54 protein-coding genes, 1 tRNA gene and 2 pseudogenes (3 of these 57 only partly in view) are annotated in these 57,671 nt (G+C 46.1%); 21 read left to right on the top strand and 36 right to left on the bottom strand.

The window, feature by feature from the left end; all coding sequences use genetic code 11:
- From uppS to fnr, 6 genes are all read right to left on the bottom strand, one after another.
- Positions 1-619: the 5' portion of a polyprenyl diphosphate synthase gene (gene uppS, locus NIT79A3_RS17155; protein WP_013967402.1), read on the bottom strand. It extends 149 nt beyond the left edge of the window; only the first 619 of its 768 coding nucleotides appear in the window; it begins with the start codon at positions 617-619; its stop codon lies beyond the left edge, outside the window.
- A 1-nt stretch (position 620) separates the two neighbouring features.
- Entirely contained in the window at positions 621-1,178 is a 558-nt protein-coding gene (frr, locus tag NIT79A3_RS17150; RefSeq protein WP_013967401.1) for a ribosome recycling factor, read from the bottom strand.
- 49 nt (positions 1,179-1,227) lie between these two features.
- The gene (pyrH, locus tag NIT79A3_RS17145; RefSeq protein ID WP_013967400.1) at positions 1,228-1,944 is read right to left on the bottom strand and encodes a UMP kinase; all 717 of its coding nucleotides are present in this window, start codon (positions 1,942-1,944) and stop codon (positions 1,228-1,230) included.
- Between the two features lie 30 nt (positions 1,945-1,974).
- Positions 1,975-2,859, bottom strand: coding sequence for a translation elongation factor Ts (gene tsf / locus NIT79A3_RS17140; RefSeq protein WP_013967399.1), 885 nt, complete (start codon positions 2,857-2,859; stop codon positions 1,975-1,977).
- Between the two features lie 171 nt (positions 2,860-3,030).
- Positions 3,031-3,750 (bottom strand): 30S ribosomal protein S2, encoded by a 720-nt coding sequence (rpsB, locus tag NIT79A3_RS17135; protein ID WP_013967398.1) that lies wholly within the window; start codon positions 3,748-3,750, stop codon positions 3,031-3,033.
- A gap of 290 nt (positions 3,751-4,040) precedes the next feature.
- The gene (fnr, locus tag NIT79A3_RS17130) at positions 4,041-4,793 is read right to left on the bottom strand and encodes a fumarate/nitrate reduction transcriptional regulator Fnr (RefSeq protein ID WP_013967397.1); all 753 of its coding nucleotides are present in this window, start codon (positions 4,791-4,793) and stop codon (positions 4,041-4,043) included.
- Between the two features lie 240 nt (positions 4,794-5,033).
- Here fnr and hemN point away from each other — a divergent pair, with 240 nt between their 5' ends.
- Entirely contained in the window at positions 5,034-6,443 is a 1,410-nt protein-coding gene (hemN, locus tag NIT79A3_RS17125; protein WP_013967396.1) for an oxygen-independent coproporphyrinogen III oxidase, read from the top strand.
- Between the two features lie 45 nt (positions 6,444-6,488).
- Here hemN and NIT79A3_RS17120 read toward each other — a convergent pair whose 3' ends face one another.
- Entirely contained in the window at positions 6,489-6,797 is a 309-nt protein-coding gene (locus tag NIT79A3_RS17120) for a c-type cytochrome (RefSeq protein ID WP_013967395.1), read from the bottom strand.
- Positions 6,798-7,485: 688 nt separating this feature from the next.
- On the opposite strand from NIT79A3_RS17120, the gene NIT79A3_RS17115 reads away from it, so the two are divergent.
- The 3 genes from NIT79A3_RS17115 (at position 7,486) to NIT79A3_RS17105 (ending at position 11,836) form a co-directional block, all read left to right on the top strand.
- The gene (locus NIT79A3_RS17115) at positions 7,486-8,238 is read left to right on the top strand and encodes a DUF2490 domain-containing protein (protein ID WP_013967394.1); all 753 of its coding nucleotides are present in this window, start codon (positions 7,486-7,488) and stop codon (positions 8,236-8,238) included.
- Between the two features lie 257 nt (positions 8,239-8,495).
- The gene (gene rapA, locus NIT79A3_RS17110; protein ID WP_013967393.1) at positions 8,496-11,399 is read left to right on the top strand and encodes an RNA polymerase-associated protein RapA; all 2,904 of its coding nucleotides are present in this window, start codon (positions 8,496-8,498) and stop codon (positions 11,397-11,399) included.
- 134 nt (positions 11,400-11,533) lie between these two features.
- Entirely contained in the window at positions 11,534-11,836 is a 303-nt protein-coding gene (locus NIT79A3_RS17105) for a GIY-YIG nuclease family protein (RefSeq protein ID WP_041360399.1), read from the top strand.
- Positions 11,837-12,171: 335 nt separating this feature from the next.
- Here the strand turns inward: NIT79A3_RS17105 and NIT79A3_RS19650 are convergent.
- The 16 genes and pseudogenes from NIT79A3_RS19650 to NIT79A3_RS17020 form a co-directional block, all read right to left on the bottom strand.
- Positions 12,172-13,047: pseudogene (locus tag NIT79A3_RS19650) on the bottom strand (type ISP restriction/modification enzyme).
- A 37-nt stretch (positions 13,048-13,084) separates the two neighbouring features.
- Entirely contained in the window at positions 13,085-15,622 is a 2,538-nt protein-coding gene (locus NIT79A3_RS17090) for a DEAD/DEAH box helicase family protein (protein ID WP_013967391.1), read from the bottom strand.
- Positions 15,615-17,264, bottom strand: a complete 1,650-nt coding sequence (locus NIT79A3_RS17085; RefSeq protein ID WP_013967390.1) for an Eco57I restriction-modification methylase domain-containing protein — start codon at positions 17,262-17,264, stop codon at positions 15,615-15,617. Before NIT79A3_RS17085 ends, NIT79A3_RS17090 begins: the two co-directional genes overlap by 8 nt.
- Positions 17,261-17,908: an N-6 DNA methylase gene (locus tag NIT79A3_RS17080; RefSeq protein ID WP_013967389.1), complete on the bottom strand. Its 648-nt coding sequence runs from the start codon at positions 17,906-17,908 to the stop codon at positions 17,261-17,263. Before NIT79A3_RS17080 ends, NIT79A3_RS17085 begins: the two co-directional genes overlap by 4 nt.
- A gap of 76 nt (positions 17,909-17,984) precedes the next feature.
- Positions 17,985-19,100: a Fic family protein gene (locus tag NIT79A3_RS17075; protein ID WP_013967388.1), complete on the bottom strand. Its 1,116-nt coding sequence runs from the start codon at positions 19,098-19,100 to the stop codon at positions 17,985-17,987.
- A 102-nt stretch (positions 19,101-19,202) separates the two neighbouring features.
- On the bottom strand, positions 19,203-20,294 hold the full coding sequence (gene ychF / locus NIT79A3_RS17070) for a redox-regulated ATPase YchF (protein WP_013967387.1): 1,092 nt from the start codon (positions 20,292-20,294) through the stop codon (positions 19,203-19,205).
- A gap of 59 nt (positions 20,295-20,353) precedes the next feature.
- Positions 20,354-20,923, bottom strand: a complete 570-nt coding sequence (gene pth / locus NIT79A3_RS17065) for an aminoacyl-tRNA hydrolase (protein WP_013967386.1) — start codon at positions 20,921-20,923, stop codon at positions 20,354-20,356.
- Positions 20,924-21,044: 121 nt separating this feature from the next.
- On the bottom strand, positions 21,045-21,668 hold the full coding sequence (locus NIT79A3_RS17060) for a 50S ribosomal protein L25/general stress protein Ctc (protein WP_013967385.1): 624 nt from the start codon (positions 21,666-21,668) through the stop codon (positions 21,045-21,047).
- A gap of 65 nt (positions 21,669-21,733) precedes the next feature.
- A complete protein-coding gene (locus tag NIT79A3_RS17055) occupies positions 21,734-22,684 on the bottom strand; it encodes a ribose-phosphate pyrophosphokinase (RefSeq protein ID WP_013967384.1) in 951 nt (316 codons plus the stop codon).
- A gap of 113 nt (positions 22,685-22,797) precedes the next feature.
- Positions 22,798-22,872, bottom strand: a tRNA-Gln gene (locus NIT79A3_RS17050).
- 6 nt (positions 22,873-22,878) lie between these two features.
- Positions 22,879-23,718, bottom strand: coding sequence for a 4-(cytidine 5'-diphospho)-2-C-methyl-D-erythritol kinase (gene ispE, locus NIT79A3_RS17045; protein ID WP_013967383.1), 840 nt, complete (start codon positions 23,716-23,718; stop codon positions 22,879-22,881).
- A gap of 46 nt (positions 23,719-23,764) precedes the next feature.
- Positions 23,765-24,454 carry a lipoprotein insertase outer membrane protein LolB gene (gene lolB, locus NIT79A3_RS17040; RefSeq protein ID WP_348225668.1) on the bottom strand — a complete coding sequence of 230 codons (690 nt, stop codon included), beginning with the start codon at positions 24,452-24,454 and terminating at the stop codon, positions 23,765-23,767.
- 37 nt (positions 24,455-24,491) lie between these two features.
- Entirely contained in the window at positions 24,492-24,770 is a 279-nt protein-coding gene (gene minE, locus NIT79A3_RS17035; protein ID WP_013967381.1) for a cell division topological specificity factor MinE, read from the bottom strand.
- Positions 24,767-25,579 carry a septum site-determining protein MinD gene (gene minD / locus NIT79A3_RS17030; RefSeq protein ID WP_013967380.1) on the bottom strand — a complete coding sequence of 271 codons (813 nt, stop codon included), beginning with the start codon at positions 25,577-25,579 and terminating at the stop codon, positions 24,767-24,769. Before minD ends, minE begins: the two co-directional genes overlap by 4 nt.
- Before the next feature lie 24 nt (positions 25,580-25,603).
- Positions 25,604-26,353 carry a septum site-determining protein MinC gene (gene minC / locus NIT79A3_RS17025; protein WP_013967379.1) on the bottom strand — a complete coding sequence of 250 codons (750 nt, stop codon included), beginning with the start codon at positions 26,351-26,353 and terminating at the stop codon, positions 25,604-25,606.
- A gap of 108 nt (positions 26,354-26,461) precedes the next feature.
- Complete coding sequence (locus tag NIT79A3_RS17020; protein ID WP_013967378.1) at positions 26,462-28,198, bottom strand: tetratricopeptide repeat protein; 1,737 nt, start codon at positions 28,196-28,198, stop codon at positions 26,462-26,464.
- A 437-nt stretch (positions 28,199-28,635) separates the two neighbouring features.
- On the opposite strand from NIT79A3_RS17020, the gene lnt reads away from it, so the two are divergent.
- From lnt to NIT79A3_RS16950, 13 genes are all read left to right on the top strand, one after another.
- Positions 28,636-30,093 carry an apolipoprotein N-acyltransferase gene (lnt, locus tag NIT79A3_RS17015; protein ID WP_049785423.1) on the top strand — a complete coding sequence of 486 codons (1,458 nt, stop codon included), beginning with the start codon at positions 28,636-28,638 and terminating at the stop codon, positions 30,091-30,093.
- Between the two features lie 46 nt (positions 30,094-30,139).
- Entirely contained in the window at positions 30,140-31,063 is a 924-nt protein-coding gene (glyQ, locus tag NIT79A3_RS17010) for a glycine--tRNA ligase subunit alpha (protein ID WP_013967376.1), read from the top strand.
- Positions 31,060-33,249, top strand: coding sequence for a glycine--tRNA ligase subunit beta (glyS, locus tag NIT79A3_RS17005; RefSeq protein WP_013967375.1), 2,190 nt, complete (start codon positions 31,060-31,062; stop codon positions 33,247-33,249). The genes glyQ and glyS overlap by 4 nt, the downstream gene beginning before the upstream one ends.
- A gap of 1 nt (position 33,250) precedes the next feature.
- Positions 33,251-33,790, top strand: coding sequence for a D-glycero-beta-D-manno-heptose 1,7-bisphosphate 7-phosphatase (gene gmhB / locus NIT79A3_RS17000; protein WP_013967374.1), 540 nt, complete (start codon positions 33,251-33,253; stop codon positions 33,788-33,790).
- Complete coding sequence (locus NIT79A3_RS16995; protein WP_013967373.1) at positions 33,787-34,527, top strand: lysophospholipid acyltransferase family protein; 741 nt, start codon at positions 33,787-33,789, stop codon at positions 34,525-34,527. Before gmhB ends, NIT79A3_RS16995 begins: the two co-directional genes overlap by 4 nt.
- Before the next feature lie 2 nt (positions 34,528-34,529).
- Positions 34,530-35,231, top strand: a complete 702-nt coding sequence (locus tag NIT79A3_RS16990) for a SprT family zinc-dependent metalloprotease (protein ID WP_013967372.1) — start codon at positions 34,530-34,532, stop codon at positions 35,229-35,231.
- A gap of 164 nt (positions 35,232-35,395) precedes the next feature.
- Positions 35,396-35,809 (top strand): hypothetical protein, encoded by a 414-nt coding sequence (locus NIT79A3_RS16985; protein ID WP_013967371.1) that lies wholly within the window; start codon positions 35,396-35,398, stop codon positions 35,807-35,809.
- A gap of 4 nt (positions 35,810-35,813) precedes the next feature.
- Positions 35,814-36,047 (top strand): hypothetical protein, encoded by a 234-nt coding sequence (locus tag NIT79A3_RS16980; RefSeq protein WP_013967370.1) that lies wholly within the window; start codon positions 35,814-35,816, stop codon positions 36,045-36,047.
- A 241-nt stretch (positions 36,048-36,288) separates the two neighbouring features.
- Positions 36,289-36,936: a hypothetical protein gene (locus NIT79A3_RS16975; RefSeq protein ID WP_013967368.1), complete on the top strand. Its 648-nt coding sequence runs from the start codon at positions 36,289-36,291 to the stop codon at positions 36,934-36,936.
- Positions 36,937-37,134: 198 nt separating this feature from the next.
- Entirely contained in the window at positions 37,135-37,560 is a 426-nt protein-coding gene (locus NIT79A3_RS16970) for an Hsp20/alpha crystallin family protein (RefSeq protein ID WP_013967367.1), read from the top strand.
- Positions 37,561-37,835: 275 nt separating this feature from the next.
- Positions 37,836-39,761, top strand: a complete 1,926-nt coding sequence (locus NIT79A3_RS16960; RefSeq protein ID WP_013967366.1) for an ATP-binding cassette domain-containing protein — start codon at positions 37,836-37,838, stop codon at positions 39,759-39,761.
- Between the two features lie 107 nt (positions 39,762-39,868).
- Entirely contained in the window at positions 39,869-40,195 is a 327-nt protein-coding gene (locus NIT79A3_RS16955) for a cytochrome c (protein ID WP_013967365.1), read from the top strand.
- Positions 40,196-40,222: 27 nt separating this feature from the next.
- The gene (locus NIT79A3_RS16950) at positions 40,223-40,552 is read left to right on the top strand and encodes a cytochrome c (RefSeq protein ID WP_013967364.1); all 330 of its coding nucleotides are present in this window, start codon (positions 40,223-40,225) and stop codon (positions 40,550-40,552) included.
- A gap of 74 nt (positions 40,553-40,626) precedes the next feature.
- On the opposite strand, the gene NIT79A3_RS16945 is transcribed toward NIT79A3_RS16950, so the two are convergent.
- From NIT79A3_RS16945 to aat, 6 genes are read right to left on the bottom strand one after another with little or no spacing between them, the layout of a single operon-like run.
- Positions 40,627-41,064 (bottom strand): DUF1841 family protein, encoded by a 438-nt coding sequence (locus NIT79A3_RS16945; RefSeq protein ID WP_013967363.1) that lies wholly within the window; start codon positions 41,062-41,064, stop codon positions 40,627-40,629.
- Between the two features lie 13 nt (positions 41,065-41,077).
- Positions 41,078-41,710 (bottom strand): endonuclease III, encoded by a 633-nt coding sequence (gene nth / locus NIT79A3_RS16940; protein ID WP_013967362.1) that lies wholly within the window; start codon positions 41,708-41,710, stop codon positions 41,078-41,080.
- Positions 41,707-42,390 (bottom strand): electron transport complex subunit RsxB, encoded by a 684-nt coding sequence (rsxB, locus tag NIT79A3_RS16935; protein ID WP_013967361.1) that lies wholly within the window; start codon positions 42,388-42,390, stop codon positions 41,707-41,709. The genes nth and rsxB overlap by 4 nt, the downstream gene beginning before the upstream one ends.
- A gap of 2 nt (positions 42,391-42,392) precedes the next feature.
- Positions 42,393-43,433: a quinone-dependent dihydroorotate dehydrogenase gene (locus tag NIT79A3_RS16930; RefSeq protein WP_013967360.1), complete on the bottom strand. Its 1,041-nt coding sequence runs from the start codon at positions 43,431-43,433 to the stop codon at positions 42,393-42,395.
- Between the two features lie 40 nt (positions 43,434-43,473).
- Positions 43,474-44,181, bottom strand: a complete 708-nt coding sequence (locus NIT79A3_RS16925) for an arginyltransferase (protein WP_013967359.1) — start codon at positions 44,179-44,181, stop codon at positions 43,474-43,476.
- A 12-nt stretch (positions 44,182-44,193) separates the two neighbouring features.
- A complete protein-coding gene (aat, locus tag NIT79A3_RS16920) occupies positions 44,194-44,892 on the bottom strand; it encodes a leucyl/phenylalanyl-tRNA--protein transferase (protein WP_013967358.1) in 699 nt (232 codons plus the stop codon).
- Positions 44,893-45,036: 144 nt separating this feature from the next.
- On the opposite strand from aat, the gene NIT79A3_RS16915 reads away from it, so the two are divergent.
- Together NIT79A3_RS16915 and NIT79A3_RS16910 are read left to right on the top strand one after the other, a co-directional pair.
- Positions 45,037-45,954 carry a hypothetical protein gene (locus tag NIT79A3_RS16915; protein WP_013967357.1) on the top strand — a complete coding sequence of 306 codons (918 nt, stop codon included), beginning with the start codon at positions 45,037-45,039 and terminating at the stop codon, positions 45,952-45,954.
- Positions 45,955-46,680: 726 nt separating this feature from the next.
- A pseudogene (locus tag NIT79A3_RS16910) lies at positions 46,681-47,657 on the top strand (IS1595-like element ISNtsp4 family transposase).
- Between the two features lie 2 nt (positions 47,658-47,659).
- On the opposite strand, the gene NIT79A3_RS16905 reads toward NIT79A3_RS16910, so the two are convergent.
- From NIT79A3_RS16905 to NIT79A3_RS16885, 5 genes are all read right to left on the bottom strand, one after another.
- Positions 47,660-48,775 (bottom strand): ISAs1 family transposase, encoded by a 1,116-nt coding sequence (locus NIT79A3_RS16905; RefSeq protein ID WP_013967356.1) that lies wholly within the window; start codon positions 48,773-48,775, stop codon positions 47,660-47,662.
- Positions 48,776-49,036: 261 nt separating this feature from the next.
- Positions 49,037-51,838: a multicopper oxidase domain-containing protein gene (locus NIT79A3_RS16900; protein WP_013967355.1), complete on the bottom strand. Its 2,802-nt coding sequence runs from the start codon at positions 51,836-51,838 to the stop codon at positions 49,037-49,039.
- The gene (locus NIT79A3_RS16895; protein WP_013967354.1) at positions 51,828-52,850 is read right to left on the bottom strand and encodes a multicopper oxidase domain-containing protein; all 1,023 of its coding nucleotides are present in this window, start codon (positions 52,848-52,850) and stop codon (positions 51,828-51,830) included. Before NIT79A3_RS16895 ends, NIT79A3_RS16900 begins: the two co-directional genes overlap by 11 nt.
- A gap of 235 nt (positions 52,851-53,085) precedes the next feature.
- On the bottom strand, positions 53,086-53,811 hold the full coding sequence (locus tag NIT79A3_RS16890; protein WP_013967353.1) for a response regulator transcription factor: 726 nt from the start codon (positions 53,809-53,811) through the stop codon (positions 53,086-53,088).
- A gap of 239 nt (positions 53,812-54,050) precedes the next feature.
- Positions 54,051-54,731 carry a response regulator transcription factor gene (locus tag NIT79A3_RS16885; protein ID WP_013967352.1) on the bottom strand — a complete coding sequence of 227 codons (681 nt, stop codon included), beginning with the start codon at positions 54,729-54,731 and terminating at the stop codon, positions 54,051-54,053.
- Positions 54,732-55,466: 735 nt separating this feature from the next.
- On the opposite strand from NIT79A3_RS16885, the gene NIT79A3_RS18045 reads away from it, so the two are divergent.
- Positions 55,467-56,021: an FxDxF family PEP-CTERM protein gene (locus tag NIT79A3_RS18045; protein ID WP_013967351.1), complete on the top strand. Its 555-nt coding sequence runs from the start codon at positions 55,467-55,469 to the stop codon at positions 56,019-56,021.
- Positions 56,022-56,234: 213 nt separating this feature from the next.
- Positions 56,235-57,065 (top strand): inositol monophosphatase family protein, encoded by an 831-nt coding sequence (locus tag NIT79A3_RS16870; RefSeq protein ID WP_041360393.1) that lies wholly within the window; start codon positions 56,235-56,237, stop codon positions 57,063-57,065.
- Here the strand turns inward: NIT79A3_RS16870 and scpB are convergent.
- Positions 57,059-57,671: the 3' portion of an SMC-Scp complex subunit ScpB gene (gene scpB, locus NIT79A3_RS16865; RefSeq protein ID WP_013967349.1), read on the bottom strand. Its footprint extends 17 nt past the window's final position; the window shows 613 of its 630 coding nt (coding positions 18-630); the start codon falls outside the window, past its right edge; it ends in the stop codon at positions 57,059-57,061. The genes NIT79A3_RS16870 and scpB overlap by 7 nt on opposite strands.
- On the bottom strand, positions 57,654-57,671 hold the end of the coding sequence (locus NIT79A3_RS16860; RefSeq protein ID WP_013967348.1) for a ScpA family protein. The gene runs 795 nt beyond the window's last position; 18 of the gene's 813 nt are visible here — the last part of the coding sequence; its start codon lies off the right edge, out of view — the gene reads right to left on this strand; its stop codon occupies positions 57,654-57,656. Before NIT79A3_RS16860 ends, scpB begins: the two co-directional genes overlap by 35 nt.

Below are 57,671 nucleotides of genomic sequence, written 5' to 3'. Positions count from 1 at the left end.
CAAGCTGCCATAATAAAAAATTACTGATCCGACACTCTCCACCCGTGCGAATAAATAAATCCGGCTCAGGAGCATAGCTCATGGAGAGATATTGCGCCAGATTTTCTTCTTCAAAGTTAAGTGGCAAGCTCGCTGATTGAGCCATCATTTTTTGCATGGCTTGCATGATATCCCAGCGGCCGCCGTAGTTGGCCGCAATAGTAAATGTAAGACGTGTATTATTGGCAGTTAGTTGCTCGCCGATCTGAATGAATTCTATGATTTTAGGCTCAAACTTGGATAAATCACCGATTACTTTAAAACAAATGCCATTTTCATGTAGCTTAGTAATTTCTTGTTCTAAAGCACCAAGAAAAAGTTGCATCAAAGAGGCAATTTCATCAGTAGGGCGGCGCCAGTTTTCACTGCTAAAAGCGAATAAAGTGAGGTAAGAAATGTTGCGTTCTATGCAAGCTTTTATCACACCACGCACCGTTTCAACCCCTTGTTTATGTCCGGCAATACGGGGCATATAGCGGTTTTGAGCCCAACGGCCATTACCATCCATGATAATGGCGATATGATCCGGTATTGATCCTGTTTCAGGTATTTCTCGGGTTGAACTCGGGCCTTGAGGCATATCAAACAGCCATCAATTCGGCTTCCTTAACTTGTAAAACTTTATCGATCTCGGTGATATAGCGGTCAGTAAGCTTCTGAATCTCGTCCTGGCCACGGCGTTCATCATCTTCAGAAATTTCTTTGGACTTTAATAATTCTTTCAAGTGTGCATTCGCATCGCGGCGAATATTGCGCATCGCAACACGGACGGCTTCTGCTTCATGTTTTACCACTTTGATAAGATCACGTCGCCGCTCTTCAGTGAGAGCCGGCATTGGCACGCGAATTGTTTCACCAACCGGCATCGGATTTAAACCCAGGTCAGATTCACGAATCGCTTTTTCAACTGCATTGGCTATTTTCTTTTCCCAAGGGATAACGCCAATCGTGCGTGCATCAATTAGATTGATATTTGCTAATTGGTTAATTGGAGTTTGCGCACCGTAATAATCTACTGTGATATGATCCAATAGGCCAGTATGAGCCCGGCCACTTCTGACTTTACTCAAATCTACTTTTAATGCTTCCAGGCTTTTTTGCATTTTCAGTTCAGCAGACTTTTTTACATCGGCAATCATAATATCCATTCCTTTTGCATCTATTTTCAGGAAGCTAACTATATTTGAATCAGACAGTTACCAAGGTCCCTTCCTCTTCTCCCATTATTATACGTTTTAGAGCCCCGGCTTTGAAAATACTAAATACATTTAATGGTAATTTCTGATCACGGCATAATGTTAATGCCGTTGCATCCATTACTTGTAAATTCTTGGAGATAGCTTCATCAAAAGATAATTTCTGGAAACGAGTCGCATCAGAATCAATTTTCGGGTCACTGGTATAAATGCCATCCACCTTTGTTGCTTTAAGCATGATATCCACATTCATTTCCATGCCACGTAGAGCAGCTGCGGTATCGGTAGTAAAAAAAGGATTTCCGGTTCCTGCTGCAAAAATCACAATCCTGCCGTCTTTTAGATAACGCATTGCTCGTCCGCGGATATAAGGCTCTACCACTTGTTCAATTCGCAAAGCAGATTGAATGCGCGGTACCAGTCCAACCAGTTTCATGGCATCTTGCAGTGCCAAAGCATTCATCACGGTGGCTAACATACCCATATAATCAGCGGTAACGCGTTCAAGTCCGTCGTTAGCTGATTTCATACCGCGAAAGATATTCCCGCCACCTACAACAATGGCAATTTCAACGCCCAGTTTGCTAATTTCTTCAATTTCAGCAACAATTCTTCCCATTACGGTATGGTTAATGCCATACTGGTCTTCACCCATCAGAGCTTCACCGGATAGCTTTAGCAAAATACGTTTATAAGTAACGGTGGTCATTGATTGTATTTTAGGTTGTGGAAGCTTGTTTTATTTGGCCTGTTCCATCTGTGCTTTTACTTCTTCTGCAAAATTTTCAGATTTCTTTTCAATTCCTTCGCCGACAACAAACATTGTAAAACCATTTACTTTGGCAGATTTCTTTGCCAATAATTTTTCTATAGTAAGTTCCGGATCTTTAACGAAGGGCTGGCCTAATAAGGTTATTTCGGCAAGATATTTTGCAATGCGGCCATCAACCATTTTCTCAATAATATTTGCTGGTTTCCCGCTTTCAGCAGCCTGAGCTGTGAAAATCTGGCGTTCATGTGCCAATACATCTGCAGATACCTGTTCTTGTGATACACACATAGGCTTACTTGCGGCAATATGCATAGCTATATCCTTGCCTAACGTTTCATCACCACCGCTATAATCTACCATCACACCAATCTTGGTTCCATGGAGATAATAGGCCAGCCGGCCCTTTGTAGCATGACGCCCGCAACGGCGGATACTGATGTTCTCGCCCAATTTCATGATCAACGCTTTACGAACTGTCTCAACAGTTTCGCCACTTGATAACGACGCATCGCTGAGTGCCGTAATTTCGGTCAAGTTTTTTGTTGCGATAAGCTCAGCCAGTTTCTTGGAAAAATCAATAATGTCCTCGTTCCTGGCAACGAAATCTGTCTCGCAATTAACTTCAACCAGCGCACCGCATTGACCATCCGCCGAGACATAGGCACCGATTACACCTTCGGCTGCGATCCGTCCGGCCGCCTTGCTTGCCTTCGCACCGCTTTTGATTCTTAACAGATCTTCAGCCGCTTTCATATCACCGTCAGTCTCTGTCAAGGCCTTTTTGCATTCCATCATGCCAAGCCCAGTCATCTCGCGCAATTCTTTTACCATGCTTGCGGTAATATCCGCCATATTTACTCCAGGTACAAAATTTAGTTTATGAATAGGATATAGATATTTTTTAAAACGAAGATGCGCTTATCGTAGAGGCTTTTTGTATAATAATCAGATAAATTATATATTTAACTGATTATTAATCTATAGCTGCCAGTATGCCAATACAAACGCAGAATGATCCTAGTTTTATTCGGCTTCCGCACTCATTTCAACAATTTCCTGAATAGACTGATTACGTCCTTCCAGAACAGCATCGGCTACGCCACGAGCATATAAACGTATTGCCCGGCTTGAATCATCATTTCCAGGAATCAGGTATTGCAAACCATCTGGATTATGATTGGTGTCGATAACACCAATTACCGGAATGCCAAGCTTCTTGGCTTCTGTAATAGCGCCTTTCTGATATCCAACATCTATTACAAATAACGCATCCGGCAGCCCTTTCATATCTTTAATGCCACCTAAACTGCTATTGAGCTTATCCAATTCTCGATGAAGATCAAGTGCTTCTTTTTTTACAAGCTTATCCAATGTTCCGTCTTGAACCATTGTTTCCATATCTTGTAAGCGCTTAATAGATTGTTTGATGGTTTTAAAATTAGTTAGCATTCCACCTAGCCAGCGTTGATCCACATAGGGGGATCCGCATCGCGTTGCTTCCTCGCGCACAATATCGCGTGCTTGCCGTTTGGTGCCAACAAATAAGATAACCCCTTTGTTTGCTGATAATTGGCGTACGTATTTCATGGCCTCTTCATACATCACCAGGGTCTTTTCTAGATTGATGATATGGATTTTATTTCGATGGCCATAGATATAGGGCGCCATCTTCGGATTCCAGAAGCGTGTTTGATGCCCAAAATGAACACCTGCTTCCAGCATTTGACGCATAGTTACTGACATTAATTATTTCTCCATTAGGATTGAGCCTCCATTCATCTCACAGCCTCTTTACATTGCGTTTAGAGCTTTTAGACAAATGTGCGTATTTAATTTGACCTGCATATCATGCACTCTCAAGTAGATAGTCAAATTATCTTTATATTATAGCACTTTCTTATGCTTACTCAAGCTGACAAGAAACTGGGTAAAGAGATGCGGATGATGTTTGTATTGTGAGGAAGTATGTTTCTGCTGTAATACCGGGCGTGATCGAAGGCGATTATTATGGTTTCGGACGGTGTTGGCAATTTTCAAGTAGCACAGGATGAGTTTCCCATTTTCATTCTTAAGCGGGCAATATCGTTTATTTGGATATGTTTATTATCAACGGTAATAATATTTTCATCTTGCAGTTTAGAGAAAGCACGGCTAACGGTTTCTAGCTTAAGGCCAAGATAGCTGCCAATTTCTTCGCGAGTCATGCGTAGATTGAAATCGGACTCGGAATAACCGCGCACTAGAAAGCGGCGCGATAAATTCAGCAGAAAAGTTGCTAAGCGTTCTTCAGCTTTCATGCTGCCTAATAACAGCATAACGCCATGATCCCGCACTATTTCACGACTCATAATTTTATGAAAATGGCGCATAAGGGATGGAATAACGCGGCTAATTTCTTCTAATTTCGCAAAGGGAATTTCACATACTTCGCTATCTTCAAGAGCAATAGCATCACATGTATGCGTGTCAGTGCTGATGGCATCCAAACCGAGCAATTCTCCAGTCATATGAAAACCAGTAACTTGCTGCCGTCCATCTTGTTCAAGTACGCAGGTCTTTAGAAATCCGCTACGAATTGCAAATAGCGATTGGAACTTTGCGCCTGTGCGATGCAGGTACCCGCCTCGCTGAATCTTACGTTTATGACTGACTACATCTCCAAGAACCTGAATTTCATGATCATTAAGACCAACCGGTAAACATAATTCACGCAAACTACAAGAGGCACAGCTTGACCTTATGTGTGAGATATCAAGATGATTATGTAGTGAGGTATCGTGAAGCAAAGTATTTTCCAAATATAGGGAATTACATTTGTAGAGAATTACATTTCAACGCCTTGATTGATCTGAATCAAAATCTATAATTTGGATTCAATTACAATTTTACCGGTATTATCAATAAGTGGATATTCTTTTTTGAAATTGCATTGTTAAAAAATGTGTGATTGAGTGGGGTGGTCGGCGCTTGATGTTATTTCAATGCAATTTTCTTTTGGTTACATTCTTCACAAAGTGAGATTCCCGGTGCATCCATTGTTTTTTTCCGGCCTATCTTCTGATTCGCTTGCAATCAATTCAGATCTTATTCGCCGTTTTGGAGGCCATTATTCTGACTATCGTCTGTATCCGGGCGCAGATTATTTTGTTGAAGCATTTGATGCGCATACCTATTCATCTTGGTTGGGCAATCGCAAATCCGGACACTTTCGCCGACCCTTATCGTTATATGTGCATATTCCATTTTGCACTTCTTTATGTTTTTATTGCCATTTTAATCAGATCATTCCCGATGATGATGACATAAAAATATATCTTGATTACTTGGTACGCGAAATAAGACTTCAAGGGCAATTTCTCAAAGACGACCCGAAGGTTGAGCAATTATATTTTGGGGGAGGTACCCCGACTCTCCTGAGTGCTGCTCAGTTAAGGGACATTATGAAAGAAGTCCGCCAAAATTTTAATTTGGTAGAAGAGGGAGAATATTGCATAGAGATCGATTCACGGCAAATTACGCATGTTTCGCTGCAGTCATTGAAAGAAATGGGATTTAATTGCGCAATTATTGGTGTTCAGGACTTTGATCATCTGGTGCAGCAATCCTTACAACGCTTGCAAACAGAAGATACCACGTTGTGTGCTATACGTAACGCGCAACATGCCGGTTTTAAAACGGTCCGAATTGAACTGATTTACGGATTACCAAAACAAACTGTAAAGAAGTTTGAATACACCTTGGGAAGAATCATTTCTGCGTGTCCAAATCAAATAAATTTATTAAATTATCTGCACTTGCCAGAAAAATTCAAACCCCAGCGAAATATCAATCAAGAAGATTTGCCCGATACAGAAACCCGGCTTGAGATGCTATTGTTTGCAATTGCGCGATTAACTGATGCCGGTTATAGCCATATTGGCATGAATCTTTTTGCCAAGCGCGACGATCAATTGATCATAGCGCAGCGGCAAGGTGGACTTCATTATGGTTTGCAAGGATATTCGGTTCATCCTGATGGTGATCGTATTGCATTAGGTATATCTGGAATTGGATGCATTGGTCCAACCTTTAATCAGAATCATTGTGATCTTTTGCAATACTACGACAGGTTAGAACGCAATATACTTCCTATTTTACGTGGCATTGAATTAAGTGCCGATGATCTGATACGGCGTTCCGTCATGCAAGCACTGATTTGCCATTCAGTGCTCTCATTTGAATCAGTAGAAATTTATTTTCCAATTGAGTTCAAGCACTATTTTGCAACAGAGCTAACAGAGCTTTTATTGTATGAGCAAGCTGGTTTGATTACGTTAGATGATGACGAGATTATTGTGACAGCTATGGGGCAGCTACTACTGAGCAGTATTTGCAGAGTTTTTGATAAATATTTGCGTGCTAATCAACAGCGCAGAAATAACTCGATGCTCCTATAAATTTATTTTGCGTGGGAATTCGCTGGGATTCCCACGCAAAATAAATTATTTGACTTCGCTGTTGGTTAAAACATATTCAGCTAAACGATCCGCAGCCTCGCCCTGAATATTCTTGAATGCGGGCATTCTCATACTTCCCGATTGAAATTTCTTGATAATCGCATCCTTATTGGCAACTTTCTCACTGAGTATCATGGCAACGTTTGCACTTAAAGGTTTATGGCATTCGGTACAAGCCGTGCTAAAGATCTGTTCACCAGATGCACCAGCGGGCGGACTATAGTCTTTACTAGCGCCACAACCGGCTAATATAAGTAGCGCCGATATTGTTAATGCAAAATTTAATTTTTTCATTTTCTAACTCCAGTTCGTTTTAGTTCAAATAATATCGAGAATGATCTCGACCCAAGATCTATATATAAATTGTTATTTAAAAAATTTTCATCAGACTTCACGGTCATGAAGCTTAACATATCCAGTATCATGATAACTTGTCAAACAAATGTTTTTTAAAATCTATTAATCAGTACGGATTGATTTCTTATATTCATCATCTATAAGAGACGCTCGGTATTGTTCCTAAATTCAACAAAATCGCAGCCATCATAAAATTGAATCTTCTTCAATAATCAAGGAATTTTTAGCTAAAAAAACAACACTGGCTGTTATTTTTTTGATACCGTTCTTTTTCTTTACAATTTCTTAACATTTGGCATGCTAGTGTGCGCGCTGGAGTAATAAAAAATGATCAGAGTTTTTAAATTCTTAATTTAGGTTCTTAAATCTTAATTAGAATTAGCTGCAATGACACTGCTCATGACAGCTGTTTTTCTTAACACTTTCTTGACAATTGCTATGCTAATGTGCGCGGCAGTGTAATAAGAACGATATCGATTTATTAGTGAAAGAATGGCGTGTTATTTTGAAAAGATAGAGCAAGCGGCTGCTAGCATTCAATACCTATGTGAGTCGCTGCATGTTGTATTCAGAATAAATTTAACTAACTGTTTACAGAATCAAATTATTTTGGAAAGGAGATTGTATGTTTAAGAAAATAAACAAATTTATTTTATTGGCAGCGCTTGGTTTGGTTTTTAGTAGTCCAGTCGCTGCTGAAGATTATGTAAATGACTTCCAGTTTTGGGGAAATGTGACAGCACTAGGTAATTTTGGTGCACTGAATCCAAATAATCCTGAATTAAAAAGATTCAGATGGTGGGCTGAAGGGCAAGGTCGTTTTGGTAATGATGCTTCTCAGTTTACTCAGTCCCTGATACGTCCCGGTTTAGGTTATGCGATAACCGATAAAATAGTCGTGTGGGCAGGTTACGCTTGGGCGCCAACATGTGAACCTATCCAGCGCGTTGGTTGTTTTAATGAACATCGACTCTGGCAACAAGTAACGTGGGCTGATAATTTTTCATTCGGCAGATTATCAGCGCGTAGCCGTTTTGAGGAACGTTTTTTCGACGAAAGGGTTCCAGATCCAGGTCACAACGATGTTGCTTATCGCTTTCGTCAGTTAGTAAAACTGGCAGTTCCTATGCCTTTTATATCGCCTAACGTGAGTTTTATCATACAAGATGAGTTATTCATTGCTATGAATACCCCTCACGCTGGCTGGATTACTAACGGTTTTGATCAAAACAGGTTTTTTACGGGGATAGCTTATAAATTTAATCCAATAGTTACTGCTGAACTTGGCTATATGAATCAATATATCAACAGACCGCATGCTCCACGTCCTGATCAAATGATGCATATTCTGGGGGCTAATTTGTTCCTAAATTTCTAATGTAATAATTGTTAATGTGCTGTTTGTTTGGCACACAGTTTGATATTTTTTGTAGCCGGTTAATTTCTTTAATTTAATTAAGGAAATTAACCGGCTTTAATTTTTCCAATATTCCCCACTGTTATAAATGCAGGTATTTTTAAGCAGATGATGCACTTTTTGATTACCTTCACTGAATCTCATCCGATTCAAGAAATAGTAATATTTCTCACCATTTTCTATTACTATACTGCTCCTTTCTGATCACAAATTAATACATGCACGATTTTAAGCCCGGTCAGCGTTGGATTTGTGATGCTGATTTGCAATTGGGTCTTGGTACTGTTCAAACTGTTGAACACAGAATTGTCAGTATCAGTTTTAAGGCTGTCGGTGAAACCCGTTCTTATGCCAAACTTTCCGCACCGCTGACGCGTGTTATTTTCAAAGCAGGAGATATCATCAGCAGCCATGATGGTATTGCATTGAAGGTTATTCATATCAAGGAGCGTGATGGTTTAATTGTCTACCTGGGTGAGCGCGAAGGGGGAGGCCGGGTTGAGCTGGCTGAAGAACAATTAGCGCATCACCTGCAACTGAACCGCCCATCGGAACGTTTGTTTGCGGGTCAATTTGATCGAGATAAATGGTTCCAGATACGCTATCAATCTTTGTTGATACGCAACCAACTGGCAAACAAACCGCTGTATGGGTTGGTAGGTACCCGCACCAGTCTGATTCCGCACCAACTGTATATCGCCCACGAGGTGGGCCGTCGCTTTGCGCCGCGCGTGTTGCTGGCCGACGAAGTCGGGCTGGGAAAAACCATTGAGGCTGGTCTGATTTTGCACCAGCAATTGCTGACCGAGCGTGCCGAACGTTTGCTCATCGTAGTTCCGGAAACCTTGATTCACCAATGGCTGGTGGAAATGTTGCGGCGTTTCAATCTGCAATTCAGTATTTTTGACGAAGCGCGCTGTTTGTCTCTGGAAGAAAGCGACGAAGACGAAGAAGACGGAAAAGATCAGCAAGGCGAAAATCCTTTTCAAAGCGAGCAATTGGTGCTGTGCAGCCAGAATTTTTTGCGGCAAAATCCGAAGCGCTTTCAGCAAGCGCTGGAAGGCCGCTGGGATTTGCTGGTGGTCGACGAAGCGCATCATTTGCACTGGTCGCCACAAGCCGCCAGCCCGCAATACACCATGATTGAGCAACTGGCCATGCGCACGCGGGGGGTGCTGCTATTGACCGCGACCCCGGAGCAATTGGGTAAAGCCAGCCACTACGCCCGCCTGCGTCTGCTCGACCCGCACCGTTTCAGCAGTTTTTCCGAGTTTATCACCGAGGAGCAATCCTACGAACCGATCGCCCAAGCGGTCGAAGCCTTGCTCGAAGGCCAGGCATTGAACGATGACACTCGCCAACTCATCGCGGACATGCTCGATCCAACCCAAGCGCAAACATTGCTGGCGGAGCTGCAAAACCAGAAAGCCCGGAATAAACTCGCGGAATTATTGCTCGACCGGCACGGCACCGGGCGCATCCTGTTTCGCAACACGCGCGTGGCGGTCAAAGGGTTTCCCGAACGCAAGCTGGTGGCCAGTCCGCTGCCGTTACCGGCGGAATACCTGCCAAGCTTGGTGACGTTTGAAACCACGCCGTTATCCAAGCCGCAATTGCTGTTATGCCCTGAATTGATCTACCAAGTACGATGCGAAGAAGATCAACCGTACTGGACCGAAATCGACCCGCGCGTGAACTGGCTGATTGCCACGCTCAAACGAGTGAAACCGGAAAAAGTGCTGGTCATCGCCGCCAACGCGCAAACCGCGCGCGATTTGGCGCAAGCGATGAAACAATCGACCGGGCAATTTATCCCGGTATTCCACGAAAGCATGAGTTTGATTGAGCGCGACCGCGCCGCAGCGTTCTTTGCCGATAAAGAAACCGGCGGGCAGGTGCTGATCTGCTCGGAAATCGGCAGTGAAGGCCGCAATTTCCAGTTTGCGCATCATCTGGTGCTGTTCGATCTGCCGCTCAATCCCGATTTGCTAGAACAGCGCATTGGCCGCCTGGATCGCATTGGTCAGACGGAAACCATCCAAATCCATGTGCCCTATCTGGAAAACACCGCCTTGGCGGTGATGTTCCATTGGTACCATGAGGGTTTGAATGCGTTCGAGAAAACTTGTCCGGCCGGTCAAACCGTCTTTTCGCAGGTGGAAGACGCGCTCATCGCTGCGCTTCACCAGCGCCAAACCCACGGAAACACGCTGTCAGATCTGATCGCTGCCACGCAATCGGCTAATCAGGCATTGAATGAGGCATTGGATCGCGGGCGCGATAAATTGCTGGAATATAATTCTTTCCGTCCCGCCGTTGCGGAAAAACTCTATCAAGAAGCGCGCGCTCAGGGCGATGATCCCGCACTGCCGCGCTATATGGAAACGGTGTTTGACTGTTGCGGCGTGCATATCGAAGATCACCGTGCCGGTAGTTTTTTGATCGAACCGAGCGAACACATGAGCATGCCGTTTCCCGGTTTAATGGACGAAGGCTCGGTGATTACGTATGCCAGAAACGTTGCACTGGCCAATGAAGACATGTATTTCCTGACGTGGGAACATCCGATGGTGATCCACGCGATGGAACGAATCCTGAATCATGAAACCGGTAACGCGGTGGTCGCCGCACTGAAACACAAAAAAGTGCAGCCGGGCACCTTGCTGCTGGAAACGCTGTTCGTGCTCGAAGCAAGCGGACAAAACGTACAACAAAGCAACCGCTACCTGCCACCCGCGGTAATTCGCATTTTGCTGGATGAGCAAGGCAATGGTAATAATCCGTACCTCGACCACAATGCGATCAATCAACACCTGCAACCGGTCGCGACCGGCATTGCTAAGCAAGTGATTCAACTCAAAGAAGACGCGATCCGCGAGCTACTGACCGCGAGCGAGCAACAAGCCAGCGCGCAAGCGCCGCAACTTATCGCCCAAGCCGAAGCGCGCATCCAACAAACCTTCACCCCGGAAATCGAGCGTCTTAAAGCCTTGCAACAGGTGAACCCGAACGTGCGCGACGAAGAAATTCAATTCTTTGAACAACAACTGCAGCAACTGACCGGTGCACTGAAATCCAGCAACCTGCGGCTCGATGCCGTGCGGGTGATTGTGGCAACGTGAATTCACCGGGAAGCGTATCTGTTTTTTTTGACGCATCATCAGGAACCGGCAGTGCAAAAGAAGCAACATCAAAAACGGGATTCCCGCTTTCGCGGGAATGACGCGAGGGCCGGTAATGCTCGCGAGAAGGCGGCATGATGGCTCCGGCCGTGTATTTGTTGGCCAGTCAAAGAAACGGGACGCTCTACATTGGTGTGACATCGAACCTGATCCAGCGCATTTGGCAGCATCGCGAAGGTTTGGCGGAAGGTTTTACCAAAAAATACGGGGTTAAAACCCTGGTCTGGTATGAACAGCACGCTACGATGGAAAGCGCCATTGCCCGGGAAAAGGCATTGAAAAAATGGAACCGCGCCTGGAAATTGAGACTGATTGAAGAAACCAATCCGCAGTGGCGGGATCTTTGGCCGGAAATAAACGGAGAGACGGAACCTTAAGGAAACTCTGAATAACTCATGTTTGTCATTCCGAACAAAGTGAGGAATCTTTGTGAATCAACGTGATAGATTTCTTGCTACGCTCGAAATGACAGTTATTCAGAGTTTCGTTAACCTCTCCGTCCTTCTACTGCAATATTTCATCACCCCCCACACCTCTACAACCCATTATCCCCCACACCCCTACAACCCGCCATGCACCCGCACCGCTACAACTCGTCATCTCCGCACACATACCTCGTCATCCCCGCGAAGGCGGGGATCCAGAACCACCGAACGTCCTCCCCGACTGGATTCCCGCCTGCGCGGGAATGACGGAGAGAAAAGTGGCTGCCTCAATCGCTGGCAATTTCCAGTGGCGGCAGGGCGTTGACGATCTTCATCGTTTCCAGACTCACGGTCACTACGCGCATGAACAATTCCAACGGATAGCGCGGGTTGTGCATCGTTTCAATCGCCCAGTCGTTGGCGTCGTTGACAATGCCGCTGTCCTTGTCGGTTTTCACGCATTGGCGCTCCACCACCCAATCCAGCGCGGGCTTGCCGTTCACGATGTAGTCGTAGGCTTCGGGCGGGATGCCGCTGACGGTGATGTGCGCGTTGTAGATCAGCCGGGTCAGGTCTTTTTTGCCATCGGTTTTCGGCACTTTCATCTTTTCCACGCGCCAAAAACCCTCCCGCTCGTCATTCCCGCGCAGGCGGGAATCCAGCGGCTTGGGATCGCCAAGATTGAACACCTTCCCATCGGCGCCCAGCACCTTGGCGCCCTAATATATCGGCACGGTTTCGTAGTTCAGGTGCAGCTCGGCCAGCTTACGCCCGGCTTGTGAGAACACCCAAAAACCGGCGGCGGTTTTCACGCACGGGATGCGCGGCAGTTCCTTGCTCAGGTTGTCGGCATATTTATCGCGATAGTCCGGTGAGTGCAGCAGGCCATAGACGTAATAGAACACATCCTCCTTGCTGATGGTTTCACCCGGATAGGCGGATTGGAAATGCGCCAGTCCTTCGTCGGTGATGGCATCGCGGCGCACATATCCGTCATTCCCACGCATATACCCGTCATTCCCGCGCCCATCATCGTCATTCCCGCGCAGGCGGGAATCCAGTGGTTTTGCTTCGCCCCAGTCCAGCATGGATTGGGTTCCCGCCTGCGCGGGAACGACGGGATCGTAGAGGTACAGAGGGAAGCATTGTGCTCCTGCTTCCATAGAATTTAGATCAATGATATTTCCGCTAATCAAACTTTCAATCCTTTGCCACAACGGTGTCGTAAAGCCCATAGTGAGACAAGCCTTGGTGGCTTTCAATACCCGTATAGCGTAGCGACGCGTCTTCGTAACGACGGAAGGCGAAGACAGCTTGGTTCATCTGCTCAGTATTGAAAACCTTGAGACGGACGAGCAGGTAGAAATCCTTCACAGTCAAGCCAGTCACGGCCAAAAACAAGTCGGGTTCGAGTTTGGTGATGACATCCTGCAACGTGTTTTCGCGGAAATCGGTAAGGTACATAAACGCCGGAATGCGGGTTGCGAACTTGATCAGTTTCTCCTGAACCAGCTTGCGCTTGGATTTGTATTCCTTTTCCTCATCGGAGAGTTCCTTCTTCTCCTTGGCTGACAAATCCTTGTCCTTCGCCTTGTTCTTGAGGTCCTTGACCTTATCGCTCTTGTTGATGATGGTCTCGATGATGTTGTCGCCCAGCGCGCGCCAGCCCTCGATGCGCCCCACAGCGGCCATTGCCTCAGGGTTGCCCATGATGCGCCGGAGCGTGTCGTTATCCACGTTCACCAGCAGTGCGCTTTCCCACTTGCGCGCCAGCAGCGTGGCCGAGGTGCCCGCCATCGCAATGTCGAGGATGCCGCCAGCATCGATCTGCGTCATGTTCGCGCCGTCGTAGGCCAGCACGGGCAGGAACGATACGAGCTCCTTTACCGCGTTCTCCGGGTTCGGCTCATTGGGAGACAGTCCGATCCCGTACTCCGAGAGTTGCCGCAGGGCGCGTGTGGGCGCGAAGTCGAACACGAAGCAGACAGGTTTGAGAATTTCTTCCTCGTTCGGGTTGTCGCCGTTGGGGTTTTTGATGGACCACGGCGACTGCACGCGAAACGCAGCCTGAAAATAGGTCTCGGGCGACTTGAGATTGCGTAGCATCAGGATGGACGACCACTGCGCCACGGTGACGCCTGTGGTGAGCTTGCCGCACGAGAGCGTGATGGTCTTGGTGTCGAATCCGCTGCCGATGGCCTGGCGCACGGGCGGCAGGGCCTCCAGCCCGATTCCCGCCGTCGCCCCGGCCGCAACGATTACCGCATAGTCATGCCAGAAGACATTGTGCTTCTCGGCCAGCAGGTTCGCCATTGCATGGCAGGCCGCGACGTTGGGCAAGAACCAGAACGAGTGCTGCAGGTAGGGCAGCAGGCGCACGTCGGAATACGGAAAAGGTGGCCGTGTCCCCGTCTTCAGGTGTTCGATCGATTTTTGTGCGTAACTTCCACGGATGATGTCCAGCCACTTTTGCACATCGTTCTTGTGCTTGAAGTGTGCCGTTTTGCCCGTGCCCGATGCTTCGAAGAATGCATTGAGATCGAACTCGTCAAACTCACCGCCGCTCGCAATGGCCAGTAGTTCATCCGGCATCTGATAAGTCAGCAGCCGCATCTGCGGTAGCGCAGCGTAGGGGTTCCGCTGGCCGGGGTACTGGGCGGGGAACGCCTCCTTGGTACGCTGCTCGTCGGTGTAAGTCCAGTTGAAAATTTGCTCCTCGATGAACTCGCCGGTCGCCAGCGCCTTGAACGGCGTGCCGGAGAGGTACAGATAAGCCTTGGTGGTGATGGGCAGAAACTCGGTTTCTTTCTCGGAAAGCACGGTGAGGTCTTCGTTCATGTTCTCCAAGCCGACGGCGTATTCGAGCCTGGCTTCTTCCTTTGCGACGGCTTCATCCTCGCCCTCGAAAAGTTCCTTCGCGGTCTCGCGCCAGGCTCCGAAGTGGTATTCATCGAACACCACGAGGTCCCAATTCACCGTGTGTATCCACTCGTTGTTCGGTTTGATGTTCCCCGCCGCATCACGGCCGAGCAGGTCCTGGAAGGAGCCGAAATAGACGACCGGCTTGTTGCGGTCAATCTGCGTCGGGTCGCTGCCGGACGAACGCGAAAGGTACTGCCAGCCATTGAAATCCGTATGGGATTCTAGGTCTGTCTGCCACGCATCCTCGACGGCCGGCTTGAAGGTGAGCACCAGCACGCGCTTCGCGCCGAGTTTCTTGGCCAACTGGTAGGCGGTGAAGGTCTTGCCGAAGCGCATCTTCGCATTCCACAGAAAGCGCGGAGCGGCGCTCTTGTTTTCGGCCCAAATTGAGTTGTAGTATTCAAAGGTTTTGTCCACCGCTTCGGCCTGCTCCCGGCGCATCGGGAAGGTTTCGTGATGCGTTCCCGTGAAGCGCTGGCCAGTGTGCAACTCGGTGAGTGCATTTTTTACGTCTTTGATCGTACAGCGCATCCACTCCAGCTCGACCTTTTCGAAACCTTTTTTGACGAGCGCGGCGCGCACCTCGTGGTCGCTAAAAATGCTACCGTCGTTGCTCTCGGCGGACTCATCAAGTTCGATCCTGTAATTCTTGATGGCAGCGGTCTTGAGCTGTTCGGCGATGCGCTGCTTCACGTTGCGCGTGGTCTGCCCCACCTTGAGTAGACCCATGTGCGCCTTGTCGTCAATGGAGTAGGCGTAGATGCGCGGCCGGGCTTCCGGCTTGGGCGCGAGGATGTCCTCGATGGCCTTACTCATCTTCTTCAACTACCGAGACATTTTCGAACAAATCGCTGGCGAGATCCATTGGGCGGACTATCTTTTCGATGAACGCGATTTCACTCTCGGTTATGCCATATTTCGCGTAGAGCTCATCATCCGTCCACTTCCTGTTCCACTCCTGCGTCGGCACGAAGGTATAGACCTTGCGCGTGGTATCTTGGGATGGCTTGTGCAGCAGGATCAGCAGGCGCGTCAACCGGCAGGTAATGTATGACAAGGCGCTCTCGGCTTCGCTTTGGGTCTCGAACGGGCCAATGCACAAATAGGTTTCGGAACAAATGCTACCGGGCTCGCCAATGAAGGGTGTACTGAGGATGCGGTGCGGGTAGGTGTCGCGGTTGCCGGTACCTGGCGCGGCTCGGCCAACATAAAGTTTCCACTTGTCGATGAGTTCCGTACCAGTCTCAACCTCTTCGCGTGCAACATAACCCGTTCCGCCGTTTTGATAAATCGCCATATCCCCTTTTCGCATTTGTTTACGTCCACGAAAGAAGGTGCGGAATCCGAATGGTCGTAGCGAACTGACGAGCCGGTCAAATCGCTTACTTTCTGGTAGCAAGAGAGATTCAGATTGCCCAGTTTCGACAGAAGCGACTTTCTTGAGAATCGACAACCCTTCATTGAAACGAATGAACACATCCGCTCCCTTTTCGAGGAGCAGGCGGCTGGCGGTGGAGACCGGCCAGTCCTTGAAATGGGTGCTTACATCACAGAGGCCAGGATGGTCACGATTCCAGAGGAAGTAGCAAACCCCGCCCTTGAGCCCCACGCCAGGAAACACATCTGCCGCGCTGAGATAGTCAGCAATGGATCGCAGGCGATTGTCGGCAAGCATAGCCTCTCTGAATTCATCCAGTCCCTTTCCGCCAGCGAACCAGCGTGCAGGAATAACCATCGACAGGTAGCGTGGTTCCAACGCTTTCGCCTGCTCCACAAACAATTGATAGATGGGAGCCGCACTAGTGCCATAGCCGCCATCGTTCAACTGATACGGTGGGTTGCCAATGATGACGTCGAATTGCATATTGCCTCCAAACAACTCGGCCATCCGAGTCTTGATGTTGTCTGTGTGAATGAACGCGTAAGCGTGGGTTTCCAGCGCCTCGCCGCGATCCATCGCCGCTTGGCTGGCACCACAAAAAGTGCACTTGCCATTGGCCCATGTATGCTCGATGCGCTCGAACCAGATGTTCCCCGAGTCGTTCGTGAAGGATTTGGCTATGGAATGCTGCCCATTGGCGTGCTTCGAGCAATACACGCTACGCCGCGCCAGCAGGCTGGTGAGATGCGTGATGCCGATGCCGAACACCTGCTTCGTCAGGATGTGATTGACGCGCTTTTCGAGGTCTGGAATCTCGTTTGCCAACCCACTGGTCAGACGGCTGGTGATTTCCCGCAGGAACACTCCAGACTTCGTGCACGGGTCGAGGAACCTCACCGTCTTGTCCGCCCAGATGTTCGCCCCGTTGTGACTGGCTGCCCATGCCTCGGCAACAGTATCCAACATCCTGTTGGCGAACTCTGGCGGAGTGAATACCTCGTCGTTAGAAAGATTCGCGATGCAGGTCAGTACGTCTGGATTGCGACCTCGCAGGGTGAAGGAAGCCTGACCGTTCATGCGTTCTCCTTTGCAGCATTATCGCTCGCCATGCGAGCAAGCTCACGAACGGTCATCGGCGGGTAAGCCATAATTGGTGTGAAGATTTCATGCTTGGCAAACAGTGATCCCTGTTCAACGTGGTTCGACATGCCGGTGAGGACGTCGAAGCGAAAATCGCGACGTTGAAACTTGCCCTTGCTCAGATAACCCCATTCGGCAAAGGTAATCGGCTCTTTGCGGCTAGTGCACATCGTCAAGGCGTCACCATGAACTAGATTCTGCGATAACACGTAGGAAGCAGCACGATAGATGTCACCTGACTCCTGCACATTCAGGTAGTCGGCAAAGATTTTCAGCATGTTTTCCCGGCACTCGGTGATGTTGTCTGCCAGAAGCTCGATCCCGTAGATGCACATCAGTGCCAGCAGCGCATAGTGTTGTTTCTCAAAGTCAGATTTTCCGAACTTGCACTCGACAGCCGCAAGCTTGCGCTGCAAGACCTTGACAATAAAATTACCGCTTCCGCAGGCCGGTTCCAGAAAGCGGGAATCAATGCGCTCCGACTCGTCCTTTACGAGGTCGAGCATGGCATCAACCAGCCATGCGGGGGTGAATACCTCTCCATGGTCGGCAACGCGTTTTCTGGACTTGATTAGATTCATAGGCAAAAGTCTTTAGGCGATAGCATGTAGGTAATTTGAGGGCATGCCTGACCCAGCTTCGATAAAGAAAATATATTCATGCCAAATATCCATAAGCGGTGACGGTGTTGTCATCCCGCGTTAGTAAATGCATCAGTTTGGGATGAATAAAGAGCTTTTCGCGCCCGATAGTTCTTTCCTCAAGCACACCGATATCTACCAGTTGTTTGAGATAGCGCGAAGCGGCTTGGCGTCCGGCGATATTTTTTTCAACCAGATTCTGAATCCGGCAGTAAGGCAGGTCGAAAATTAGGTCGACCAGCTCGCGGCTGTAGATTTTCGGTGCCGCCTGCTTCACATGGGTAATTGTCAGTTCTGACAAAGTACGGATTGCGGCAATCTTTGCGGTTGTCCAGTGTGCTGTGTCTTCGATGCCTTGCAGCAAGAAGATAATCCACGATTCCCATGCTTGGTTGCGCGTGACATCGAGCAGCAGGCGGTAATATTCGGTTTTATTCTTGATGATGTAGCGGCTGAGATAGAGAATCGGCAGCGTCAATAAATCTTCCTGGATCAAAAATAGGCTATTCAGCACGCGCCCGGTGCGGCCATTGCCATCGGTGAACGGGTGAATCGCTTCGAATTGATAATGCCCGGCTGCCATGCGGATCAGCGGATCGATTTCGCGTGTTTCGTGCAGGTAGCGTTCCCAGTTGGCTAATTTGGCGCGCAGCAGGTCTTCCCCGGCGGGGGGTGTATAAATCACTTCACCAGTGGCTTGATTGGCCAGCGCTGTTCCGGGCACGCGCCGCACCTGCATGTCGATGCCCTTGATGCGGGTGCATACTTGTTCTGCGGTGCGGGTGTTCAGCGGGTGCTGCTTTAATGCCTGAAACCCTTCCAGCAGTGCACTGCTATAGCGCAGGGCTTCGCGTGTCGCTGGATCGGCATACTCATTTGCGCTTTGAAACTGAAACAGCCGGTCGGTTGTTGTAACGATATTTTCGATTTCCGAGCTGGCTTGGGCTTCGAGCAGCGGTAGGGCGTTGATCAGAACGCCCTGGTTGGGAATGAGTTCAGCGGCTTGTTTCAGTTCCGCCAGTGCTGCGCGGGCCGCGATGCATTGCTTCAGTACCGTTCGCGTTTCCAGCTCGGCTGCGGGAGGCAACAGCGGGAGGTCGTTGTAAGGTTGATCCGGACGCCAGGCAGTCATGATTTAATTTTTGCATTTTTGCGACACGTCGTCAGTTTATGTCGTTCGCTGCGACAGGTCAATCGAATATGTCGCAAATTTCTAGTTTTTGCGACATATCAATTAAACATTAAACCGGAAATGCATGACATCGCCATCCTTGACGATGTATTCCTTGCCTTCGAGGCGCATTTTTCCGGCTTCTTTGGCACCCTGCTCGCCGTTGTAAGCGATGAAGTCGTCATAGCTGATGACCTCGGCGCGGATAAAGCCTTTTTCAAAATCGGTGTGAATGACACCGGCTGCCTGCGGCGCGGTATCGCCTTTGTGGATCGTCCAGGCGCGGACTTCTTTGACACCGGCGGTGAAGTAGGTTTGCAGTCCGAGCAGTTCATAACCCGCGCGTACCAGGCGATTGAGGCCGGGTTCTTCGAGGTTCAGGTCGGCTAAAAAGATTTTTTTGTCTTCGTCAGGCAGTTCTGCAATTTCTGCTTCCAACGCGGCGCATATGGCGACTACCGGAGCGCCTTCTTGTGCTGCATATTCTTCGACACGGGTTAATAGGGGGTTATTCTGAAAGCCGTGATCATCCACATTGGCCACATAAATGGCTGGTTTGGCGGTCAATAAACAAAGCGGTTGCAATAAGTGTTTTTGCTCTTTATCCAAATCCAGTGTTCTGGCGGGTTTGCCCTGGTCAAGATGCGCTTGCACCGTTTCCAGTAAAGCGCAAAGTTTAATGGCGTCTTTATTTCCGGATTTAGCCACTTTGGATTCGCGCTGAATGGCTTTTTCTACGGTGGCGAGATCAGCCAGAGCCAGTTCGGTTTGAATAACTTCAATATCCGATATCGGATCCACCTTGCCCGCGACGTGTATGACATTATCGTCTGCGAAGCAGCGCACCATGTTGACGATGCCATCCGTTTCACGGATATTGGCAAGAAACTTGTTACCCAGACCTTCGCCTTTAGACGCGCCGGCAACTAATCCGGCGATATCCACAAATTCGACAATCGCTGATTGTATTTTCTGCGGCTTGACGATTTCACTGAGTTTTTGCAAGCGCGGGTCTGGGACTTCGACTATGCCAATATTCGGATCTATCGTACAGAAAGGATAATTTTCTGCGGCAATTCCCGCTTTGGTCAATGCATTAAACAAGGTGGATTTACCGACATTGGGAAGACCCACGATTCCGCATTTAAGACTCATGACCGGATTCTCATTAAAATGGATTAAATAACGATTGGTTGAAAACTTTTACAGTGTTCTTATACTTTGGTGTGTAATTTCAACATGGCAGCTTCACAAGCGCCTTGTGCAATGAGCGGCCATACTTCCAGGCTTCTGACTATGGCCTCATCAATTAATTGTGCTTCTTCCTTTCTGGGCGGGTGCAATACATAATCAACCACAGCATTACGATCACCCGGATGACCTATGCCGATTCGTAATCGCCAGAAATCCTGGGTACCCAATCTTGCTGCAATATCCTTGAGGCCGTTATGACCACCCAAACCGCCACCTTTCTTCAATTTGGCGATACCTGGCGGGAGATCTAATTCATCATGGATGACGATAATTTCGTCAGTTTGAATTTTATAAAACTGGCACAAGGCAGTGACCGATTGCCCGCTTCTGTTCATATAGGTTTGCGGTTCCAGCAGCCACAAATCGATATCTTTCTGGCGGATTTGTGCGCACAATCCATGAAACCGCGCTTCCGGCCTTAGCGGTACTTGCAGCGTTTGGGCTAATCGATCCACCCACTCAAAACCGGCATTATGCCGTGTTCCGGCATATTCTCTGCCCGGATTACCCAATCCAACAATAAGTTTCATGGTGAAAAATTATCCGGCTGCTGTAAAAACGGATTCAGAAAAGAAAAATCTGCCGGCATGTGTTTTATCCCAGCAGATTTGTCAAATTTCCAGATCAGTTAATTGTTTTTCTTTTATCTGGCTATTTTTTCTCTGCGCCTGCTCCCTCACCGGCAGCGGCTTCATCGGAGAGCGCGGAACGCGGAATCACAATCGTTGCAACCGGTGAATTATCACCTCTGGCCAATGCAATAGTTTCAACTCCTTTGGGCAGTACCAGATCACTTAAGTGAAGTGTGTGTCCTGCAGTAAGTTCGGACAAATCCACCGAAATAAATTCTGGCAAATCATCCGGCAAACAGCTGATATCGACTTCGGTAAGGATGTGCGTAACAATACCGCCGGAGGTTTTTACACCGGGTGCATTTTCTGCATTGATAAAGTGTAATGGAACTTTCATGTGTATTTTCTGATTCTTATCAACGCGCTGAAAATCCACATGCAACACTTGATGCTTGAAAGGGTGCATTTGAATATCGCGTAACAGTACCTGCTCTTTTTTCCCTGCGACACTTAATGACAGGATGGATGCATGGAAAGCTTCCTGTTTAAGCTTGTGAAACAAATCGTTATGATCCATTTCAATAGACTGCGGTTCCTGTTCACCACCATAGATGATTGCTGGTACTTTACCAGAACCACGCAGGCGGCGGCTCGCACCCTTTCCCTGCAATGTGCGCTTATCGGCACTGATTTCTATTTTCATCTTTACTACTCCATAATGATGATTTGTTCGCGACCAAACAAATCGGTTAAAAAAACGGAATCAATTTATTCCATAAATAATGAGCTCAAAGAGCTTTCATTGCTGATGCGTAACATGGTTTCTGCCAGCAGATTGGCGATGCTTAACTGGCAAATACGGTCACAAGCTATGGCATCTTCACGTAATGGTATCGTGTCAGTGACTACCAGTTTATCCAGCGCTGAGTTCTGGATGCGTTCTACTGCATTGCCTGATAATACCGCGTGCGTGGAATATGCAATCACTGATTCCGCGCCATGCTGTTTTAATGCTTTTGCAGCTTCACATAGCGTATTGGCCGTATCCACCATGTCATCGATAATCACACAGGTACGGTCTTTTACTTCACCGATGATGTTCATGACTTTTGCTTCATTGGGTTTCGGGCGCCGCTTGTCAATGATTGCCAGATCGCATTCCAGCCGCTTGGCGAGATGCCGGGCACGGACTACACCGCCGACATCAGGCGATACCACCACCAGATTCTGATAATTATGCTTCCAGATATCCCCCAGCAAAATGGGCATACCATAAATATTGTCGACAGGAATATCAAAAAACCCCTGAATCTGATCTGAATGCAAATCCATAGTGAGTAATCGATCAATACCAACAGTGGTTAACATATTGGCCACTACTTTGGCTGTGATCGGTACGCGAACAGAGCGCGGTCTTCTATCCTGGCGCGCGTATCCAAAATACGGAATTGCAGCCGTAATACGACCGGCAGAAGCGCGTTTCAGGGCATCTACCATGACCAGAATTTCCATAAGGCTGTCATTGGTCGGTGCGCAGGTGGATTGCAGTACAAAAACATCTTTTCCGCGCACATTCTCAAGGATTTCCACCATGATTTCACCGTCACTGAAGCGTCCAACAGTGGCGCGCCCCAGATGGATATTAAGATGCTTGACAGCATCCTGAGCCAATTTGGGATTGGCAGTACCGGTAAAAACCATCAGACTGTCATAAGACATGTTATTTCTCTGAGATAATCAGTTTGGAAAAAAGGAGCGCTCGTCTTTTTTGTTAAAATGCGTTGCTTTTAGCGATCCGGAGTCTGATACAAGCTTGTTTCTGAAAAATAAACTGGCTGGGGAGGTAGGGATCGAACCTACGAATGCCGGAATCAAAATCCGGTGCCTTACCACTTGGCGACTCCCCAAAATCTTTATTTCACTGACTTGTGCATGGGATGACAATCTAATCCTTTTGCCACAAAGCCTTTCATATCATCAGGAATTTGTGCAAAAGCGGTCTGAGCTGCGAACTCTGTCGCAAATTCAGCAAATACACAAGCACCTGAACCACTCATTGCCGCTATTGTAGTATTTTCTAGCCGCTTTAGCCAATCTAAACATCTTGCTACTTCAGGATATGTCCGGCAAACTACTAATTCCAAATCATTATGACCTTGCCAGACAGAAAAGGGCGGTATTTTGATGGGTATCGTGCTGCGTGTCAATTCCTTACTTGCAAAAATCTCCGCAGTCGAGACTTGGACCGGCGGCACAAGCACTAAATACCACGCGGGCGGCAATTCAATGGCTGCCAATTTCTCACCGATCCCCTCTGCAAAGGCATTTTGTCCAAAAATGAATACTGGTACATCAGCACCCAACTGAAGCCCTAATTCGAGCAATTGCTCCCGGTTTAAATTGAGTTCCCACAACTGATTCAGCGCTAATAAAGTGGTTGCTGCATCAGAACTTCCGCCACCCAGACCTCCCCCCATTGGGATCTGCTTCTGCAGATAAATATCGGCACCTTGTGCAGTACCTGTTTTCTGCTTGAGCAACTTAGCGGCGCGGACACACAAATCTTTATCTTCCGGGACACCGGAAATGGGATTCTGTAGTTTGATAATGCCATCCGTGCGCAAACTAAAACTTACTTGATCAGAGAAATCTAAAAACCGGAAAACTGTTTGCAGTAAATGATAGCCATCCTGCCTGCGGCCGGTGACATGTAAAAAAAGATTCAGCTTGGCTGGGGCAGGGAATGTCAGCATGAATTAATTTAAGAATAAACGGTTATAGCTTTAGTGTAAGAATAATTTATTCGACTTTCCAATCATCGACTACCAGTCTGATTTTTAGGTTCTGATAGAATAAATTCAATACTTTGGGGAGTGGTATTAAATTTATCTGCGCGGGGGCGAAGCTACTATAGTGAATGTGCCAGCCATCTTGCCGGATGACTACAATCCGGTCTTTGTTATCCAGATCCTTTTCCGCTGCGGTAACTGGCGAATGTGTGCCTTGTATCCAGTATTGCAAACCATTAAGCGGCATGCGCCAGCCCAGAATTTCTTGCGTCAGATTCTCTACATCCGTTGCATAAAAAGCTTCAAGCTTTGAGGTAATCAAACGCACACCCTCGTCATCTTTTGTAATTTCGGCCACCGCCTGACCAAGCGGTGTAAACAACAGAATTTCATCACTTGTTGCCAAGTGCTGCCAGCGGAAACTGCCGGAGAAACTTTGTTTCTCATCCTGGATGGATATCCTGCCGAGGATATTGAAATCAGTGGCTGAACCATTCTGGGTATTTGCAGCTGGCTCAGTTAAAATAGTTTTGACAACCGCGTCCGCTTTGGTTTGACCGGGCAGTGTCGCACAACCGGAAAAAAGAGTGAAAATACAGCATATCAGAATCCACGGAATAACATTCCATGGACTAATTTTGAACCCATTTACCGGTAATTTATAATCTTTCAATTCAATGTTAAAACTAGCTGATATCAATCCATAAATTACCAATGTGCACGGGATAGGCCTCAGTTTAATTATTTATGGTCTTATTGGTTTGTTGATAATCAGGCAGTACGATATTGAGTTCCAGTGTTTCCTGATTCTCATCTTGCTCAAAATTGACTGATATCGCGTCCTGATCCACATTCACATATTTACGGATAACCTCTAAAAGCTCTTTTTGCAATTGCGGTAGATAGGAAGGTTGATTGCGATAGCTGCGTTCGTGCGCAACAAGAATTTGTAATCTCTCTTTGGCAACCGATGCAGTTTTAGGTTTAGATGATCTAAAATAATCCAGTAAGCTCATTTTCTTCCTCCGAAAAGCCTCCTGAGAAATCCTTGTTTACCATCAATAAATCGATGCGGACGTTTCTCCCCTAAATATCGCGCTACCACATCGGCATAAGCCTGACCTGCTTCACTCTTTTCATCCAGAATTACTGGAATACCGGCATTGGATGCGGACAAGACTGATTTTGATTCAGGAATAATACCCAATAATTCCAGGGATAAAATTTCTTGTACGTCTTCAAGACTCAACATTTCTCCTGATTTTACTCTGTCAGCATCATACCGGGTAAGTAACAAATATTCCTTGATCGGATCTTCATTGCGCTCAGCTCGGCGTGATTTACTGGATAAAATACCTAACATACGATCTGAATCTCTAACCGAAGAAATTTCCGGATTGGTAACAACGAAGGCGTCATCCGCAAAATAAAGCGCCAAGTTTGCGCCTTTTTCAATCCCTGCAGGAGAATCGCAAACAATATATTCAAAATCTTTGGATAATTCGTCTAATACTCGGCCAACGCCTTCTTCAGTCAACGCATCTTTATCGCGCGTTTGAGAAGCGGGGAGAATATAAAGCAGATTGCAGTTTTTATCACGAATGAGTGCTTGGTTGAGACTGGCTTCACCATTGATAACGTTGATAAAATCATAGACAACTCGCCGTTCGCATCCTAAAATCAAGTCCAGATTCCGTAAACCCACATCAAAATCAATAACGGCCGTCTTGTGACCGGCTTTTGCCAGTCCCATGGCAATCGCTGCGCTTGTTGTTGTTTTACCAACGCCACCTTTGCCTGATGTCACAACTATAATTCTTGCCAATTGAGCCTCCTTTGCTATTTGGTCTTAAGCAATCTCTTTAATGATCAAAGCATGATTCTGTAAATATATTTGCACCGGATTATTGTATGTTTGCTTGTTTAAATCTTCACTGGTTTTATAATCCCCGGCGATTGAAATAAGCTCCGCTTGCAAATCAAAACAAAATATCCTGGCGGCTGTGTTGCCATGCACACCAGCCAGCGCGCGGCCCCTCAGCGTATTATAGACGTGTATATTGCCTTCAGCCATAATTTCGGCACCCGCGCTGACTTGGGACAAAATGATCAGATCGCCGGACGCATAGATACGCTGCCCCGATCGGATCGGCTGAGTGATCAATGTTGCTGCTGCTGGAGCCTGTGGAGCAACGGCTGGACTTACTGGCTCCTTGGCAACGGTTACTTCCGGAACGGCTTCTTGCTTTTGTGCTTCACCAATTGTGATTGAATTACCTTGTTCGCGTACTGTGTCTATCGGTATTGATAATGTCCGTGCTTGCTTATTTTGTTGCTCATTACCGCCACGGATACCTACTGGGAAAAAACCTACTCTACGCAATAGCTGTGTTATTTGAACAAAATCCAGATCCTGATTTAACTTGTTTAGTTCACGCAAATCGATAATCAAGGGGGAGTCCTTAAAAAACTCGGGTGCCAGATTAATTTTCTCTTGCAGTGTTTGCTCAATTGCAATCATATCATGCGTGTAAAGGATCAAAATCGGCGCAAAAAAAGTGCTGCTTTTGAATTCAAGTGCTGGTGGAGTATTTAGCATTTTTGAGAATCTATTGATAGCTGCACAGGGAGTTTTTTAATTATATGGATCAATAGCATTGCATTTATTAGGTTATCAAATGCTCCAGTCGAATCCATTAAAAAACATTTAATCAATGGCTTTCTTTTTTAGAAGACGCTGTAGCGTCTCAAGCAATATATCGTTATCGGGATCTTTTTCTAGGGCATAGCGCCAGATATCTTTGGCATCGTCTTTAGCACCCTTTGCCCAAAGCACTTCACCCAGGTGTGCCGCAATTTCTGGATCCGGGCGGGCTGAGAAAGCCAGATTTAAGTAATTCAATCCTTCCACAAAATTACCCATGCGATAGTATACCCAACCCAGACTATCCATAATATAAGGATCCTCCGGAGAAAGCTCAACTGCTTTTCTAATTAATTTCAGTGCTTCCGGCAATTGTGCGCCGCGCTCAGCAAGACTGTAGCCCAGGGCATTGTAAGCGTGCGCATTGTCAGGTTTGAGTTTTATCAGTTTACGCAAATCCTGCTCAAGAATATTAAATTTGCCAAGCTTGTCGGCTGCCAAAGCACGATCATAGAGCAATTCGGGGTAATCAGGCAGCTTCTTAAGACCATCATTTAGCAGGTCAAATACTTCTTTATGCGCTTTCGATCTTCGTAAAATTTGCGCTTCCGCCAATATTAAATGTGCAGCTTGTTGATCATTAGCCGCCGGAAGTTTTTGCAGATGTTCGCGGGCTTCTTTCAGATGACCTTTCAATGCCAGTAAGTCTGCGTAGCGTATCTGTGCGGGCAAATAGCGGCCGCCGCTTTTTACCATCCGATAGGATTGCATTGCCATATCGGGGCGTTTGGTTTCCTCATAAATCTGGCCCAGGTAAAAATGCACGGCATTGGTATCTTTATAGCCCAGACTCAGCGCCTTGTTGAAACTTTTTTCTGTGGTATCAAAATCACCCATTTCAGTAGCTAACAATCCGATTGCCAAAGTAATCTCAGCATCTTCAGGATTCTTTTCCAATAACCATTGCAGTTGCTCGCGCGCCAGATCAGCATGGTTGTCGGCGATTAATAACCGGGCATAAGCAATTCTTACTTCATTGGCCGCAGGATACTTATTCAGATAGTCTCGATAGAATTCACTCGCGTCAGCGCTTGATGCGCGTTGTAATATTCTTCCGTTATGAACTGCTGCGATTTCCCATCCGGGACGTAGAGCGAGTGCCCGCTGCATTTCTTCCGCAGCGAGGGGGTGCTGATTGGCAAACCACGCTGCCTGGGAAATTGCAAAATGTACTTCCGGAACATCTTTATAAGGTTGAGAAAGCCGTTGTATTAACTGTAATGTTGCTGCTTTATCCGTATTTCGTGACAATAGTTGATTGAGTTGCATAAAGGCATTGCCAACACTGTCTTTTTCCGAAGCCAGTAATTTCTCAAGGTGAGGCCGTGCTGCATCCAATTTGCCCATGTTGACTAGCAATGCCGCAATGGTTTGGCGGGCATCCGTCGAATCAGGCTCAAGTTCAACCCACATTGCAGCAGCTTGTTCTGCTGCAAATGGATTTCCGGCGTGCAGTGCAATTTCGGTTGCGCGCTTAGCAATTCTGGGGTCGCGTGTTGTCTTTGCCAGTTTGACATAGCGGCTGACTGCAATATCAAGATTGCCGCGCTGTAATGCAGTTTCGCCGACTAAAAAATCAAACAAAATAGGTGCAGTCAGTTCCTGTTTGGGTAAATTGAGTTGACTGATATCTTCTTGTTCAGCGGATTCTCCTGTTTTTTCTACCTCCTCCTTATTGGGAATCTGCGCGCAGGCAGTGAGTCCAGAGAGCAATAACATGCATAGAATTTTAAATTTCATGAGAAATCCGATTGATTTTCAAATATATGATAAAAACATACAACTTTTTGCAGCACTTGAAGGAACCCTAAAATCATAGCGCTCATAGCATTCTTCATTTAAAGCAGCTCTTGGTTTTTGGCTGAACTTTATTCAAGATAATTTGCATATTCTACTTTTATACCAGTAATAAAGTGAATAAATAATTATTTAGCATACAGCAATATTTACTGCCGCTACGAAAAGTAAGATTAAAATTGTGCGCAAAGCGGTTACCGATTAATTTATGATAAGGCAAATGCTGAGAACAACATTAAATCATGAAAGTTCATAGTAGTTTTAGACTGCACACGATAAATATCAGTTAATCTGCAGCGTATTTTTACCAAATCCTTTATCCAATATTGACTCAATTGAAGAATCCTTACCTCAAACTGCTTATTGTTTTTTTACTGGGTATGCTGACTGTACTCGGTTTTGCGCCATTTTATCTTTTCCCTGTTCCTGCCATTACGCTAGCAGTGCTGTTGGGATTTTGCCACAAAAGCCGGACCTCTCTGCAAGCAGCGTTACTTGGATTTTGTTTTGGCATGGGGCTATTTTGTGCAGGAGTAACTTGGATTTATGTCAGCTTGCACGATTTTGGCGCAATGCCGATGTCGGCCGCTGTTACGGCACTGATTATACTCTGTGCTTACCTGTCGCTATTTCCCGCGTTCAGTTTTTGGATCTTGACCAAGTTTCGCCGTACTTCACCGTTTGTCTGGGCATCGACCGCTGCGGCGCTGTGGATGTTGTTTGAATGGCTGCGCGGCAATCTGTTTACCGGTTTTCCCTGGTTGACGCTGGGTTATTCACAAGCGCCTTTTAGCCCATTGGCTGGTTTTGCGCCGATCATCGGTGTTTATGGCATTTCCATGGTTGTGGTATTTAGCGCTGCCTTACTGTTCTTCTGGATTGATAAAGGGCTTAGAAATTGGCGTTATGGGTTGCCCTTGATGCTGATTTGGTTCGGCGGTTTTGGTTTGCAGGCTATTGAATGGATTAAACCGCTCGGTGAGCCGGTCACGGTTAGCTTACTGCAAGGCAATATTGCGCAGAATATGAAGTGGCGGGATGATCATCTCGAGAACACCATGGAGACTTACGCTAAACTGATTTTGGAAAGTGACAGCCGGTTGATTGTGACGCCGGAAATTTCCATCCCGCTTTTTAGCGATGTCGTACCACAATCCTATTTATCGCATCTTGCCGCGCATGCCAGAAATAACAACGGCGACGTCTTGATTGGTTTGGCTGAGCGTACGACCGATGACGGCGATGATTATTATAATACGATGTTCAGCTACGGCTCTGCGCCGGAGCAGCGTTATCGCAAACACCACCTGGTTCCTTTTGGTGAATTTATTCCGTTAAAACCGATATTCGGTTGGGTTATTGAGGTGCTGAAAATCCCGCTATCGGATTTCTCGCGTGGCAGTTTGGATCAACAGCCGATGGATCTGGCGGGGCAACGGGTTGCGATTAATATCTGTTACGAAGATGTGTTTGGCGAAGAAATTATTTATCAGTTACCGCAGGCGACGATGCTGGTGAATGTCAGCAACGATGCCTGGTTCGGACGCTCGATCGGACCGCAGCAACACTTGCAAATTTCCCAAATGCGCGCATTGGAAACCGGGCGCTATATGTTACGCGCTACCAATACCGGGGTGACCGCGATCATCGATGAACGCGGCAGGGTATTGCAAACCATCGAGATTTTTACTACCGCAGCACTGCACGGATTGGCTCAAGGTTTCACCGGCGCCACGCCTTATGTGCGCATGGGAAATTACCCGGTGCTTGGACTTGCCGGCTTGATATTGTGCATCGGATTGATATCCGCCTTTCGCGCCAGGCGGAAAACCCTGTAAAATCCGATTAATTTTCATTTTGGTGCTGGTTTAAACCAGGTTCTTCATGGCAACACTTACTTTCCAGGAAATTATTCTCACGCTGCAGCGGTATTGGGACAAGCAGGGTTGCGCGATTCTGCAGCCTTACGATATGGAAGTCGGCGCAGGAACAAGTCATACCGCCACTTTCTTGCGCGCAATAGGCCCCGAGCCATGGAAAGCAGCGTATGTGCAACCGGCGCGCCGCCCGAAAGACGGGCGTTATGGCGACAACCCCAATCGTTTGCAGCACTATTATCAATTTCAGGTAGTGCTCAAACCGGCACCGAAAAATATTCTGGATTTGTATTTGGATTCGTTGCGCGAACTCGGGTTTGATTTAACGCAGAATGACGTACGTCTGGTTGAAGATGATTGGGAAAATCCGACATTGGGCGCTTGGGGTCTGGGCTGGGAGGTTTGGCTCAATGGCATGGAAGTGACGCAATTTACCTATTTCCAGCAGGTCGGCGGCATTGATTGCAAACCGGCTACTGGTGAAATTACCTATGGATTAGAGCGCCTGGCCATGTATCTGCAAGGCGTGGAAAGCGTGTTTGATCTGACATGGACAAAGGGATTGACTTATCACGATGTGTATCATCAAAACGAAGTCGAGCAATCCAAGTATAACTTTGAACACAGTGACACCGAATTTCTGTTTCTGGCGTTCGGCAAGCACGAAGCGCAAGCCAATCACCTTATCGAAAAGCAGTTGGTGTTACCCGCCTACGAGCAAGTGCTGAAAGCGGCGCATACGTTCAATCTGCTCGATGCGCGCGGCGCTATTTCAGTTACCGAACGCGCTGCGTATATCGGCCGTATCCGTAATCTGTCACGGCAGGTCGCCAAGGCTTATTACGACAGCCGCAAAAACTTGAATCCACCTTTCCCGCTGGCGCCGCGTGAATGGGTTGCGCAAATGCCAAATTCAGCAGAGTCAGCATGACATCCAGAAATCTACTCGTTGAATTATTGGTCGAAGAGTTACCGCCCAAATCGCTGAAACAGCTCGGTAACAGCTTTGCGGAATTATTAACCGCCAGCTTGAAAGCACAGGATCTCGTGTCGAAGGAAGCGCAGGCCACAGCGTATGCTTCGCCGCGGCGACTGGCGGTCCATATTACCCATGTGGCAGCACAAGCAGCCGATAAAGCGATTGCGCAGAAGCTGATGCCGGCAACCGTTGGATTGGACGAGCAAGGCCGGGCGACACCGCCGTTATTGAAAAAACTGGCGAGCCTGGGTGCCGATGCATCGGTCGTGCCGCAGTTGAAGCGCGTGATGGAAGGCAAAACGGAAACATTATTTTGGGACAGCACGGTTAAGGGCACGCCATTAACCGAGGGGCTGCAAAAAGCATTAGAGGAAGCAATCGGTCAATTACCGATCCCTAAGGTGATGACATACCAGTTAGCGGATGGCTGGAGTAGCGTTAATTTTGTGCGCCCTGTACATGTGCTGATTGCACTGCATGGGGCCGATATTGTTCCGATTAATATTCTGGGGCTGCAAGCCGGGCGTGAAACACAAGGACATCGTTTTGAAGCGAAAGTGAATCCCATTGTGTTGCACAATGCGGACAGTTATGCGCAACAACTGGCCGCCGAAGGTACTGTCATTGCCAGTTTTGCAGAGCGCCGTGCGGAAATCGCGCGTCAGCTTGCCGTAGCCGCCACGCGGGAAAATCTTACCCCGGTTGACGATGACGCGTTATTGGACGAAGTCACCGCATTGGTCGAACACCCTAATGTCCTGGTCGGCACATTTGCTGCGGAATTTCTGCAAGTACCGCAGGAATGCTTGATCCTGACCATGAAAGCCAATCAAAAATATTTTCCGTTGCTGGATGCACAGGGAAAACTGGCCAACAAGTTTCTGCTGGTCTCCAATATTCAACCAACCGATCCGAGTTTGGTCATCGGCGGCAATGAACGCGTGGTGCATTCGCGCTTGGCCGATGCCCAGTTTTTCTTCGATCAGGATCGTAAAAAAACACTGGCATCGCGCGTGCCGGAGCTGGACAAGGTGGTTTATCACAATGAGCTGGGTATGCAGGGTAAGCGCATGCATTATGTCCGCGCTATCGCAAAGATGATCGGCGAACAACTGGGCGGCAATACACTGGCTGCCCAAGCATATGAAGCCGCCACGCTAGCAAAAGCCGACTTGCTGACCGATATGGTCGGTGAATTCCCGGAACTGCAAGGCATTATGGGGCGCTATTATGCGCAACACGAAGATTTAAGCGACGATGTCGCGTTTGCCATTGAAGATCATTACAAACCGCGTTTCTCCGGTGATGCATTGCCGCGTAATTCTGTTGGTATCTATGTGGCACTGGCGGATAAGCTGGAAACATTGGTGAATATGTTTGGAATTGGTAAGATTCCGACTGGTGACAAGGATCCTTTTGCACTGCGCCGCCATGCCTTGGGTGTTATTCGTATCTTGATTGAGAAAAACTTGTTGCTGAAACTAAATGTGTTAATCCAACAAGTCATCAAAATTATCTATGACCCAGTAATTGAAGATCAGTGGTCGCAATCCTTCTATAAATCGAATGTCGGAGAAAAGACAGTGGCGCGAGGTACTAGAATCCGTGCTGTTCCAGAAGGATTAAGTGAGCAATTACTAGCGTTTATTTATGAACGCCTCGCGGGCAGTTTACGAGAACAAGGCTACTCTGCCCAGGAAGTCGATGCCGTTCTCAGTTTGAATCCACAAAATTTGAGTGATATCCCCAAACGCCTCGCTGCCGTGCGTGCTTTTGCCGCGTTGCCGGAAGCGGTCAGTCTTGCGGCTGCCAATAAGCGGGTGGGTAATATCCTTAAGAAATCGGAAGGCGGTATCAGCGATGCTGTGAATACCGATTTATTACAAGAGCCCGCCGAACAGGCACTCTATCAGACATTGACCAGCCTTTCTTCCAAAACCAAAGAAGCTTTCGATTCCGGAGATTACACCGCTTCGCTGCAAATCCTCGCTGCGCTGAAATCGCCGGTCGATACTTTTTTTGATCATGTGATGGTGAACGTTGAAGATGAATCCCTGCGCAATAACCGGCTTGCCTTACTGGCACAGTTACACCAAATCATGAATCGCGTAGCGGATCTCTCTAAACTGGCCTCTTAATATGAAACTGATCATCCTCGACCAAACCGGTGTGATTAATCAGAGCAGTGATGCATTTATCAAAACACCGGAGGAATGGATTCCTATCCCCGGCAGCCTGGATGCGATTGCCCGGCTGACGCATTCCGGCTATCGCGTGGTCATCGCCACTAATCAATCAGGTATCGGCCGCGGGTTGCTCGACATGGCAACTTATAACGCCATTAATGACAAGATGTACAAAGCGGTCAATCAAGCAGGCGGGCGTATTGACGCCATATTTTTTTGCCCGCATACCAGTGTGGATAAATGTTCCTGCCGCAAACCGGCAACCGGTTTATTGGATGAAATCATGCAGCGCTATGGAGTTAATTTAAAGAATGCGCCTGCAGTCGGTGATTCATTAAAGGATCTTCAGGCTGCCGCCACAGTCGGTGCCATACCGATGCTGGTGCTGACCGGCAATGGACAAACAACGCGCACGGCGAAGGAAATTCCCGCCGGGACGCAGATTTTTGAGAATCTGGCCGCCGTGGCCGACGCGCTGGCTGGAGAGGAATGACAGTGGCAGTTTTACGTTCAGCACTGTACATGTTGCTGCAAATCATTATTACGCCGCCGTATGCATTATTTACACTAGCCTGTTTCCCGTTGTCACCGCATAACCGCTATCGCGTGACTTCCAGTTGGACAATGATCATGCTGTTTCTGCTGCGTTACCTGTGTGGCATTCGTTATCAAATCATCGGCGCGGAGAATATTCCGAAAACGCCGAGCATCGTGATTTCGAAGCACCAATCGGCCTGGGAAACGCTGGCTTTCCAGAAAATTTTTCCGCCGCAAGTGTGGGTACTGAAAAAAGAATTACTGCGCATTCCGTTTTTTGGCTGGGGATTGGCGATGACCAGCCCCATCGCGATCGACCGCAGTGCCAAGAAAAAGGCCTTGGAACAAATCGTTGAACAAGGCAAAGACCGGCTAAGCCAAGGATTCTGGATTGTGATATTTCCGGAAGGCACACGTATCCCGCCGGGGCAACGCGGCAAGTACCGCATCGGCGGCGCATGGCTGGCGACGCACACCAATGTGCCGGTAGTGCCGGTCGCGCACAATGCCGGTGAGTTGTGGGGGAGAAATTCTTTCGTCAAACACCCCGGCACGATCACCGTCAGTATCGGCGAACCGATCGACCCCACCGGAATGGAAGCCGGAGAATTGAATGCCAAAGTGGAAGCTTGGATTGAGGACGAAATGCTGCGTATCAGCAAGCAGAGCCAGCAGAACCAGAAAAACCCATAAAAGTGTTCGCGCAAACCATTCTCAATGGCCGGGAAATTACTTACACACTCAAGCGTTGTAAGCGCAAATCCATTGGTTTAAGAATTGATAGTCATGGCTTGAGTATCAGCGTTCCATTACAAACCTCGATTCCCAATGTTGAAAATATCCTGCAGGAAAAAGCGGATTGGATAACGAAAAAGCTGAAACATTGGGAAAGCAAAAAACATCTCGCATTAACCTGGGCGCACGATGCCTCGTACCCGTTACTGGGTGAATTGTGGCGCATCGCGCTGAAACCATCGGGTGAAATACAAATGGCCTGTCAATCCGCCAATACAGCGGCGGATGCGTCATTGGTGGAGCAATTCACGGCGCAACTCAATCCCAGTCAAATCGAAAAATTCGTGATGGCCTGGTATGGCCAGCAAGCTGTCACCTGCTTCAAGCAGCGCATCGCAATCTACGCCCAGGCACTTAATCTACCCGTACCCCCATTCCGCCTGTCGCGGGCCAAAACCCGCTGGGGCAGTTGCAACAGTCGCGGCATCATTCACCTGAACTGGCGTTTGATCCAAATGCCGCTGCATCTGGTGGATTATGTCGTGGCGCATGAGCTGTCACATCTGGTTGAAATGAATCACTCGGTGAGATTTTGGAGACGGGTGGAGAGTATTTATCCCAATTATCAGATGGCGCGTAAAGAGCTCAAAGACTATGGTTGATGCACGTTAGCACAAGCTGGGACAAGCCTTGCAGTCGAAATCCTTATCCCGTATTACTTTATTCTGTGTTATGTTTAAATGAAAAGACGGTAAGGTCTTTATGCCTTGAATTTTCCGGGGTGCTATATCATATGGCAATGGAATAGTGGAATAAGGAAGAAAGAATGTCAAATGTAACCCCAGAGTTCAAAATTCTAAATCACGTGATCGATTTTATGGAGTCTAAAGGACTAACTCACAAAACGGTTTGGGTTTCTATTGATGAGGAACTCGTAGAGAAGGTCAATGCCGAAAACAAATCAGCTTATACCTTGGATGAATTAAAAAGAGCTGCAGATAAATGTCTAGCTAATGAGTGGCTTGAGCGAGTTGAAATAAGTGGCGGATATGGAAGTTTGCGTATAACTCAAAAAGGGCTCGGAGCCGCTCGTTCAAGGCGGAAAGTTGAGGCTTTGAGGGAATCTCGGTCTTTTTTTAAAAAAACTTCAGACTATATTGAAGATCACAAAGGATTAATTATGGTCCTTGGTTTTTTGGTAGCCTTAGCAGCATTAGCGCTAAAACTATTTGAGGATTGAAGCTGTGGAGGATAAGAAATTTACAGTGACATTAAAATGTTTGTTCTGTGGTGAAGTGTTGGAAGGAGACACGGAAAAGGACTGGGTCTCTGGCGATTTGATTCCATGCCAGAGTTGTCAGGAACTTAATGATTATGATTCGCTGATTTCGGTAGCTATAGATGAGGGAAAGGAACTGGTCGCTGAATATGCGAAAGGTGAAATCGAGAAAAAATTTAAGAATCTATTTAAAAAATGAACTTAACATTGTGTTCAAAGAGTAAGGTAGGGCGCAATATCATTGCGTCGACTGAGTCGAAGCCCAATCAAACTAACAAAAGATCGCTCATATTTTACATTAGGCGGTAAAAAGTAAAATAAGCGATTGTTATAGGCTACTTTCCGCATGCATATACTCATTCCATATTCCTGATTCGCTCAATTTTTTTTCAAGAATGATATGATTTGCCACTATGAATGAATAAACAGTTGGAGAAATCATGCGCAATTCTGAACCTGAATCCGGTTTGAATTTTAATCTGATCATGCCGGCCGCGTTATTGCTGGTTTTATTAGTCGTACCCTTTTCGGTCAATTCTTTTATGCATATGTTTTCGGCTAAAAAGCAGTTTATTAATACGCTGATGATGAAAATACCGATTGATAGTGCGGCGATCGCGATTCCGGCAGCGGTTAAACAGTATGAGCCTTTTGATGTGACTTTAAATCTGGAAACGAAACAGTTTGCTAGGCTTTTGAATGAGATTGTTTCAATGTCAGCCGAAGGCACCGAAATCCAAGGGATTGTTGGTGTGGTGTCGCCCGACATGAAAGCTGAAATTGCCGGTGAGGATTTTGAGATTGATAAGCAGGGGCCGCAAGAACAACTCTCCGTTTATCGCGGTACTGCCAACTGGCGCTGGCGTGTCACACCGGAATCATCGGGGTCTCATGATTTAAAATTCCAGTTGCATCTCTTAACGCAAAATAATGGCCAGCAGAGCACCAAAATTCTGGATCTTGCTGAAGCGAGTTTTTCTGTCCAGGCAAATCCATCGGAATGGTTTAAACGTCATTGGCTCTGGGTTGTTTCACTGCTACTGGTGCCTGCCGCGATTATTTTTGGATTGCGGCGGCGTCATGCGTGATAAAACCAGTCGTTGTGTTTGGAAATTTTTTTTAGGCGGCTTGAAAAAGAACAAAAGATCCTTATATCAATAAACTGAAAGTGTACTTTTTTGTAACTGTAAAAACGCCGCATTAAAGGTTTATTGATCGCAGATTGAATGAGGCGTTGCTGTTGTAGATACACAATGTGCTTTTTAATCGATAAGGAGAAATTTATTATGGCCATTACACGTTATGAACCTTGGGGTTTGCTCAGTCAACTGCAAAGAGAATTAGAACGAAGCGGTGCTGAAGGTTCGACTGCAACTGCGGAATGGGCGCCTGCTGTTGATATTAAAGAAGAAGCTGACAAATTTATCATCCATGCCGATATCCCCGGTGTTAAGCCGGAAGAAATAGACATCAGTATGGAAGACGGTGTGCTCACCATCAGAGGTGAAAAGAAATCGGAAGCGAAAAGTGAGAAAGAAGGTTATAAGCGGGTTGAACGCACTTATGGTTCTTTCTACAGACGTTTCAGTTTGCCGGATACCGCCAATGCGGATGCGATATCAGCCGCTTCAAAGAATGGTGTGTTAGAAGTGATCATACCGAAACGGGAAGCTGTGCAACCGAAGAAAATCAATGTGAAAGTGGCGGAGTGATTCATTTGAGCTCTATCGCATTCAACTTGTTTTAAAAATGATCAGACAAAATGGAGCCTACGGGCTCCATTTTTATCGCCACTTGCTTTTGCCAAGCGGGGCAAAGCATGACAGAATGTCTGCCGGTCACTTCTAAAAATCCAAGTTTCGTCACAACCCTTTGTTGCTCGTGCCTCGTTTTGTTTAGAACTTTGAATTTTTTGAAGCGTACTTCCTGTTTTCTTGAAGACCCCATAAATCCTAATTAACCAGTAACGCCTAATTAAACTTCCCTGATGCCTCTTATTACACTGGAAAACGCCTGCTTGGCTTTTGGCCATCATGCCTTGCTTGATCACGCAGATTTGCAACTTGATCCAGGCGAGCGTGTGGGTCTGATCGGTAGAAATGGCGGGGGAAAATCGAGTTTGTTGCGCGCCTTGTCAGGTGAAATCAAACTGGATGACGGCAGACTTTGGTGTGCGCCCAATTTAAAGCTGGCTTTTGTATCACAAGAACCCGTGCTGAATCCTGACAATACGGTGTATCAAGAAGTTGCAAACGGTTTGGGCAAAATCAGTCAGGTATTGCTGGATTATCATGCGGTCTCTCATGCACTAAGTGACGATACAGAAGACACGGAAGCGTTATTGATTCGATTACAAGATTTGCAAGGCGCATTGGAAGTTCAGGATGGGTGGAACTTGCAAGCAAAAATAGAAACCGTGATTGACAAGCTCAACCTGCCTACCGATACCCTAATTGCGCACCTTTCGGGTGGTTTAAAAAAGCGGGTGGCGCTGGCGCGTGCTTTGGTGATATCCCCGGATGTTTTATTACTGGATGAGCCGACCAACCATCTTGATTTCACTTCGATCGAATGGTTAGAAGGACTGCTGCAGGGTTTCTCTGGCAGTGTCTTGTTTATTACGCATGATCGGCGTTTTCTGGATAATGTGGCGACAAGAATTATCGAGCTGGATCGCGGAAAACTGGCGACTTTTGCCGGAAAATTTACTGATTATCAGATAAAAAAAGCAGAAATACTGGAAATTGAAGCCGTCCATAACCAGAAATTTGATAAGGTTTTGGCACAGGAAGAAGTTTGGATACGTAAAGGAATTCAAGCGCGGCGCACGCGCAATGAAGGCCGGGTACGAAATTTAGAAGCATTACGTTTGGAACGCGCGGCTAGACGGGAAAAGATTGGTAAAGCCAATATCAATGTGGATGTGGGCGAACGCTCAGGTAAATTGGTCGCCGAACTGGAGCATGTGAGTATAAGTTACGGCGATAAAATTATTATCAATGATTTTTCCTGCCGCATTATGCGGGGTGATCGCGTAGGACTATTAGGGCCCAATGGCGCTGGAAAATCTACATTATTAAAATTAATTCTCGGTGAACTACAGCCGGACTCCGGTGAAATTCAACGGGGGACCAAGCTAGCGGTCGCCTATTTTGACCAGATGCGTGAACAGTTGGATGAAGAAATGATTCTGACGGATACCATCAGCCAGGGCTCCGAGTTTGTGGAGATTAACGGTAAACGCAAACATGTCATCAGCTATTTGGAAGATTTCCTGTTCGCGCCACAGCGTGCTCGCTCTCCAGTCAAATCGCTTTCGGGTGGCGAGCGTAATCGACTGTTGCTGGCCCGCTTATTTACGCGCCCTGCCAATGTTCTCGTATTGGATGAGCCGACAAATGATCTGGATATTGAAACCCTCGAGCTACTGGAAGCCTTGCTGCAAGACTATACCGGCACGTTATTTCTGGTCAGTCATGATCGTGAATTTCTTGATAATGTCGTCACACAAGTAATTGCATTTGAAGGAAATGGAAAATTGTGTGAATATATTGGCGGTTATGAAGATTGGATACGTGCAAAACAATTTGAAGATAATATCGGTCAGCAGAAAATATTATCGAAGCAATCAGAGACTACGCCAGCCAGTATTCCTAAATCATCCGGGTTTTCGCGCGCTAAAAAACTTAGTTATCAGGAAATGCGTGAGCTTGAAGCATTACCTGGTAAAATTGATAGCTTGGAACAAGAACAAGCAAAGATTACCTTGCGTTTGAATGAACCAATTATTTATCGTGACCATCCGGACGAAGCAACAGCACTGCAAGCACGCTTTGCCACGATTGAAAAAGAACTGATAGACTGCATTGCAAGATGGGAAGAATTAGAATCAAAATCTGCCGCAAAAACGTAGCACTTATGACAGCATTTCCTTATAAACAACATGGACATGCTTACACTATTCATTGACCAAATCAAACACATCGTTTAAAGTTCAACTTTTGAGAGAGGGAGGCTTATATGAAACAAAAATCAGTTATGAATTTATTACTCGCCTTGGGTATGCTTTTAGCATTTTCTGGGGTAGCGCAATCGGCTGGAGACGCAACAGCTGCAAAAGAAAAGTTATCAATGTGTGAAGGCTGTCATGGGATTCCGGGCTATAAAACAGCTTTTCCAACCGCTTATCATGTTCCAAAACTTGGTGGACAACACGCAGATTATATCGTTAAAGCGTTAGAAGGTTACAAGAATGGCACACGCAGCCATCCTACGATGACAGGTTTGGCTAAAACGCTATCTCAACAAGATATTGAAGATTTTGCTGCTTATTATTCTAAAAATTAATTAAGTCATTAACGCAAGGAACGAATTATGAAGAACTATGTAATTGCCGCACTAAGCGGTGCAGCCTTGATACTCTCCAGTCAAGTAGTGGCTGCTGATATTGAAGCAGGTAAAAGTAAAGCAGCTGAAGTTTGTGCTTCATGTCATGGTGCAGATGGTAATAGCCCTGCTCCAAATTTCCCCAAAATCGGTGGACAGTATAGAACTTACTTGGCAAAAGCATTGCAAGATTACAAATCCGGCAGCCGGAAAGATCCAATTATGGCTGGAATGGCAGCTAGTTTGAGCGCAGCGGATATTGAGAATCTGGCTTTTTATTATTCAAGCCAATCCGGTAGCCTGAATTCAAACAAATAAAAAGAACAATTTATTTGTACCAGATTTAAGAGCGGGATAAACACCACTAAGAGTTGGTTTTATCCCGCCTTTCATTAGTTTGTTGAACTTAATTGTTTGTCTAAACAATCAAAATAGATGGCGGCATCAGGCGCGGATTCATTACGTTGCGCTTGCCATATCATTTCTGCTAAACACTCCATTACTTGGTGTGTGGCGGCATGCTCACTTCCCGTATTTCTTTGCAAGCGTGCAAATCGCTCACAAATCCCAATTGGCTGATTAATCGACAATTGCTCTTTGATCGCCAAGTGCATGCTCATATGCAGGAATGGATTGGTATCCCCCATTTCGGGTAAATAATCCTGATCCAAATACCTGTCGGCATTATCCAGGATGCCATGGTACTCCGGGTGCAGCAGTATTACCTCCAATGCAATCGTTTCAATACCGGATAAGATTTCGCGCTGGCGGTATTTGCGCCATGTATCAAAAAATAATTGGCGCGCCTGTTCTCTGGATGGTTTGAACATAGTAGGATCGGGGTTAAATCTTCTTGTCTTTAAATTCGCATAGATGATTAATTGTACATACAGCACATTCCGGTCTTCTGGCTTTACAGACGTACCGGCCGTGAAGAATCAGCCAGTGGTGTGCGTCCAGACGGAATTCTTTGGGCACTACTTTAAGTAGTTTTAATTCTACCTCCAGCACATTCTTTCCGGGTGCAATACCCGTGCGATTAGCAACCCGGAAAATATGAGTATCCACAGCGATGGTTGGTTCACCAAAAGCGGTATTCAAGATCACATTTGCAGTTTTACGCCCGACACCAGGTAATTTCTCCAGTTGCTCGCGCGTGCGAGGCACTTCGCTACGATGATGCTGCATGAGTAACTGGCAAGTTGCCAGAATATTTTTTGCCTTAGTTTTATATAATCCGATGCTTTTAATAAATTCTGTCAAACTTGCTTCGCCCAAGGCAAGAATTTTTTCCGGCGTGTTGGCCTGGGGGAATAATTTTCGTGTTGCCAGATTAACGCTTTTATCGGTGGCTTGTGCCGAAAGAATGACAGCGATCAGCAGCTCAAAAGGTGAGCGGTACTCCAGTTCGGTAGTCGGATGCGGATTTGCTGATTTCAGGCAAGCAAAAATTTCGTGGCGCTTAGCTGAGTTCATACGGTTTTATTCGTCAAATTGTTTGTAATTGTCTGGGATCGCGCGGCTTTTGCCCGCTTCATTGCAGCTTGAACAATTGCCTGTTTGCGTGCTTCTGCTGATACGCTGATGATTTCAGCCTGCTCGGCTATTTTGTGTTTGAGTGGTTTTTTATTTGCTTGCTTTTCTCGCGCCAGTCTTTGCAACCTGAATTGATAGCGTAAACGTGCAGCATCCGCAGCCTGCTGTTTAATTGCATCGGCTGACAAACTGAATTCGTCATCCCCTTTTCCAGTTACCGGAATCAGACTGATGCAATCCATCGGGCAGGGGGCAATACATAATTCGCACCCGGTACATTCTGCAGCGATCACTGTGTGCATTTGTTTGGCGGCACCGACGATTGCATCGACCGGACAAGATTGGATACAAAACGTACAGCCGATACAAATACGTTCATCAATCCAGGCGATCGCTTTGGGTTTGGGTAACCCATGAGAGGTGTTCAGCGGCTTGGGGGGTACACCCAATATCTCCGCCAATTTTTGAATCCCTTCCTGATCTCCGGGTGGACATTGATTGATATCGGCGCGGCCTGCTACAATCGCTTCTGCATAGGGTTTACATCCTGGGAAACCGCATTTTCCGCATTGAGTTTGCGGCAAAATGGCATCAATTTTTTCTATGAGTTGCTGATTCATTCTTACGCTAATGAATCACTCTGTTTAGCTTTATCAGCGCAAACAGACTGTGCTATTTCTTTGACCAAATCAGGACCATGATAAATCAGACCGGTATACAGTTGTATCAGGCTTGCGCCGGCTTTCAGTTTGTCTTGTGCAGCGTCTGCCGACATAATGCCGCCGACGCCGATAATCGGGATGGCGCTTTGCAGGAAGCAATGCAGTTGATGAATAACCGCAGTGGCGCGTTGCGTGAGTGGAGCGCCGCTCAACCCGCCGCTTTCTTGCGCTACCGGCAGGTGCTCAATGCCAGTCCGTGAAATCGTCGTATTGGTTGCGATCACACCATCTATTTGATGCTTCATCAGTAGCGCAGCGATCGATTCAATTTGCGCCGCCTCAAGATCAGGTGCAATTTTTACCACCATCGGCACGTATTTCCCATGGATTTGTGCGAGTTTTATTTGCTCGGATTTTAGTTTGCTTAACAAATGATCCAGCGCATCGGCAGCTTGTAATTGCCGCAAATTCTGTGTGTTCGGCGATGAAATATTGACGGTGACATAACTGGCATAGCGATATACTTTTTGTAGACCGATCCGGTAATCATCGACTGCCTGCTCAAGCGGAGTATCGAAATTCTTGCCGATGTTAATGCCCAATATGCCTTGATAATCCGAGCGTTTGATGTTTTCTATCAACCGATCTACGCCATGATTATTAAAACCCAACCGATTGATCACAGCATTGGCTTCGGGAACCCGGAAAATTCTCGGGGCCGGATTACCCGGTTGGGGTCGTGGTGTCACTGTGCCGATTTCAAGAAAGCCAAATCCCAGCGCAGCAAGCGCATCCAAATATTCACCATTCTTATCCAATCCCGCGGCAAGTCCGACGGGATTGGGAAAATCCAATCCCATGACGTTACGCGGCTGACAGACAATAGCTGTGCTTTTCAGCAGCCCAAGCTTTCTGGCTTGTTCGATGGCGCTGAAAGTAATGCGATGAGCGGACTCAGGATCAAGTTTAAAAAGCAGCGGGCGAAGGAGTGTGTAGAGCATACGGAATTTTATCCTGAACGAATGCCGGTTTGAGAAATTTTCACGAAAAACTGCTGTTGTCCAGCAATTGCCACTGGCCGTTCGTCAAGACTTCCAGCGGTTGGAAATTAGCTTTATAGCGCATCTTTCGATTTTCTTTGATCCAATAACCCAGGTACAGATAAGTCAAACCAAGCTTCCGGCATTGTTCTATCTGCCATAAGATGTTATAGGTACCAAAACTCGCATGGATCTTATCCGGATCAAAGAAAGTATAAACCGATGAAAGCCCGTCAGGCAGTACATCGACAATGCTGATCATGCGCAACTGATCGCCTTCATGGAACTCAATTAGCTTGGAATTTACATGGCTTTGTAATAAAAAATTATGATATTGCTCACGGCAATCATGATCCATCCCTCCGCCCGCATGGCGTTTTATCTGATACCGTTGATAAAGCGCATAATGCGACGGTTTGTAGTGCAGCGCGTTTTGTATGGCAGTCAAATGTTGATGCTGTTTCCAAGTGCGGCGCTGAGTGCGGTTGGGGGAAAAGTTGTTAACATTAACGCGTACAGATAGGCACGCGTGGCAATGCGCACAGCTGGGACGATACGTATAAAGGCCGCTCCGGCGGAAACCAGCTTGTATCAATTTTCCATAAGTCTGGTTATCAATCAGGTGCTCTGGTGTGGCAACCTCAGAGCATGCGAGTTTGCCGGGTAAATAACTACAGGAATAAGGATTGGTGGTATGAAATTTAAGCACGGATATCACTCACTATTCGATCAAAACACGATCAAAGTTCCATTTGCTTCCGGGTTGGGACCCTATTATCAATGTATTAAGTTTTTGACCGAATTCCACTCTTGAAATTTCTCGTGCACCCAAAGATGCCAGATGACTGGTCTTAACCTGACAATCAATCAAGCCGTACTCCCAGCATTGTAATTGCTTTACCAGATGGACCAAGGCAATTTTCGATGCATCCGGAACAAGCGAAAACATCGATTCGCCAAAAAATATCTTACCTAACGATACGCCGTAAAGCCCGCCAACCAGTACGCCATCCATCCAGGTCTCGACAGAATGCGCCAGTCCCTTTTCGTGCAGTGTTGTATAAGCAGAAACCATTTGCGGATGGATCCATGTCCCTGCTTGCCCTTTGCGCGGGGCAGCGCAGGCGTGCATAACCTGAGCAAAGCTAGAATCGGTATGAATCTGATAGTGGTCTTTTTTAAGTGTCTTGCGTAAAGAACGAGAAATCTTTAATTCATTGGGAAACAACACCATTCGCGGATCCGGGCTCCACCAAAGTATTGGGTCGTCTTCATTAAACCAGGGGAAGATGCCTCTGCTATAGGCCTCAAGCAAACGCTGGGGCGAAAGATCTCCGCCAACGGCCAATAATCCGTTGGGTTCACTAAGGGCGTTTTCCACTGGTGGAAACGATGCGCGGGATTTAATGCCGGAGATCATGGAATTTTCAAGTAATAGATACTGATTGATATTAATTTGATATAGATCAAAGTTGCTATTTTAGCGTTTATTTACCATCGGCTTCCGATTACAAATCCATAAATAGAATAAATAGAGTACATAAAGTACATAAAGGAGACTTAAGTGAAAAATCTTTTTGACAAAGTGCAGCTGACTTCGCGTATTACTGCGGGTACATTTTTTCTGGCTGCTGTGATGGCAGCACCGCATGCATTAGCGCATGATGCAGCTGCTGAGCGTATTAAGCAACTAGAACAAAGTTTACAAGCCATTCAAGTTGAATTGCAAAGAATGAAATCTGAATCCGCTCAGGCTGCGCAAAAGGTTAAAAGTATAGAACAAACTGCTACCCAGGCAGAACAGAAAATAAATAGTCTTGAAGAGAGGAAAGCAGCGCTGGTAGAACGGGTAGATCCATTAACGCAACGCATCGGTTCAGATATAACAGAAAAAACTCGTTTGCTGCACTTCCGCGGTGGTTTTACACACGCGATGAATCAGCGCAACGGCTCAAGTATACAAAGTGTTGTTGCGCCTGTTGGAGCCCAGGATCAAGCCGGTAAAGATGGGTGGTATGTGGGTGCAGGCATTGATTGGGGTCTGACTAGGGATATGTGGGGGCTTATGCCAAAAACGACTGTCTTTGCGGAACTGATGTTTGAGTACAAGCAATTCGGCAACAGTGTTCAGGGCAATGCACTAGCTAATGCGCCTACTATGTTAGTGGGCGCGCCACAGAATCCGCTTAATGTAACAGTCAGTCAATTTACGCTAACAGCGTCACCTAAGATCAAATTTTTTGAAGGTTCTAAAATTAGGCCTTGGATTATTCCTGCGGGTTTAGCAATTCACGTTATGAGCCCAACTTCTGAATCCATTACGTATTTAGCGCCAGGCATTCAATTTGGTGCGGGTGTCGATTACAACATTTATAAAGACTTTTTTATCGGAATTGATGGCCGTTATCAATTAGTGAATAAGACGGATGGCGTCAATATGAGTGGTATGACTGCTGGCGGTTATGTTGGTATTGGGTTCTAAAAATATTTAAATACTGAATACAAAAAAATAAAGAGTGATGTGTTAACAGCAGCCTGAATTACACAAAACTAGAATTTTTCTAGCTTCCATCGTCGCTTTTTAGTTCCGTTCGCAGCCAGAAGAGTATGTATGCGTAACGTAGCCTTGGCACCTCGCTATTTGTTTAGTGGGGTGTTTTTTTATGGTCCTTTTGCTGGATTTATGTTGCCATACAACAGTACTTTGTAGGACCAATGAGAATGTGAACTGGATATAGCTTTCCTAACTTCAATCAGGCGCTTACAAAAAATATGGCTATGTCATCGTTAATTGTTGGTCGCTGAGAAAAAACACAAATTATTATTTATAAACAAGTCATTCGCCAAAAAAACAATAATTGATATTTTGCTCCAAATTCATTGGGTTACATCATTACCACTAACTAACGATGACATAGCCAAAAATATTACTTGTTGTTTTATAATTTCATCAGGTAATCCCTAGCAGGCCATTGAAAAACTATCTGCGTTGCCGCTGCGGTGTTAAAAACAAGCTCAAAATGCTCATTTATCACGCATAAACTGCGCTTTTTCGCCTGTTTTTGCCTTGCATCGGCTGCCTCGAAAACATTTTTCAATGGCCTGCTAGTGGCGTCAGGGCAATCGGGCTTAAATTAGGCTCTGTAGCAATTAATTGTTGAATTGCTAGTCAAATATGCATCGGAATGTAAAAGAGGGGTTATGCATCATGAAAGCAGCTGAATTCAAAGATTGGATAAAATCGATTGAGAGGATGAGCCGCGGTCAGCGAGACAAGCTTCGAGAAAGATTAGAAAGAAAAGCCGGTGCTGATACGATCATAGAATTGATTGAGCAAGGGCAGAATGAAGAACGAATTTGTCCCTATTGTCAGGAAACAAAGCTGTATCGGTGGGGTAAAGCCAGTGAGTTACAACGCTACCGATGCCGCCACTGCAATCACACATTTAATGCCCTGACAGGCACGGCATTGGCCCGATTACGCCACAAAGACAAATGGTTTGATTATGAGCAAGCGATGGTTCAAGGGTAAGTGTACGTAAAGCAGCGGTCAGCTGCGGAGTAACCACGAACACGAGCTTTAAATGGCGTCACCGTTTTTTGCGAACGCCTGCACTCCATCAATCTCCCAAAATGAATGGCATTGTTGAAGCTGACGAAATGTATTTTCTGGAATCTTTTAAGGGACAACATCATTTACCGAGAGCCGCACGCAAACGAGGCGGCAAAGCTGCCAAGCGCGGCACATCAAAAGAACAGATACCTGTGCTAGTGGTGCGCGATCGTTATGGTGAAACTGATGACCGTATACTGCATGACACAAGCGCAGAGCAAATCGGAACAGTGCTTATCCCTTTGTTAAGCAAAGATGTCATTCTCTGCACAGATGGAATGCCCGCCTACAGACAGATCACCAGGAATGCAAGAATTGTTCATCGTCCAGTCAACATTGCTGCAGGTCAACGAGTTATCAACGATGTTTACCACATTCAGAATGTTAATGCTTATGGCAGCCGACTCAGACAATGGATGGCGAAGTTCCATGGTGTGGCAACACGCTATCTTGCAAGTTATCTGGGGTGGCATAGAATGATTGACCGTCTCGGTCAGAACGTTACACCAACCCTTTGTTTCCTAATGTCACTTGGGAAAACAAGACAATTTCAACAGTTAATTACTACATAGCCTTAAATTACTCCAATAATGCGGAGCAAATAATCATTATTCCAACCGGCCTTTAATCGTTTTATTTTTACACCGACTTTTGATATTTTTTCTTTATTTATCAGGTTTAAAGCAATATGTCTGATAGTGGCAAGATTGGCTGCACTATGGCCTTTGCGTGTCCGGTTGCTATCTTCATCAAAAGCAATATCAAGCACCCAATGTAAATTGTTCTCGATAGCCCAATGAGCGCGAACAGCATGTTCCAGTTTAGCCGGATTATTGGCGCTCAGACTACTGATGAAATAACGCGTTTCCCCGGTGATTCTATTTTCTGATTCTCTTGTTGCTGTAACCGCAATGATACTTTGTAGTCCTGCCCAAGCATGACGTTCTTTTAACCATGCGATCTCATCTGTCACACAGATAGTACGTGTTTCAATGCGTCCATGATCCCCATCAACAGTCACCATGGCGGCTTCAGGCGATAACTGCGAGGTAAAATACGTGGCAACATCTTCATGTAAGTTACCCTGGTTGCCCTTCAGGCTCAAGACATAATCGCCACCTTGTTGAATAATCTGCTGAGCAATTCTTTTCTGGCAACCCATGGCATCAACTGTAATCACACTTCCTGCAATATTCAGTCGCGATAACAGCTTGGGAATGGCCGTAATTTCATTGGATTTATTGTCCACTTTAACCTGACCCAAGACCAGGCTATTGTGCTGCGCCCATGCACTGACCATATGGATAGCTGCCTTTCTTGAAACCTTATCAATGCTACGCCTTAAGCATTTACCATCAATTGCAATGACTTCTCCTTCAGTCAGACTGGCTAAGTCAGACACCCAGTTGGAAAAACACTCGCCAAACTGTTCATTGTCTATCGCTGCAAAAACATCTCCAAAGGTATCATGCGCGGGTATCCCATGCTGCAAACCAAGCAATTTAGTGAACCAGTCTATCTTGGCTTTGCCAAATTCTTCAATAGCCACCCAATTGTCCGCCCCACAGATAACAGCGCATAAGGCGATAAAAAATATATCCTGTAACTGGTGTTTCTTTTGCCTGTCTACTCTCGGGTCTTCAATGCTTGAAAAGTGATGGATAATTGACGCTATCGGTTTCTCTATCATTTGAAATCAAAATGATAAAGCTAATACCTCATCTTGTTTCTGTTTTCAAGCCTCTTTTAGCCCGATTGCCCTGCTAGTGGCGTACTCTCCTTTGCTTTGTTAAGGAATCTCTGAATAACTGCCATTTCGAGCTTAGAGTGAAATCTATACTGTTGATTACCAAAGATTCCTCACTACGTTCGGAATGACAAAGGTGAGTTATTCAGAGACTTCTTAAGGAGCGGCGCCACCAGCTTATAAACTGGTGGCCGACGTTTCTGACTAATGTGCTCCTACTGGATCCTTCTGTGCAGTAGTCAAATCGCTTTTCCACTCTTCTGGCAGATTCTGCACCCAACCATTATAAACATTGGGTATGGCCAGCACCCCCTGACCGCCAAACCCTGGCAAGCCGCTAACGGTATCGTCTTTAGCATTGCTTCCGTTGTCGACCAGAGAAACATAACCAGCAATGGTTGCATCGCTTAAGTCGCCATCGCCATTAGGGTCTACATCCACAACCGTGAGCCGGTTAGAGAATTTGCTCGTTACATAAGCATAGTACCCGCCGTTTTTCTTAGCGCCAAAATTTGCGCCGTGACAACCGGGATCGCAACCAAACATCGCGACAATCTTGTCAGTTTTCGTATCAATCACGAGTATCTGTCCACCTGTCGCAGCGATGACAACAGCCTTGCCATCTGGAGAAACGGGCGTTTGGATGGGTAGCACACCGACAGCAGTTACACCATCATGATTGAGATCACTTATTTCTCCCGTAATAGGATTATAGTCAGCGATGAGGTTAATAGTTTTTATCAACTCTCCTGTATGGCCATCAAGCACACTTAAAGAATGATGCAACAGGTTGGTTGCATAAATCTTGCTGGAATCAGGCATCATACCGATAGCAATCGGATGCGCACCAGGAGCACCTTGCCCTGTCGCCGTTCTAGATTGTATGTCGCCATCGGCAGCATAAATTCCAACATCACCGGTATTAATATTAGGCGTTATGATCTTGGAGCCATCTGCGCTCACCCAATGACCGTGCGGACTGGCGGAAGTATGTCCGTGCGCCTGTGTTGGCATCATTTTAGTAACAGTTGTTGTACCGGCTGGCATGACAGAAATACCATTTTCGCCATTGATAGCAATCGTAAGATCATCCGTCGAGGGTAAAGTCATCACATGAGAGGGTGCATAGCCTACTTGAATGTTTTTGATTAATTGACCATTTTCACGATTAATCAGTGTTAGCTTGTTATCAAACCATTGTGTCGCATAGATAACGGATTGATCCCTGTTAGGCCACATGTTATGTGGGTTATTCATATTGATTCCGGGCAGTGCAATCTTGCGCTTAACAGTCCAATCGGCTGCATTAACCACAGTAATTGTGCCGGGTTTGTATTTGCCTGCAGTTTTCTCGAATTGGGTATTAATCCACACCTCTCCAACACCAGGTTTTTCCGGATGTTTGGGCGTTAAAAGGGGCGCATTATATACATTTAATAAATCAGATAGTTTTGCTGTTGCTCCTGTAATAGCGACAGGAAGCGTGGGGAATCTTACATTCCAAAGACCTGACGAATAGTCCTGCCAATTGTCTGGGGAAGTTGCAACAAAAAATGTTTTCAGTAAACGAATAGCGAGATCGCTGCTCGTAGGCAAGTTTGTTATTCCTGTTACGAGATCTATCTTAAAATCAGATGCTTTGTCGCCTAGATCAAGCGCTGGCGTAATTTTCCCTTCTTCATCAGTTGCAGTTGTAGTGGGATCATCCACGATCACCGCTCCAAACATGTATGGGTGTATTTTGCAAGTGAATACATACAGGCCCGGCGTATCTAATCTGACAATCCCGCCTCCCCGATAGGCATCTGTTTGATTGAAAGGCATATGATGCGCGCCTGTAGGCCATAACAGAGTACTAATGGTGTGCACTGCGTTGGTATCTGACATAATAAAATTGACACTGCTACCTGGAGCAATCACTTCCAATGATTTGGTTTTAATGTCCAAACCCAGCCCAACGATCGCATCACCCCGTGCGCTTCTGAACCAGCTCCCCGGCACATCGGTAATTTCAAAAGTGACCAGGCCAGGTTCTTCTGGTCGTGTACCCAGTAAAATATTGCCATATGGGGACGCGCCTACCACACTGGCGCCGTCACCGCCCACCGGGTCAACTTTGAAACTGCCGTGCATTCCTGCTTCCATATGTGAAAACAAGTGACAATGATATTGCCAATCGCCGGCACCGACACCACTGCCAGCTTTAATCGTAAATGTATGGCTGTCTGAACCATCTGCCAGTAATTTGGTATCAATTACAGTGTTTGTTCCTGTTTTAAGCCAGCGATGCGCGTGCAGATGGAAGGTATGTCCTGGGCCTACCGACAGAATGTGAAAACGGACAATATCGTTCTCAACGGCTCCCAGATTTGGATTAGCCCAGAGCGGTTTTTGTTGTGCTCCACCCCCGGATATCTCGGTGCCCCAGAAAGTTGAGCCAACCATAAATAAAACAAATTGTTTATTCAGATCGCCTTGAGTAACAGGGGTAATACTGCCATCCTCATTCACATAGCTGCCGATCGGATCACTTGCTTTATCGACGACAAGTGCGCCAAATAGACCGAGAAGCTCTTTTCCATTACCGTGATATACATAAGTCCCAGCTTTTTTCGCCAGCACAGTGTAATTTTGCGTCTGTCCCGGTTTTGCTTTCGCAGTATTCGTATTAATTAGACCAGGTACATTGAAGCCCACCTCAAACGCGGTGTTATTGGTGAGTGTTACTTTGACCAAATCTCCTTCTTTTACAAACAAGGCCGGGCCAGGAATAACAGCTTCTGCAGCACTGTCAGCCAAGGCGTAACCCAATTGACCATTCGGTAGCGTGTTAGCTGCGATGGAAAAATTCTGTACCGCTGCCAGCGCCATGGGTGATGCCAGAAGTGTGACGGCAAACAGTATAAAAACTGTCAGCATCAAGGTTGGATTTTTTAATCCAAAAATCTTTTTGTTCATGTTGTCATCCTTATCTTCTATCTGCTTATTCGCTTGTTTAATGGACATTGAAGCTACCGATCATGCCCAGTAATTTATTTGAGAAATTATTATCCATATACTGTGTGCTTCCATTTGCTTTGATAATAAATACATGTTTCTCAAGAGGCCCAATTGCAATCTGATCGATAAGGTGATGTGTTCCCGGATCGAACCACTGATAACCATTCAGTACAAATTTATGGATATCAGTGCCCATTGCGATCAGATGAAATCTGACATAAGTGTCTTTTGCAGCGGACAGTGATGGATTGACCCCATGTTTCGATTGTTTTTTGCTGATGCCATTAATTTCCATTCCCCAGAAAGCATCATCACCGAGATAGAGCACATACTCTTTAGCAAACGTATAAGGAATAGGACTGGCTGCCGGGTTGACAATAACTGCGCCAAACAGCCCTCTATTTTCAGACCCGTTATGACTCTCGAAATTATGGTCATGATAAGGCCACGTTCCTGCAGTTCCGCGAGCAACATTCCATTCGTACTCATAGGTTACAAAAGTATCTTCCGGCCCAACACCCGCTCCCTCATCAAGGTGCCGATTGATTACCTTGAGTGTGCCATCACTGAGTATGTTGTAATGAACACCATGTACATGCACGCTGACTTGCTTGCTAAGTCCTGCAGCAGGAGGATCGCCTGGAATTGCATTTAAAAGAGTCAGTTTAACCGTATCACCTTCTGTCAATACGATTGTTGGCCCGGGAATTGTAGCAACAGGTGGTTGATCATTAGGACTATATCGACGTGTAATATTCACGCCATCAACCGTATGACTCAACATTTTGTAAGCCAGCAGCTTATTACCAAAACCATCGTCCTTAGTTTCTTCCGCCGTCATTTGAATAATATGTTCTGCTGCAAAACTCTTTTCAATGATTGCAAAAGACATTGCCAGTATGAGTATGAAGAGGAAAGTAATTTTTCTTAACAGTGGTTGATGCGGCATAGGTGGTGCGGCAGTGGAATTCTCTGTGAACTCCGTGGCGCAACAGGGTTGATTGGGTTGAAAAGACATTCTAATAATCCTCCTTATGTGAAAAAGTTCGTATCAAGAGAATCGCTTAGGGAAAACGTCCCCCGGCATATTAATAAGGCTATTGGCTTTAGATGCTTACGATTTTCTTGAGGCTCACAACTTGGCAAATAGATTGCAGCTACCGAATAATTGCTATTTATTTACTTTAGTGATCCGTGGGATCTTATCAAAACTATTTAACGATAAATAGATGTCATTTGTCCCTAAGATGCTGCTATTTTTCTGGATCTTGCGGATAAAATGTCCCGGATAGGTAGGATTCCTTGAAGTAATCATACTGAGGTGCTTTCAAGCATAATTCAATTTGTTTCTTAACCCCTATTTTTCTATAAATTACAGAGAGTTGGTTGCGTACGGTTTTTTCCGTGACAAATAATTGCAGGCTTATTTCTTTGGCCGATAAGCCCTTGCATGCGAGATAAGCAATGTGACGTTCACCATCGCTCAATTTGGGTTTATGTAATGTTCCGGAATCAGTTTGTAAGTCAGTTGATGGATTGGGAGCAAATTGCGCTTGCCATAGCAACTTGGTAATATTGCGGTCAAACCAGATTTGACCTGCGTGAATTGCATAGATGGCTTTTAATAGCAGTTCAGAGGAGTGATGTTTGCTGATAATACCCACTGCTCCTGAACGAAATGTTTGCAGATAGGTTTGTTCGCTATTGTGATGAGAGAAAGCCAGCACTTTAGTTTGCGGGCTGGTATGCAGCAATCTGGAGATATGTTCGACGCAGTGACCATTGTTCAATTGCAGATCAATAATGACCACATCAGGTTTATGTTGCACAACCAAATTGAATAAATCTTCTATACAACCGGTTTCTGCAACCAAGCGAATTGTAGAATGATTTTCAAACAACGAATGCAAGCCCAAGCGCACAAGCTCAAAACTTTCAGCTACCAATACGCGTATTTTAGTATGAGATTGCTCAATCATGTTTTAGTTGTATTTATCTTGAGCCATTAACATGAGATCTCTCTGTGCACTGGCGATCAAATATTTCTGTAGAGATTCCTTTCGCGGTAAATAGATTGCAACGATTTATTATCGCTATCTATTTAATTTAGTGGAGAAATATTATATCAAATATACTTTATGACAAATAGATGTCATTTGTCCCGGAAACATACCTATTTTGGGGTAATTATCTGACAAAATATCCCGATCATGTAGGATTATTTGAAATAGTCATATAGGGGCGCTTTCAAACATAACTCAATTTGTTTCTTAACCCCTATTTTTTTATAGACTGCGGATAGTTTATTGCGTACCGTTTTTTCGGTCACAATCAGTTGTAAACTTATTTCTTTAGCCGATAAACCTTTGCATGCTAAACAAGCAATGCGGCGTTCGCAATTACTCAATTTTACTTGCTGCAATGTTATGTCTTTGGTTTGTATTTCTGCTGATAGATTGGGGTTGGGTCGAGTTTGCTGCGCCAGTTTGGTGAGGTGGCGATCAAACATGCTCTGTCCCGCGTGGATTGCATAGATAGCTTTCAATAACAATCTAGAGGATTCATATTTACTGATAATGCCTGATGCTCCGGAATGAAATGTTTGCAAATAAGTATGCTCGCTATCGTGCTGTGATAAAGCCAGAATCTTACTTTGCGGGCAAACATGCAGCAATTTGGAAATATGTTCGGCATAATCGTCACCACTTAACTGCAAATCAATAAGAATTACATCTGGGTTATGCTGTATCGCTAGCTTGAATAAGTTTTCGATAGAATTGGTGTCTGCAACCAAGAGTACTGAAGAATGACTATTAAATAAAGCGCGCAAGCCCATGCGAACAAGCTCAAAGCTTTCTGCTACGAGCACACGTATTTTATGAGGTGACCTATCGATCATACAGATTCTGGAAGCTTGGTTAATATGAATACAGCAAAAGACAGAAATACTTGCGTTGCTGCTATTCTATTCAGCGGTTGCAGATTGCTAAGTAATGAAAAGAGATGGATATAGCTATCGTTTTAATTATCCAGGTAGGTAATAACAGAACCTCAAAAAAGCTTTGCCTGTAGATATGCTGATATGATTGCTTCAGCTTTGATCCGGGTGCCATGATCGTGTGATGGGCATACTTGCTATTCTTTTCAGAAATAGGCAGAAATTCAGAACAGCGGAATGCTATTGAGCCGGTTATGGGTCTATGCGGCCTGTTTTCTCAACTCTGCCTAAACGGCTAGATACACCATGAATGTGTTTCTATTCCTTAATGCAATTCGATAAAGATAGGCTGGATAAAAATAGGAATTTTAGAGAGTAATTTAATGCAAAGTTTTTTAAAAAATAAGCAAAATGCTTATATCAATAAAGTTGTTTTATAGGCATAATTTCCAATCCCTCATAGTAGTGAGGGGGGTATTATCTATCTGTTATTGAGCTGTAAGTTTTCTTATAAATTCGTCAATCAAATAATGTGACTTATCACGTTATAAATAGGTAATTATTGATATTTCTATCAATCTATTTAATGACCGGATCGACAAGACTGTAGTTATTAACGAATAGGCGCCTCGCCTAAGCTCTTTTATTATGATGGTAATTTAATAAGTTTTTGTAAACTCACTTTGGAGAATTTAAATGAAAAATAGCTATAAATTAAATTTGGTGGCAGCCGTCGTATTGATGGCAAGTAGCGTTGCTCATGCAGGAATTGCTAATTTACCTGGCGATGGTTCGCAAGCAAACGCTTATCAAATGGGTGTGATTAGTTCGACTCCTACGGTACTCGCTGCAATTGTAAGCGGTTCTTCCTCATCATTCTTTGAAGAATACGCAGATTTTACTATTTCTGGAGCGAACTTGCCGTTTGGTTCCGCAAGCACTCTTTTGCTGACCTTAAACGGTGTTAATGTGAGTGAGATCACGGGCTTGACTGTTGAGGTATGGGATAATGTTCATCCCAATGGCACTACTTTGCTTACAACATTTTCAGGTAATAATGTAACCACTCCGTTTGGCTTGTTGCCTGATGGACAGTATCATTTAGACATTAGCGGCTATCTCGGTGACGCGGCCTCTGTTGGACAATACTCGGTTGCAATTAGTGCAGTGCCAGAACCAGAAACCTATGCCATGTTGCTGGCTGGTCTTGGTTTGATTGGTTTTTCAACTCGCCGTCGCATGCAGGGCTAAAGAATACCTAAGAAATTATCTAGGGTAACTTACGTTCTTAAAAAACCCGCATTTCGATATCGAAATGCGGGTTTTTAATTTTCCGGCACATTCTTGCAGCGTTGCAAACAGTGCCTTGATCGCGGCCGATTTCTGCAAATCTATAAAATCAAGCGTGCAAGGTGGATTCATATTAGAATCGCGCTTCTCTCTGTTAAATTCTGAATCAAAAATATGCATCCAATGCTAACCATCGCGGTGAAAGCCGCACGCCGTGCCGGTAGTATTATTAATCAGGCTTCACAAAACTTGGATTTGCTCAATGTATCGAAAAAATCACACAGTGATTATGTGAGTGAAGTGGATGGCGCGGCTGAAGACGCCATTATCAAAGTTTTGTTAGCAGCGTATCCCGATCACGCGATTCTGGCGGAAGAGAGTGGTCGCCGGGGCGATGAAAAAAATTCAGAATATCAGTGGATTATTGATCCACTCGATGGCACGACAAATTTTCTACATGGATTTCCCAAATATTCGGTTTCCATTGCAGTCAAGCATAAAGGTGTGCTCAGTCATGCGGTGGTTTACGATCCTACCAATAATGAACTATTTACGGCTACCCGGGGCGGCGGTGCCTTTCTGAATGATCGCCGGATTCGTGTCAGTAAACGTACCCGGCTTGAGGATTGTTTGATTGGTACGGGCATTCCGTTTCGTGATTTGACGCACCTGGATGCGTATATTGCCATGTTCAAGGATATTATTCCACGCACCGCGGGGATCCGCCGACCGGGTTCTGCTGCGCTGGATTTGGCCTATGTGGCGAACGGACGTTATGATGGTTTTTGGGAAATTGGCTTGGCGCCATGGGATATGGCCGCCGGTTGTCTGCTGATTACCGAAGCGGGTGGATTGGTCGGCGACCTGGAAGGCAATGAGACACAATTGGAAAGCGGGCAAATTATTGCAGGCAATCCAAAAATATTCGGGCAATTGCTGCAAGTGATTGCGCCCCACCTTACCCCTGCGCTACTCGAAGTGCAGCGGGCGGCAAAATCTCAATGACCGGATTCTTCTGGTTCTTCAAAAGGCAGGTCCTGGTTCTTGTCGCTGGATTCAATCAAGGATTTCATCTCTTCCAGTGGTGGAAGTTCTTCTAGCGAGCGCAGATTCAGATCATTCAGAAAATGCTGTGTCGTGGCAAACAATTCCGGTTTTCCGGGTACGTTACGATGTCCGACAGCTTCAATCCAGCCACGCGCAATGAGTGTTCTGAGCACCGAACTGGAAACACCCACACCGCGGATTTCTTCAATATCACCGCGCGTAACGGGCTGGCGATAGGCAATGATGGCGAGGGTTTCCAGAACCGCGCGTGAATAACGCGGTGCTTTTTGCGGGGTTAACCGATCCAGATACGGTTGCATGTCCGCTTTGGTCTGAAACCGCCAGCCGCTAGCTACCGTGACCAGTTCAACGCCGCTGTCGCTCCATTTCTCGCGGATTTCTTCCAGTAATGTGGAGAGCACCGCAGCGCTTAATTCATTATTGAATAACTTTCTTAATTCACTGATGGGCAAAGGATCTTGTGCCGCCAGCAATGCCGCTTCCAGAATGTGCCTGGTTTTTGCAGGACTCAGCGAATCCAATGGGTCAGGCTGGTGAAGTGGC

Origin of the sequence: Nitrosomonas sp. Is79A3, from assembly GCF_000219585.1 — a bacterium.
In the GTDB taxonomy this organism is placed as follows: domain Bacteria; phylum Pseudomonadota; class Gammaproteobacteria; order Burkholderiales; family Nitrosomonadaceae; genus Nitrosomonas.
This window is presented reverse-complemented; position numbering and strand designations above follow the sequence as displayed.

Bases quoted from the DNA above. Each gene is read 5' to 3' on its own strand.
- frr (WP_013967401.1), bottom strand. From the start codon at position 1,178: ATGATTGCCGATGTAAAAAAGTCTGCTGAACTGAAAATGCAAAAAAGC.
- pyrH (WP_013967400.1), bottom strand. From the start codon at position 1,944: ATGACCACCGTTACTTATAAACGTATTTTGCTAAAGCTATCCGGTGAA.
- tsf (WP_013967399.1), bottom strand. From the start codon at position 2,859: ATGGCGGATATTACCGCAAGCATGGTAAAAGAATTGCGCGAGATGACT.
- rpsB (WP_013967398.1), bottom strand. From the start codon at position 3,750: ATGTCAGTAACTATGCGTCAAATGCTGGAAGCAGGTGTTCATTTTGGG.
- NIT79A3_RS17120 (WP_013967395.1), bottom strand. From the start codon at position 6,797: ATGAAAAAATTAAATTTTGCATTAACAATATCGGCGCTACTTATATTA.
- NIT79A3_RS17115 (WP_013967394.1), top strand. From the start codon at position 7,486: ATGTTTAAGAAAATAAACAAATTTATTTTATTGGCAGCGCTTGGTTTG.
- rapA (WP_013967393.1), top strand. From the start codon at position 8,496: ATGCACGATTTTAAGCCCGGTCAGCGTTGGATTTGTGATGCTGATTTG.
- NIT79A3_RS17105 (WP_041360399.1), top strand. From the start codon at position 11,534: ATGATGGCTCCGGCCGTGTATTTGTTGGCCAGTCAAAGAAACGGGACG.
- NIT79A3_RS17090 (WP_013967391.1), bottom strand. From the start codon at position 15,622: ATGAGTAAGGCCATCGAGGACATCCTCGCGCCCAAGCCGGAAGCCCGG.
- NIT79A3_RS17085 (WP_013967390.1), bottom strand. From the start codon at position 17,264: ATGAACGGTCAGGCTTCCTTCACCCTGCGAGGTCGCAATCCAGACGTA.
- NIT79A3_RS17080 (WP_013967389.1), bottom strand. From the start codon at position 17,908: ATGAATCTAATCAAGTCCAGAAAACGCGTTGCCGACCATGGAGAGGTA.
- NIT79A3_RS17075 (WP_013967388.1), bottom strand. From the start codon at position 19,100: ATGACTGCCTGGCGTCCGGATCAACCTTACAACGACCTCCCGCTGTTG.
- ychF (WP_013967387.1), bottom strand. From the start codon at position 20,294: ATGAGTCTTAAATGCGGAATCGTGGGTCTTCCCAATGTCGGTAAATCC.
- pth (WP_013967386.1), bottom strand. From the start codon at position 20,923: ATGAAACTTATTGTTGGATTGGGTAATCCGGGCAGAGAATATGCCGGA.
- NIT79A3_RS17060 (WP_013967385.1), bottom strand. From the start codon at position 21,668: ATGAAAATAGAAATCAGTGCCGATAAGCGCACATTGCAGGGAAAGGGT.
- NIT79A3_RS17055 (WP_013967384.1), bottom strand. From the start codon at position 22,684: ATGTCTTATGACAGTCTGATGGTTTTTACCGGTACTGCCAATCCCAAA.
- ispE (WP_013967383.1), bottom strand. From the start codon at position 23,718: ATGCTGACATTCCCTGCCCCAGCCAAGCTGAATCTTTTTTTACATGTC.
- minE (WP_013967381.1), bottom strand. From the start codon at position 24,770: ATGAGCTTACTGGATTATTTTAGATCATCTAAACCTAAAACTGCATCG.
- minC (WP_013967379.1), bottom strand. From the start codon at position 26,353: ATGCTAAATACTCCACCAGCACTTGAATTCAAAAGCAGCACTTTTTTT.
- NIT79A3_RS17020 (WP_013967378.1), bottom strand. From the start codon at position 28,198: ATGAAATTTAAAATTCTATGCATGTTATTGCTCTCTGGACTCACTGCC.
- lnt (WP_049785423.1), top strand. From the start codon at position 28,636: ATGCTGACTGTACTCGGTTTTGCGCCATTTTATCTTTTCCCTGTTCCT.
- glyQ (WP_013967376.1), top strand. From the start codon at position 30,140: ATGGCAACACTTACTTTCCAGGAAATTATTCTCACGCTGCAGCGGTAT.
- glyS (WP_013967375.1), top strand. From the start codon at position 31,060: ATGACATCCAGAAATCTACTCGTTGAATTATTGGTCGAAGAGTTACCG.
- gmhB (WP_013967374.1), top strand. From the start codon at position 33,251: ATGAAACTGATCATCCTCGACCAAACCGGTGTGATTAATCAGAGCAGT.
- NIT79A3_RS16995 (WP_013967373.1), top strand. From the start codon at position 33,787: ATGACAGTGGCAGTTTTACGTTCAGCACTGTACATGTTGCTGCAAATC.
- NIT79A3_RS16985 (WP_013967371.1), top strand. From the start codon at position 35,396: ATGTCAAATGTAACCCCAGAGTTCAAAATTCTAAATCACGTGATCGAT.
- NIT79A3_RS16975 (WP_013967368.1), top strand. From the start codon at position 36,289: ATGCGCAATTCTGAACCTGAATCCGGTTTGAATTTTAATCTGATCATG.
- NIT79A3_RS16970 (WP_013967367.1), top strand. From the start codon at position 37,135: ATGGCCATTACACGTTATGAACCTTGGGGTTTGCTCAGTCAACTGCAA.
- NIT79A3_RS16960 (WP_013967366.1), top strand. From the start codon at position 37,836: ATGCCTCTTATTACACTGGAAAACGCCTGCTTGGCTTTTGGCCATCAT.
- NIT79A3_RS16955 (WP_013967365.1), top strand. From the start codon at position 39,869: ATGAAACAAAAATCAGTTATGAATTTATTACTCGCCTTGGGTATGCTT.
- NIT79A3_RS16950 (WP_013967364.1), top strand. From the start codon at position 40,223: ATGAAGAACTATGTAATTGCCGCACTAAGCGGTGCAGCCTTGATACTC.
- NIT79A3_RS16945 (WP_013967363.1), bottom strand. From the start codon at position 41,064: ATGTTCAAACCATCCAGAGAACAGGCGCGCCAATTATTTTTTGATACA.
- nth (WP_013967362.1), bottom strand. From the start codon at position 41,710: ATGAACTCAGCTAAGCGCCACGAAATTTTTGCTTGCCTGAAATCAGCA.
- rsxB (WP_013967361.1), bottom strand. From the start codon at position 42,390: ATGAATCAGCAACTCATAGAAAAAATTGATGCCATTTTGCCGCAAACT.
- NIT79A3_RS16930 (WP_013967360.1), bottom strand. From the start codon at position 43,433: ATGCTCTACACACTCCTTCGCCCGCTGCTTTTTAAACTTGATCCTGAG.
- aat (WP_013967358.1), bottom strand. From the start codon at position 44,892: ATGATCTCCGGCATTAAATCCCGCGCATCGTTTCCACCAGTGGAAAAC.
- NIT79A3_RS16905 (WP_013967356.1), bottom strand. From the start codon at position 48,775: ATGATAGAGAAACCGATAGCGTCAATTATCCATCACTTTTCAAGCATT.
- NIT79A3_RS16900 (WP_013967355.1), bottom strand. From the start codon at position 51,838: ATGTCCATTAAACAAGCGAATAAGCAGATAGAAGATAAGGATGACAAC.
- NIT79A3_RS16895 (WP_013967354.1), bottom strand. From the start codon at position 52,850: ATGTCTTTTCAACCCAATCAACCCTGTTGCGCCACGGAGTTCACAGAG.
- NIT79A3_RS16890 (WP_013967353.1), bottom strand. From the start codon at position 53,811: ATGATTGAGCAATCTCATACTAAAATACGCGTATTGGTAGCTGAAAGT.
- NIT79A3_RS16885 (WP_013967352.1), bottom strand. From the start codon at position 54,731: ATGATCGATAGGTCACCTCATAAAATACGTGTGCTCGTAGCAGAAAGC.
- NIT79A3_RS18045 (WP_013967351.1), top strand. From the start codon at position 55,467: ATGAAAAATAGCTATAAATTAAATTTGGTGGCAGCCGTCGTATTGATG.
- NIT79A3_RS16870 (WP_041360393.1), top strand. From the start codon at position 56,235: ATGCATCCAATGCTAACCATCGCGGTGAAAGCCGCACGCCGTGCCGGT.